This window comes from Sulfurospirillum sp. UCH001 (genome assembly GCF_001548035.1).
In the GTDB taxonomy this organism is placed as follows: domain Bacteria; phylum Campylobacterota; class Campylobacteria; order Campylobacterales; family Sulfurospirillaceae; genus Sulfurospirillum.
The window spans coordinates 2,537,550-2,595,220 of record NZ_AP014723.1; the positions used below are offsets into that span (position 1 = coordinate 2,537,550).

General features: G+C 39.6%; 49 protein-coding genes, 4 tRNA genes and 6 rRNA genes (2 of these 59 cut by a window edge). 24 read left to right on the forward strand and 35 right to left on the reverse strand.

Annotated elements, in window-relative coordinates; translation table 11 throughout:
- Both UCH001_RS12730 and UCH001_RS12735 read right to left on the reverse strand, forming a co-directional pair.
- Positions 1-581, reverse strand: the 5' portion of a protein-coding gene (locus tag UCH001_RS12730) for a glycerate kinase (protein ID WP_067178370.1). It extends 565 nt beyond the left edge of the window; the window shows 581 of its 1,146 coding nt (coding positions 1-581); its start codon is at positions 579-581; its stop codon lies beyond the left edge, outside the window.
- Positions 578-1,033, reverse strand: a complete 456-nt coding sequence (locus UCH001_RS12735; RefSeq protein WP_067178371.1) for a methylated-DNA--[protein]-cysteine S-methyltransferase — start codon at positions 1,031-1,033, stop codon at positions 578-580. Before UCH001_RS12735 ends, UCH001_RS12730 begins: the two co-directional genes overlap by 4 nt.
- A gap of 163 nt (positions 1,034-1,196) precedes the next feature.
- On the opposite strand from UCH001_RS12735, the gene UCH001_RS12740 reads away from it, so the two are divergent.
- The 6 genes from UCH001_RS12740 to UCH001_RS12765 all read left to right on the forward strand — a co-directional run bounded on the left by UCH001_RS12740 (position 1,197) and on the right by UCH001_RS12765 (position 5,699).
- Positions 1,197-1,598, forward strand: coding sequence for a gamma-glutamylcyclotransferase family protein (locus UCH001_RS12740; RefSeq protein WP_067178372.1), 402 nt, complete (start codon positions 1,197-1,199; stop codon positions 1,596-1,598).
- A gap of 69 nt (positions 1,599-1,667) precedes the next feature.
- Positions 1,668-2,282 carry a Crp/Fnr family transcriptional regulator gene (locus UCH001_RS12745; protein ID WP_067178373.1) on the forward strand — a complete coding sequence of 205 codons (615 nt, stop codon included), beginning with the start codon at positions 1,668-1,670 and terminating at the stop codon, positions 2,280-2,282.
- Positions 2,283-2,359: 77 nt separating this feature from the next.
- Positions 2,360-2,587: a DUF2892 domain-containing protein gene (locus UCH001_RS12750; protein WP_067178374.1), complete on the forward strand. Its 228-nt coding sequence runs from the start codon at positions 2,360-2,362 to the stop codon at positions 2,585-2,587.
- Between the two features lie 105 nt (positions 2,588-2,692).
- On the forward strand, positions 2,693-3,958 hold the full coding sequence (gene leuC, locus UCH001_RS12755; RefSeq protein ID WP_067178375.1) for a 3-isopropylmalate dehydratase large subunit: 1,266 nt from the start codon (positions 2,693-2,695) through the stop codon (positions 3,956-3,958).
- Entirely contained in the window at positions 3,958-4,533 is a 576-nt protein-coding gene (locus UCH001_RS12760; protein WP_067178376.1) for a molybdenum cofactor guanylyltransferase, read from the forward strand. Before leuC ends, UCH001_RS12760 begins: the two co-directional genes overlap by 1 nt.
- Entirely contained in the window at positions 4,530-5,699 is a 1,170-nt protein-coding gene (locus UCH001_RS12765) for an EAL domain-containing protein (RefSeq protein ID WP_067178377.1), read from the forward strand. Before UCH001_RS12760 ends, UCH001_RS12765 begins: the two co-directional genes overlap by 4 nt.
- Before the next feature lie 12 nt (positions 5,700-5,711).
- On the opposite strand, the gene UCH001_RS12770 is transcribed toward UCH001_RS12765, so the two are convergent.
- Entirely contained in the window at positions 5,712-6,851 is a 1,140-nt protein-coding gene (locus UCH001_RS12770; protein WP_067178378.1) for a nitrous oxide reductase accessory protein NosL, read from the reverse strand.
- A 132-nt stretch (positions 6,852-6,983) separates the two neighbouring features.
- Here UCH001_RS12770 and UCH001_RS12775 point away from each other — a divergent pair, with 132 nt between their 5' ends.
- Positions 6,984-7,271: a Dabb family protein gene (locus tag UCH001_RS12775; RefSeq protein ID WP_067178379.1), complete on the forward strand. Its 288-nt coding sequence runs from the start codon at positions 6,984-6,986 to the stop codon at positions 7,269-7,271.
- Here UCH001_RS12775 and UCH001_RS12780 read toward each other — a convergent pair.
- Positions 7,246-8,151, reverse strand: coding sequence for a DMT family transporter (locus UCH001_RS12780; protein ID WP_067178380.1), 906 nt, complete (start codon positions 8,149-8,151; stop codon positions 7,246-7,248). The genes UCH001_RS12775 and UCH001_RS12780 overlap by 26 nt on opposite strands.
- A gap of 52 nt (positions 8,152-8,203) precedes the next feature.
- Here UCH001_RS12780 and UCH001_RS12785 point away from each other — a divergent pair, with 52 nt between their 5' ends.
- Complete coding sequence (locus UCH001_RS12785; protein ID WP_145973130.1) at positions 8,204-9,250, forward strand: phospholipase A; 1,047 nt, start codon at positions 8,204-8,206, stop codon at positions 9,248-9,250.
- A 50-nt stretch (positions 9,251-9,300) separates the two neighbouring features.
- On the opposite strand, the gene UCH001_RS12790 is transcribed toward UCH001_RS12785, so the two are convergent.
- The gene (locus UCH001_RS12790) at positions 9,301-9,579 is read right to left on the reverse strand and encodes an RNA-binding protein (protein ID WP_067178381.1); all 279 of its coding nucleotides are present in this window, start codon (positions 9,577-9,579) and stop codon (positions 9,301-9,303) included.
- 228 nt (positions 9,580-9,807) lie between these two features.
- Here UCH001_RS12790 and moaC point away from each other — a divergent pair, with 228 nt between their 5' ends.
- Genes moaC through UCH001_RS12805 form a run of 3 tightly spaced genes read left to right on the forward strand, consistent with a single transcriptional unit; the run spans position 9,808 to position 11,781 of the window.
- Positions 9,808-10,287 carry a cyclic pyranopterin monophosphate synthase MoaC gene (gene moaC, locus UCH001_RS12795; protein WP_067178382.1) on the forward strand — a complete coding sequence of 160 codons (480 nt, stop codon included), beginning with the start codon at positions 9,808-9,810 and terminating at the stop codon, positions 10,285-10,287.
- Positions 10,259-10,516 carry a DUF493 domain-containing protein gene (locus tag UCH001_RS12800; RefSeq protein WP_067178383.1) on the forward strand — a complete coding sequence of 86 codons (258 nt, stop codon included), beginning with the start codon at positions 10,259-10,261 and terminating at the stop codon, positions 10,514-10,516. Before moaC ends, UCH001_RS12800 begins: the two co-directional genes overlap by 29 nt.
- Positions 10,517-10,527: 11 nt before the next feature.
- Positions 10,528-11,781, forward strand: a complete 1,254-nt coding sequence (locus UCH001_RS12805; protein WP_067178384.1) for a DUF6781 family protein — start codon at positions 10,528-10,530, stop codon at positions 11,779-11,781.
- A gap of 47 nt (positions 11,782-11,828) precedes the next feature.
- On the opposite strand, the gene UCH001_RS12810 is transcribed toward UCH001_RS12805, so the two are convergent.
- From UCH001_RS12810 to UCH001_RS12850, 9 genes are read right to left on the reverse strand one after another with little or no spacing between them, the layout of a single operon-like run.
- Positions 11,829-12,338: a DUF4405 domain-containing protein gene (locus UCH001_RS12810; protein WP_067178385.1), complete on the reverse strand. Its 510-nt coding sequence runs from the start codon at positions 12,336-12,338 to the stop codon at positions 11,829-11,831.
- Positions 12,339-12,396: 58 nt separating this feature from the next.
- Complete coding sequence (locus tag UCH001_RS12815; RefSeq protein ID WP_067178386.1) at positions 12,397-12,645, reverse strand: hypothetical protein; 249 nt, start codon at positions 12,643-12,645, stop codon at positions 12,397-12,399.
- A 49-nt stretch (positions 12,646-12,694) separates the two neighbouring features.
- Positions 12,695-13,717, reverse strand: coding sequence for a 4Fe-4S dicluster domain-containing protein (locus UCH001_RS12820; RefSeq protein ID WP_067178387.1), 1,023 nt, complete (start codon positions 13,715-13,717; stop codon positions 12,695-12,697).
- Complete coding sequence (locus tag UCH001_RS12825; RefSeq protein ID WP_067178388.1) at positions 13,711-14,262, reverse strand: molecular chaperone; 552 nt, start codon at positions 14,260-14,262, stop codon at positions 13,711-13,713. The genes UCH001_RS12820 and UCH001_RS12825 overlap by 7 nt, the downstream gene beginning before the upstream one ends.
- Positions 14,262-14,651 (reverse strand): hypothetical protein, encoded by a 390-nt coding sequence (locus UCH001_RS12830; RefSeq protein WP_067178389.1) that lies wholly within the window; start codon positions 14,649-14,651, stop codon positions 14,262-14,264. The genes UCH001_RS12825 and UCH001_RS12830 overlap by 1 nt, the downstream gene beginning before the upstream one ends.
- Positions 14,648-15,832, reverse strand: a complete 1,185-nt coding sequence (locus tag UCH001_RS12835) for an ethylbenzene dehydrogenase-related protein (RefSeq protein ID WP_067178390.1) — start codon at positions 15,830-15,832, stop codon at positions 14,648-14,650. The genes UCH001_RS12830 and UCH001_RS12835 overlap by 4 nt, the downstream gene beginning before the upstream one ends.
- Positions 15,829-16,932 carry a 4Fe-4S dicluster domain-containing protein gene (locus UCH001_RS12840; RefSeq protein ID WP_067178391.1) on the reverse strand — a complete coding sequence of 368 codons (1,104 nt, stop codon included), beginning with the start codon at positions 16,930-16,932 and terminating at the stop codon, positions 15,829-15,831. Before UCH001_RS12840 ends, UCH001_RS12835 begins: the two co-directional genes overlap by 4 nt.
- Positions 16,933-16,935: 3 nt before the next feature.
- Positions 16,936-19,803, reverse strand: coding sequence for a molybdopterin-dependent oxidoreductase (locus UCH001_RS12845; protein ID WP_067178392.1), 2,868 nt, complete (start codon positions 19,801-19,803; stop codon positions 16,936-16,938).
- Between the two features lie 11 nt (positions 19,804-19,814).
- Entirely contained in the window at positions 19,815-20,843 is a 1,029-nt protein-coding gene (locus UCH001_RS12850) for a sulfurtransferase (RefSeq protein WP_067178393.1), read from the reverse strand.
- A 223-nt stretch (positions 20,844-21,066) separates the two neighbouring features.
- Here UCH001_RS12850 and UCH001_RS12855 point away from each other — a divergent pair, with 223 nt between their 5' ends.
- The gene (locus UCH001_RS12855; RefSeq protein WP_067178394.1) at positions 21,067-21,432 is read left to right on the forward strand and encodes a hypothetical protein; all 366 of its coding nucleotides are present in this window, start codon (positions 21,067-21,069) and stop codon (positions 21,430-21,432) included.
- The gene (locus UCH001_RS12860) at positions 21,425-22,231 is read left to right on the forward strand and encodes an Mrp/NBP35 family ATP-binding protein (protein WP_067178395.1); all 807 of its coding nucleotides are present in this window, start codon (positions 21,425-21,427) and stop codon (positions 22,229-22,231) included. The genes UCH001_RS12855 and UCH001_RS12860 overlap by 8 nt, the downstream gene beginning before the upstream one ends.
- A 19-nt stretch (positions 22,232-22,250) precedes the next feature.
- Here the strand turns inward: UCH001_RS12860 and UCH001_RS12865 are convergent, their stop codons facing one another.
- The 14 genes from UCH001_RS12865 to UCH001_RS12935 form a co-directional block, all read right to left on the reverse strand.
- The gene (locus tag UCH001_RS12865; protein WP_067178396.1) at positions 22,251-23,750 is read right to left on the reverse strand and encodes a DUF3373 family protein; all 1,500 of its coding nucleotides are present in this window, start codon (positions 23,748-23,750) and stop codon (positions 22,251-22,253) included.
- 40 nt (positions 23,751-23,790) lie between these two features.
- Positions 23,791-24,129 (reverse strand): hypothetical protein, encoded by a 339-nt coding sequence (locus UCH001_RS12870; protein WP_067178397.1) that lies wholly within the window; start codon positions 24,127-24,129, stop codon positions 23,791-23,793.
- Between the two features lie 247 nt (positions 24,130-24,376).
- Positions 24,377-24,715, reverse strand: coding sequence for a hypothetical protein (locus tag UCH001_RS12875; protein WP_067178397.1), 339 nt, complete (start codon positions 24,713-24,715; stop codon positions 24,377-24,379).
- A gap of 344 nt (positions 24,716-25,059) precedes the next feature.
- Positions 25,060-25,175 (reverse strand): 5S ribosomal RNA (gene rrf, locus UCH001_RS12880).
- Positions 25,176-25,309: 134 nt separating this feature from the next.
- Positions 25,310-28,220 (reverse strand): 23S ribosomal RNA (locus UCH001_RS12885).
- A 198-nt stretch (positions 28,221-28,418) separates the two neighbouring features.
- Positions 28,419-28,494 (reverse strand) — tRNA-Ala (locus UCH001_RS12890).
- A gap of 1 nt (position 28,495) precedes the next feature.
- A tRNA-Ile gene (locus tag UCH001_RS12895) sits at positions 28,496-28,572 on the reverse strand.
- Positions 28,573-28,667: 95 nt separating this feature from the next.
- Positions 28,668-30,176: ribosomal RNA gene (locus UCH001_RS12900) — 16S ribosomal RNA — on the reverse strand.
- The 16S, 23S and 5S rRNA genes sit together here with 2 tRNA genes alongside, the layout of an rRNA operon.
- A 457-nt stretch (positions 30,177-30,633) precedes the next feature.
- Positions 30,634-31,814 (reverse strand): IS3 family transposase gene (locus tag UCH001_RS12905; RefSeq protein WP_145973094.1). Its coding sequence is split into 2 segments (ribosomal slippage): positions 30,634-31,526 and positions 31,526-31,814, totalling 1,182 coding nucleotides; the frame shifts between segments, so codons are not numbered across the junction.
- Positions 31,815-32,215: 401 nt separating this feature from the next.
- Positions 32,216-32,331 (reverse strand): 5S ribosomal RNA (gene rrf / locus UCH001_RS12915).
- A 134-nt stretch (positions 32,332-32,465) separates the two neighbouring features.
- Positions 32,466-35,376: ribosomal RNA gene (locus UCH001_RS12920) — 23S ribosomal RNA — on the reverse strand.
- 198 nt (positions 35,377-35,574) lie between these two features.
- A tRNA-Ala gene (locus tag UCH001_RS12925) sits at positions 35,575-35,650 on the reverse strand.
- 1 nt (position 35,651) lies between these two features.
- Positions 35,652-35,728 (reverse strand) — tRNA-Ile (locus UCH001_RS12930).
- A gap of 95 nt (positions 35,729-35,823) precedes the next feature.
- Positions 35,824-37,332, reverse strand: a 16S ribosomal RNA gene (locus UCH001_RS12935).
- Between the two features lie 401 nt (positions 37,333-37,733).
- Between UCH001_RS12935 and UCH001_RS12940 the strand changes: the two genes are divergently transcribed.
- The gene (locus tag UCH001_RS12940) at positions 37,734-38,441 is read left to right on the forward strand and encodes a Bax inhibitor-1/YccA family protein (RefSeq protein WP_067178398.1); all 708 of its coding nucleotides are present in this window, start codon (positions 37,734-37,736) and stop codon (positions 38,439-38,441) included.
- Positions 38,442-38,520: 79 nt separating this feature from the next.
- Here UCH001_RS12940 and UCH001_RS12945 read toward each other — a convergent pair whose 3' ends face one another.
- The 5 genes from UCH001_RS12945 to UCH001_RS12965 all read right to left on the reverse strand — a co-directional run bounded on the left by UCH001_RS12945 (position 38,521) and on the right by UCH001_RS12965 (position 44,929).
- Positions 38,521-39,738, reverse strand: coding sequence for a rhodanese-like domain-containing protein (locus tag UCH001_RS12945; protein WP_067178399.1), 1,218 nt, complete (start codon positions 39,736-39,738; stop codon positions 38,521-38,523).
- A gap of 33 nt (positions 39,739-39,771) precedes the next feature.
- The gene (gene nrfD / locus UCH001_RS12950) at positions 39,772-40,938 is read right to left on the reverse strand and encodes an NrfD/PsrC family molybdoenzyme membrane anchor subunit (RefSeq protein WP_067178400.1); all 1,167 of its coding nucleotides are present in this window, start codon (positions 40,936-40,938) and stop codon (positions 39,772-39,774) included.
- A 9-nt stretch (positions 40,939-40,947) separates the two neighbouring features.
- Positions 40,948-41,511 (reverse strand): 4Fe-4S dicluster domain-containing protein, encoded by a 564-nt coding sequence (locus UCH001_RS12955; protein ID WP_067178401.1) that lies wholly within the window; start codon positions 41,509-41,511, stop codon positions 40,948-40,950.
- 2 nt (positions 41,512-41,513) lie between these two features.
- Positions 41,514-43,853, reverse strand: a complete 2,340-nt coding sequence (locus UCH001_RS12960; protein WP_067178402.1) for a molybdopterin-dependent oxidoreductase — start codon at positions 43,851-43,853, stop codon at positions 41,514-41,516.
- Positions 43,854-44,209: 356 nt separating this feature from the next.
- On the reverse strand, positions 44,210-44,929 hold the full coding sequence (locus tag UCH001_RS12965; RefSeq protein WP_231963940.1) for a methyltransferase domain-containing protein: 720 nt from the start codon (positions 44,927-44,929) through the stop codon (positions 44,210-44,212).
- A 142-nt stretch (positions 44,930-45,071) separates the two neighbouring features.
- Between UCH001_RS12965 and UCH001_RS12970 the strand changes: the two genes are divergently transcribed.
- The 10 genes from UCH001_RS12970 (at position 45,072) to UCH001_RS13015 (ending at position 56,741) form a co-directional block, all read left to right on the forward strand.
- On the forward strand, positions 45,072-46,679 hold the full coding sequence (locus tag UCH001_RS12970) for a FecR domain-containing protein (protein WP_067178403.1): 1,608 nt from the start codon (positions 45,072-45,074) through the stop codon (positions 46,677-46,679).
- Complete coding sequence (locus UCH001_RS12975) at positions 46,679-47,983, forward strand: tetratricopeptide repeat protein (protein WP_067178404.1); 1,305 nt, start codon at positions 46,679-46,681, stop codon at positions 47,981-47,983. Before UCH001_RS12970 ends, UCH001_RS12975 begins: the two co-directional genes overlap by 1 nt.
- A 3-nt stretch (positions 47,984-47,986) precedes the next feature.
- On the forward strand, positions 47,987-50,203 hold the full coding sequence (locus UCH001_RS12980; RefSeq protein WP_067178405.1) for a CHASE2 domain-containing protein: 2,217 nt from the start codon (positions 47,987-47,989) through the stop codon (positions 50,201-50,203).
- 2 nt (positions 50,204-50,205) lie between these two features.
- On the forward strand, positions 50,206-52,599 hold the full coding sequence (locus UCH001_RS12985) for an HD domain-containing phosphohydrolase (protein WP_067178406.1): 2,394 nt from the start codon (positions 50,206-50,208) through the stop codon (positions 52,597-52,599).
- 77 nt (positions 52,600-52,676) lie between these two features.
- Positions 52,677-53,012: a preprotein translocase subunit SecG gene (gene secG, locus UCH001_RS12990; RefSeq protein WP_067178407.1), complete on the forward strand. Its 336-nt coding sequence runs from the start codon at positions 52,677-52,679 to the stop codon at positions 53,010-53,012.
- Between the two features lie 6 nt (positions 53,013-53,018).
- The gene (locus UCH001_RS12995; RefSeq protein ID WP_067178408.1) at positions 53,019-53,972 is read left to right on the forward strand and encodes a polysaccharide deacetylase family protein; all 954 of its coding nucleotides are present in this window, start codon (positions 53,019-53,021) and stop codon (positions 53,970-53,972) included.
- Between the two features lie 25 nt (positions 53,973-53,997).
- Complete coding sequence (frr, locus tag UCH001_RS13000; protein WP_067178409.1) at positions 53,998-54,558, forward strand: ribosome recycling factor; 561 nt, start codon at positions 53,998-54,000, stop codon at positions 54,556-54,558.
- Positions 54,559-54,566: 8 nt separating this feature from the next.
- Positions 54,567-55,175 carry an orotate phosphoribosyltransferase gene (gene pyrE, locus UCH001_RS13005; protein ID WP_067178410.1) on the forward strand — a complete coding sequence of 203 codons (609 nt, stop codon included), beginning with the start codon at positions 54,567-54,569 and terminating at the stop codon, positions 55,173-55,175.
- A gap of 6 nt (positions 55,176-55,181) precedes the next feature.
- Positions 55,182-55,643, forward strand: a complete 462-nt coding sequence (locus UCH001_RS13010; protein ID WP_067178411.1) for an RDD family protein — start codon at positions 55,182-55,184, stop codon at positions 55,641-55,643.
- A gap of 6 nt (positions 55,644-55,649) precedes the next feature.
- Complete coding sequence (locus tag UCH001_RS13015) at positions 55,650-56,741, forward strand: MFS transporter (RefSeq protein ID WP_067178412.1); 1,092 nt, start codon at positions 55,650-55,652, stop codon at positions 56,739-56,741.
- Here the strand turns inward: UCH001_RS13015 and fliL are convergent.
- Both fliL and UCH001_RS13025 read right to left on the reverse strand, forming a co-directional pair.
- Positions 56,725-57,180 (reverse strand): flagellar basal body-associated protein FliL, encoded by a 456-nt coding sequence (gene fliL / locus UCH001_RS13020; protein WP_067178413.1) that lies wholly within the window; start codon positions 57,178-57,180, stop codon positions 56,725-56,727. The genes UCH001_RS13015 and fliL overlap by 17 nt on opposite strands.
- Positions 57,181-57,671: the 3' portion of a DUF3137 domain-containing protein gene (locus tag UCH001_RS13025; RefSeq protein ID WP_067178414.1), read on the reverse strand. 478 nt of this gene lie beyond the right edge of the window; only the last 491 of its 969 coding nucleotides appear in the window; the start codon falls outside the window, past its right edge; the stop codon is at positions 57,181-57,183.

Here is a 57,671-nt window from a genome sequence, read left to right on the forward strand (position 1 = left end):
ACATCGCACGCCACTATAAATTCACACGCTTTAAGCTCTTTATCGACATGGCTTTCATCGATACGATGCACTTTTTCCAGTATTTCACCACCAAAACCAAGCTCATGACCTTCTTTGTCAAAAAAACGATACCCCAAGGCTTGCATCATTCCCAAGGCTGCATCATTGGTCGCACTGCCACCAATACCCACGATAAAGGTACGGCACCCATGCTTCATGGCATCTTTCACAAGCTCTCCCACACCAAACGTTGTGGTAATAAGAGGATTGCGTTTTTCATAGGGAACTAAGGGAAGTCCTGCCACTTGCGCCATCTCGATCACGGCTGTTTTTTCATCTTCTAAAATACCATATTGTGCGTCTATGGGTTGCATAAGAGGGTCATGCACACTGCATGTCATAATCTTACCTGGGATATTTTGCATAATGGCAGAAAGCATTCCCTCGCCGCCATCGGCAATGTAGCATGCTTGTACAACAGCTTCTTGGTAAACCTCTTTAATGCCCTCTTCTATCCATGCAGAGAGTTCTTGTGAACTCGCACACCCTTTAAATGAATCGATCGCCAATACTATTTTCATCGATATTTTTGCTCCAATGCCAATAAATACTCTTTACGCCACAGTCCACCACTATAACCTCCAATGCCCCCATCTTTGGCAATCACACGATGACACGGAATGACAATCGCAATTTTATTTTTACCATTAGCATTTGCAACTGCACGTGTGGCTTTGGGGTGCTTGAGAAGCTCTGCTTCACGACTATAAGAAACCGTCTCACCGTATGGGATACTTCGCAGCACATTCCATACACTCTCTTGAAAGAGCGTACCTTTAGGGTGCAATGGAACACTAAAAGTTTTGAGATTGCCCGCGAAATAAGCTTCTAACTCTTTCTTTAACAGCTCAATATGTGGATTTGAGCCTTTTACTACTTCGCCACTATCATCAAAATCAAGAGCGCAAATACCACGTTCATCTGCAGAGATCAGAAGAATTCCAATAGGAGAAGGAAATGTACATTGAACCATGGTTAACTCCTTAGTTTTTTAGCCATGCAGACACTATTTTACATGTTATCATTGAGAGACATCTCTTGTAAGAATAATTTTTTTATTATATCCTCATTTGCACAGTTTTTAAACACCAAATTGGATACAAAGCGTGATATCATTTTCATCAAGGAGCAAGCACATGACACATCTCTTTACGTATGGATCATTAATGTTTGAGGACGTCTGGAACAGACTGGTTAGAGGAAATTATCTCTCGCAAAAAGCAACCTTAATGGGTTATGCTAGACGTTCTGTTAAAAATGATGAATACCCCGTTATTTTCCAAGCCGATGAGCTTGTTGAAGGGGTTGTTTATTACGATATAAACGAGGAAGATATGATCACTCTTGATGCTTTTGAAGGCGAGTATTACGAGCGTAAAGAGGTGGAGCTTCTGGTTAAAAATGAGCCCGTACACGCATGTGTTTATGTTTTAAAAGAGCACTATTTTGACATCATAGACCCTAAGCCTTGGAGCGAAGCACATTTTGCAACCGAAGGCATTAAACGCTTTTTGGCTAACTACAAAGGATTTGCATAAGTCATTGTGATTGAGTATTTTTACTATTTTTTTGTACAATTCACCTATACAGATGGATAAGGTGGATCAATGCTAAATTTACACGATTTTGAATTTGCCAAATCTTTAAATGCTGAAGAGTTTGATTATCTTCAAAAGCATGCCAAACGAGTGACTATTCCTAAAAATACTATTCTTTTTTATCAAGAAGACATTTGCAAAGATATTTTGCTGCTTGGCAAAGGGGAAGTTGAACTTTTTATGTATGGTGAAAATGATAAAAAAATCCCACTCTATGCCTTGAAAGAAGGCGAACAGTGTGTGATCAATACATCAAGCACTATCTCCCAGACCCCTGCAATTGGTACTGCACACAGCCTAAGCGACATAGAGGGTTGGCTGATTAGCGAAGAAGTTGTGAAGCATCTTATGCATCGCTCTCCTACATACCTCAATTATGTTTTTTCCCTTTTTACCATCAAACTTGACGCGCTAGCTACATTGATTCAAGATATTAAGTTTAAAAAGCTCGACAGTCGCATCTTAGAGTGGCTACACACCCATCCTTCCAATATTGTTCAAGCCACGCATGAAGAAATTGCAGAAGCACTCGGAACTTCGCGTGTTGTTGTGAGTCGTGTCCTGAAAGATTTAGAAAAACAAAATCTGCTTAAACTTCACCGCAAAGAAATTGAAATTCTGTAACACTTTTGTAACGTATGTTACTGACAAATAAAGCTTTTTTATTTTATAATAACCAAAATCAAAATAAGGAGTTTACCATGAAATGTAATGTGGGAAAAACAGACAGAATGCTTCGTGCTATCGCAGGCGTTGCCGTTATTATTTTAGGGGTTATTTTTAACAGTTGGTTTGGCATTATCGGTGTGGTGTTATTAGGAACATCCCTGTTCCGCTTTTGTCCAGCGTACCTTCCATTTTCCATCGATACATCTAAAAATGATGAGAGCGGATCATGCGGTAGCGGCGGTTGTGGCTGCGGTAGATAACCTTCCTTTTAGTTGCCCGTTTTGGGCAACTCCTTTCCTCTTTTTTTTTCTTAAACCTTTTTTTGCTAAAATACCCGTATTTTACATGTACATAAAAGGCATACCATGGGACAAACCATCACTGAAAAGATTTTTAGCGACCACGTGGGTCACGCAGTTCATGCGGGTGAGATTATTAAATGTAAGATCGATATGGTTATCGGTAATGACATTACAACTCCTATTTCGATTAAAGCGTTTGAAGAGAGCGGTGCAACGAAGCTTGCAAATCCTGATGGTTTTAGTATCGTCATGGATCACTATATTCCCGCGAAAGATATTGCAAGTGCCAACCAAGCTAAGATCAGTCGTGAATTTGCCTACAAACATGACCTAAAGCACTATTTTGATGAAAAAGATATGGGTATCGAGCATGCGCTTTTGCCCGAAAAAGGGCTTGTAGTACCAGGCGATGTTATCATTGGTGCAGACTCACACACCTGTACACATGGTGCCTTAGGCGCTTTTTCAACAGGTATGGGCTCAACAGACCTTGCTTTTGCCATGATCACAGGAGAGAACTGGTTTAAAGTTCCAGAATCCATCAAAGTTGTTTTCACCGGTAAACCAAAACAACATGTGTATGGAAAAGACCTTATCTTAGAGGTTATTCGTATTCTTGGTGTTGATGGGGCATTGTACCGTACCCTTGAATTTACAGGTGACACCATTAACTATCTTAGCATGGATGATCGTTTTTCACTCTGTAATATGGCAATTGAAGCGGGTGCAAAAAGTGGTATTGTTGCCGTTGATGAAACAACCAAAGCATTTTTAAAAGATAAAAATCTTGCACGTGAACCAAAATTCTTCTACTCAGATGACGATGCGCAGTACATGCAAGTGCTTCACATCGATGTAGCAAACCTTGATCCTGTGATTGCATATCCATTTTTACCATCCAATGGTAAGTCCATTAATCAAGCAGTCAAAGATGATTTGAGTATCGATCAAGTCTTTATCGGAAGCTGTACCAATGGCCGCTTAGAAGATCTTCGCATTGCAGCAAGCATTCTAAAAGGTCGTAAAGTCGCACGTAAAACACGTCTTATCATCACTCCTGCAACGCAAAAAATCTCCTTACAAGCACAAAAAGAGGGTTTAGTAGATATCTTCGTTGAAGCAGGCGCAGTTTTCAGTAACCCAACATGTGGTGCATGTTTAGGCGGTTATATGGGCATCTTAGGTGAAGGTGAGCGTTGTGTTTCTACAACCAACCGAAACTTTGTAGGACGTATGGGTGCAAGAACCAGTGAAATCTATCTTGCAAACTCTGCCGTAGCAGCTGCAAGTGCTGTTATGGGTAAAATCACTGATCCAAGAACACTCTAATGCCTTTTATCCCACTGCCTTTAGTTATCGTTGCCGGTGGGAAAAGCTCACGCATGGGAAGCGACAAAGCGTTGCTTCCCTTTGGTGAGTTTAAAACGTTGACTCAGTTTCAACTCCACAGACTCAAACCCTATTTTTCAAGCATTCATGTCAGCAGTAAAAGCAAAGAAAAATTTGATTTTGATGCCTCATTTATTGAAGATAGCTCAAAGTACAGTGAACATTCACCGCTGGTTGCCTTACTTTCTATTTTGGAATTTTTTAAGACACCTGTATGTGTGCTTAGTGTGGACACGCCTTTTGTAACACCTGAAATTTTTGAAAAACTCTATGAAAATTTTGAAGAAAATGATGATGCGATTATTGCGACATCACCTTGTTCATCACATCAATTATGTGCCATTTATGCACCTTCTATTTCAGAAACTATTCGTACACAACTCTCTAAAAATGAACATAAAATCCGTTTAGTGCTTGACCAAAGTCGTACAAAGCAAATTGTATTTGAAAAAGATGAGCCATTTTTAAACCTCAACCATCCGCACGAATATGAAAAAGCACAGGAACTTTTATGATCGACGCTCTGACCAAAATCTCCTCTTTTGGTGCTTTTGAAGCAAAATTGCTCACGTGTAAAAGCCCCAAGCTTTTTCTTGTCGATATTAAGCAATTTCAACGTATTAATCTTGAACATGGTGATGAGGGCGGGAACTTTGTGTTATGTGCTTTTTCGATGACACTTCAAAGCTTTGCAAAAGCTAACGATATGGAAGTTTTTCGTATCCAAGATGATAAATTCGCTCTTTTAATGGATACTCCTTTTGAGCTCTCCAAGATGGAACGTATCATCTTTGCTCTTAGTGATACCATTGAGCGCCTAAGCTATGCGTATCATAACAGAGATATTAATGTCGAAGTACACATTGGAATTAGTTTTGATCATTTTGAACCACTCGTAAAAGCACAAAAAGCACTCTTAGTCGCAAAAGCAGAAAATCAACCTTTTGTTACCTATTCAGAGTTTGCCAATATCTTGATGAGTGAAAATGAAGAAGCGATAGAAAGCATGATGAAAAGTGCCATTGAAAGCGGGCAAATTGTACTTCACTTCCAATCCATTGTCGATCACAATAAACAACCTTTTTACTACGAAGCACTATTGCGTTTGGCATATCATCAAACACTCCAATCGCCAAAACTCTTTTTAAAAATCGCAAAAGAACGCCATTTTTATGACACACTTTTTGAAAGCATTGCAAACAAAGTCGCTGAATTTTCTGTTCAAACAGGCCTTCGTCTTGCACTGAATCTCACCGCGGAAGATCTTCTCGATGCACACCATGTTGATTATTTGAAAAACTGTTTTTCAGGTAAAAATATCGTTCTGGAAGTTTACTGTGAAAAAGACTCACAATTTGAGGCATTAAAAAAAGTCATGCTAGAGCTTAAACAAGCAGGGATTATGATAGCACTTGACAATGTCAAAACGCCAGCGCTTATCGAAGCATTTAAAGAGGGAATCATTGATGTTATTAAAGTCCATGGTGATCTTATTCGGAACTTTGCACTTGATGAAATAGCACAACGTACATGTCAAAAAATGGTTGAGTTAGCAAAGCAGAAAAAAATTCGTATCGTTGCTACACAACTTAATTCAAAAACAATTCTTGAGGCTGCTCGTAACCTTGATTTTGATCTTTTTCAAGGTTATATATTCGAGCAACCTCATACACTCGTGTAATTTTTTATAAAACTATTGATCTTGCGCGTAAACTAGGGATTCCTCAATTTTCGAAAACTCTACAATTTGAAGCCCCTTATGGTCTTTCATAAAGATTTGTGCGCTTTTGAAAGTTTTAAAAGGAATAAATTCTTTCCCCATAGGACCATAAATATCACTTCCTACGACATAAAATGCTTTTTTACCATCAATCGCTTCTGCGGTATAATAATCACTTACCAAAATTGATAGCTCAGACTCTTTATGTTTTGTATAATTGCCCCACTTAGAAGGATTATAATAAAACTTCAATAAATCTTTTACGCCATCAAATGCAAAATTGATCTGTTTACCATTTTCGGTATAACTCATACGTGCAGCCCATTTTGGATATTTGTAAGCAAACATACCGCATACAGGGCATTTCTCATCTTTTTCGACATGAATCATTGTTTTATGGTCATGCTGTTCATGTGTCTCTAGACGTACAATCTCCCATAAATAGAGTGCAACTGCTTGTAGCTCTTGCTCATTGACTTCACCACACACTTGTGTTTTTTTCACATTCACTTTAAGCTCAGCAATGGAATTAAAATCATGCAAATGAATCTTTTCTTTTTGACATTTTGCATTGTAAATTTTCTCACCCATAGGGTACATACCCTTTTGCTTTTTCTTAATAAACTCATCCACATCATCCGCTAAAGAAGCTCTTGCTTTAGCAAATGTCGCATCAAAGCCCATGACCTCACCACCGTTTTCTGAAGCAAATGCTTTCGCATCCGCTTCATTTGCAAATGCGAGTTTACTTACCATACTCATGGTTCCAGGCACTTTTGATCCTACAACATAAAATGCACTTTTGGCATCAATCAATTTTTCACTTTTCACATCAGTGACGACAATTTTAGAGATTTGAGACTGAATAGAAGGGTAATCAGCGGCAAGACATCTAATAGAACAATACTGTTTTGCAGTTCCATTTTTTAAAATTACACCATGCGATGTTTTATAATACTGCTTTAAACTCATGCCACAAATAGGACAATACGCTTTTTCATCACCTTTTTGAATAAGCTCAGGCTCACCTGATGCCATTTTATTAAATTCTTCTGCGTGCAATCCCAATACTAAAAAAATTGAGAGAACAAATGCCCATAGGCTTTTTTGCATACCGTACTCCTTTTAGAAAATATCGTTGAGTTTATTCCCCTAGTGTTAAATTTGTGTTAAATGTCACACAATTTACGCTCATCTTTTTAGCATATAGATGCGCTATAATATTTAAAAAATTAAGGAGTGACTATGGTTAAACATATTGTTTTTTTTAAACTACCTGATAATTCTGAGGCAAATAAACAAGCCGTAAAAGATCGCATTATGAGTATGCAAGGAAAACTTGATTTCGTAAAACATCTTGAAGTGGGACTTAACTTTTCACCAGAAGAGAGAGCCTTCGATGTTGCTCTCATTAGTGATTTTGAAACAAAAGAAGATTTACAAACCTACGCAACGCACCCTATTCATGTTGAAGTGGTTAACTTCATCAAATCACTGAATGCTGTTTCTAAAGTGGTTGATTACGAGTACTAATTCTGTGAAGAAGTCCTTTAAAAAAAGGAAGTGACGAGATAATAGACCCTAGGACGATCAGCGAACAAGCAATCCAAATTGTATTGCTTGGAGCTGTTCGTCCAAAGAGAACAAGCATGAGCGTAGATAGAAGTGGTGTGATGTAAGAGAGCGAGCCGATCAGTTTAATATCTCCTTGCTTCATCCCATAATCCCAGACAAAAAATGCGACTCCTACAGGTCCAAGCCCTAAACCAAGGGCTGCTAAAAATTCCTGTGTTGTGGGTATATGCGTCTGCTCAAAAATCAAATGCGCGCACAATGAAAGCAAGGCACTTACACCACAAAATCCGCCAACGGATAATGTAGGAACGGACCCAAAATAGCGTGAAAGCACTGAATAACTACTCCAAATAAACGCACAAATAAGTGCATACATATACCCTTGGGTATAGTGTGAAGAAAAAGCAATTTCTTTACCAAATCCCAATAAAACAAAAGCACCAAAAAAACCTAAAATCGCACCAATACTATGATACCAACGCAATTTTTCATTGGGTAAGAAAGCACTGAGTAACACAATAAGGAGTGGCCAAAGATAATTAATCAAATTAGCCTCCAATGCAGGTGCACTCTTAAGGGCTAAAAAATAAAAAAAGTGATAACCAAAAAGCCCATAAATACCAACAGCCCATACTTTCCATGATAACCGAAGATGGACAATAATACCTTTACCTTCCTTGAACCATAACCCAAGTCCTATCACAAAAGCCATACTAAATGCCATACATGTAAGTTGAAAGGGAGGAATGGCAGAGGTGAAAACTGTAAAAAGTGCCAATGTAGACCACAATAAAATCGCAATAATGCCTGCGATGTTTCCTTTTTGTACATGATTCATGATTTATATCCATTTAGATTTCGTTATAATTTCATCTTTTGAAAGGTAACGCGTGAAAAAATTATTTTTGTGTGCTATTCTAGCACAAATTCCTCTCTCACTTTTCGCCATAGATGTGAGCGATCTTGAAGCAAAAGCAACACATGGTGATGCAAAGTCAGCCTATGAGTTAGCAAAATACTATGAAACTCAAAACGATACAGAACGTTCATTGGTATGGTATAAACATGCCGCTATTTTAAGTTTTGAAAAACAAGCTACTCAAAGTAAGGCATTGGAAACCAGTATTGCACAACAACTTCAAAAAATTGAGCGAACAGAATCAGTCTATGGCTCTTTCCTTACGTCCTATGACGATGATGAAGAGACAAAAAACTCTGTACTGCAAATGGTTTCTAAAACATTTGATATTGCTCCATACAAAATGAACTATCTCTTACCATACACTTATGACAACGTCCAACATAACGACAGAGAACATCAAGAGACAAAATTTCAAGTCAGTTTTCAAAAAGGTTTGACCGACAACCTTTTAGGCTTACATGAAAGCTTCGTGGTAGCCTATACCCAAACATCATGGTGGCAAACAGCAGCGGACTCCGCACCATTTCGTGAAACAAACTACCAACCTGAGCTTTTTATGATTATGCCCCATTGGGATCATGATAGTTTCATTAAGGCGTATCAATTTGGTATCGTTCATCAATCCAACGGACAAGATACCCCAAAATCACGCTCTTGGAATAGGCTCTATGCCAAAGCCTTTTTCCAAGCAGGTGGACTTGTAATTTCACCTCGTGTGTGGTACCGTATTCCAGAAAGTGCAGCAACCGATGACAATCCGAACATTGATGATTATTTAGGGTATGGTGATTTAGAATTGATGTATCCGTGGAAGCAACAAAACTTTAAACTTTTAATTCGTAACAACATGCACTCAGACAATAACCGAGGTGCTGTCCAATTTGACTGGACATTCCCTCTTTGGGAGCAAAATTTATTTGGATATATTCAACTATACAGCGGATATGCAGAGAGTCTTATTGATTATGACAAACGAACAGATCGTATTGGTATAGGATTTGCGCTTTCACGCTAAAAAAGAAGAGAATCTCCACCTTTAAAAGGTGGAGATTTTTTGAAAACGTCTTAGTTGAAATCTCTTGGAGATCTTCTTGGACGCTCTTCGCGAGGTCTAGCTTCATTAACTTTTAAAGTTCTTCCACCAATCTCTTTTTCATTTGTTGCTTCAATTGCAGCTTTTGCTTCTGAATCATTTGGCATTTCAACAAAACCGAAACCTTTTGATCTTCCAGTCTCTCTATCACTGATGATTCTTGCACTTGATACTTCACCATACGCTGAGAACATCTCTTTAAGTTGATCTCCCGTCATCTCATACTTCACATTGCCCACGTAAATATTCATTTACCGTACTCCTCATTTTTGGATCACTCACGTTACCTTTTGCCCGTAACTTTCGCTAACCTTAAGATAACATTGAACGACTTTACGAAATCATTGTAGCATAAAATCAAGATTTCTAAGTAGAGAGACGCTTGTTTTTCCCAATAATGAGAAAAAATGACACACTCTTATCACGCACTCTCTTAAGAGAAATGGTGTTATAATAATTTAAAAAACAAAGAGGGGCGAATGCAACTAACCCATTTAGATGAAAAAGATCGACCAAAAATGGTTGATGTGAGTGATAAGGCGGAGAGTTTTAGGGTTGCCGTTGCAAGCGGCATTATTACCATGAGCCAAGTCGCATTCGATATGATTATTTCACAACAAACTAAAAAAGGCCCTGTTCTTCAAACGGCTGTTATTGCTGCCATTCTTGGAACAAAACGCACCAGCGATCTTATTCCAATGTGTCACCCTTTGATGCTCACTTCAGTCAATTGTGATGTCGAAGAACTTCCAGCGCTTCCTGGTTTTAAATTAACTGTTACCGCTAAACTCAAAGGACAAACAGGTGTTGAGATGGAAGCGTTAACAGGCGTAAGTATTGGCCTATTGACTATTTACGATATGTCAAAAGCCATTGATAAATCTATGGTCATTAGTGATATTCGCCTTGAATCTAAAAGTGGAGGTAAAAGTGGAAACTACACCCGAACTACAGCTTGATTATCCATGCAAATGGGAATACAAACTAGTCCTTAGCAGTGAACACAATGTAGTAAGCATTGTTGAGGAGGTACTTCAAGAGCGTATTTGCGAAGTCCGTAAATCTCAGAATAGCACAAAAGGAAATTACGCAAGTTATACGCTGAGTGTACTTGTTCACAATGCCGATGATCGTAAAATGCTTTTTCATATGCTCAAAGCACACCAACATATAAAATTCGTACTGTAAGAGAGGTCAACATGGAATCAACGTACACCATTTTTTTAGCTACACTCAAAGAGAAAAAAGAACACTCGGAGCTTTTCAAGCTAATTAGCGAGCTTACATTTGAGCTTTCTCGCAAAAAAATTCAACGTCTTAAAGATGAGAATAACATCCATAACCGTATCGGGGAACTCTTTGAGCTTTACTGCAAAGCACTCCATGACGAAGGGCTTAAATCTCCTCGTGCGATTAGCGCCGTCATTGATGGTCTCTTAAAAGCTACAAGTTCTGATAAAGAGGCGTTTTTATATAGAACGATTTATGAGAAAGAGCAACTCGAAAAGAGTATTTTTGCACAAAAACAGCAAATACGCTCAACCATTTCAGAAACATTTAGTGTTCTTGAGGCTCACATTTCAGCGATGCAGCCTGAAACAAAAGAGAGCGCTTTAACGGCTCTTCACGATGCAAAACTTCGTGGTATTGAGATGCTAGGAATTCTTAGAGAAACGACCCAAGAAGCGCTGCTCACCACATTAGAAAAAGGCAGTGATATTGCCGATACCATTCATGAAATCACTAAAAATCTAAGCTTTCAAACCATTTCAGAGGGTGATCTTACCAAACAACGTATCATTGATATCTCAAATACCATTATCTCTGCAAGTGTAGATATTGCCGATGAAGATTTAGGACATGCTAAAGAGATACTTGAAGGCTCAATCAATGGTGTCAAAGAAGGTATTACCAAAGCAATTGATAAATTTAAAAATGATCTCAAATATGCTCCAACAGAGGCTATGGAAGGACTTTTAGAGACTGATCTTACAGAACTTCGCAAAGAACTCTTACGCATGGACGAACAATTCATCACGCTTTTAGAAGTGCTCGCATCACAAAGTGAAGGTATTTCTGCAAGTATTATCAGAGAGATGATTAAAGAGATGAACAGTTCAGCGGCAAAAATTATGCGTGCAGCGAATGATGCTAAAGAAGTCATCAGTGAACGCATTGAACAACTCAAAGCAGAAGCATCTGTTTTTGAGAAAACATTTAAAGACAAAGCAGAGAAAAAATTCGAATCACTCAAAAAAGATGTGAATGAACTTGAGAAAAAAGCATCTGCAAAAGTAGAATCACTCAAACAGTTTGAGTTTGAAAGTGATAAAGCAAAACACGTTGCACAAGAGGCAAAAAAACTTGGATTCCGTGCGTGGGAAGTTGCAAAACATGTAATGGATGGCGCCGTCAAAGGTGCAAAAGAAGCGATGAAAAAAGAGGATAAATAATCCTCCATTTACAGGTAAGATGATTTATCTTACCTGTAAAGACTTACCTACTGCGCTTTTGGCGCATTAAAGACTATATTTAAAATCTCATCATTCGTTTTACCACTCGCTTTTGCGATCTCTAAGACAGATTGTTTACTGGATGCTAAGATTTGTTTTTGAGCTAACATTTTTATCATCATTTCATCATCTAAATCTACAAACGCAGCTACTTTAGAAAGAGGTGCATTCATCATTGCTCCAATGATTTTACCTTTAGGATTGACTCCTTTTTCTTGCGGAGTTACCAATGGAGGCAGTACAAACGCCAAAATTATAACAAGTCCAAATAAGAGGGAAAGTACTGTAGAACGCTTTTTAAAGTAAGAGAGAAAACCATTCCAATTTTTGAGTAAATGCAAACACGAAATAACCACAAAAGCAAAACCTAACCAGATGTGAAGTGCTTCACTGGAGAGGACGCGAATTTTAAAATACATCATGACACCTGTGATGGATACAACGGCAAACATAACCATCAATAAGGCACTTAATACATTTCTAGGGATAACATTCATCTATAACTCCTTCATTTTCGGACGAAATTATAGATGCCTTATGTTAACCCTTTGTTAATTACTCAATTCCTTGCGAGTGCATAAACATGACTTTATCGGCAACCAACTTGACTTTGATATAATGTTTTTCATCACCCCATGTACAGTCGCTCATACCGGCCAATGAGTCACATTTTGTTGCTTTTCCCAAAATATCGGTTACTTGAGTGTAACTCATGCCCACTTGAATTTTGTCATAATTCTCTTTGCTTAATTTGGTACATCCCGTAAAAACAAGCAATGCTAAGGCCATCATGATATATCGCATGCACACTCCTTAAATCGATCTTAGCAATAGACTAGCATATTTTTTCTTTTTAGTGGCTTTGCGAAGCTAGTAGAAACATTTCTGAGTGTTCTTTTTCAAAACATGCGCACCTTTCACATATCTTTTCACCGCCTTTGTATGAAAAAGCACATTTACACGTATGACACACTTGCAAATCATGGCTCAGTAACACTTGTGCTCTATCGTAAGCGAAGTCAATCACATCAACCTCTTTTTCGATAGTTTGTATCGCCTCTTTATGACAAATGCTTTCACAGATACCACACCCGATACATTTTCCCACTTGAAAGAGTATATCGCTCTGTTGCGTATTGTAGCTTAGGGCATGAGTAGGACAAAATTGCACACACTCTTTACAGTTATCACACGATTGTAAAATTGCTTTGGGATATAAAAAAGAGAAATTTTCTACGGTAACGCTTTGAGAAACTGTTTTTTTTAGCGCTCTTTTGAGATGTGTTAAGGGTGCTTCTGAGAAATGTGACGTAGTTGTTATTGCAGGTGTAACGAGGCGCTTAAAAAAAGCTCTTCTTGAAGGTTCTTGTGGTTTATGTGTCACTATTGTGATGCGTTCATTCTTATGAAGTGCTGCAACAAAGGCATTTGCTTCTTCTATGCGTTTACGAATGCTTTGTTCTACAACGCCTGCGTGATTATGCTGACACGAAGCACATTCTAAAAGCGTACAGCTGAAACTTTTGCCTTCTAATAAAAGAGCACACCATTCATCAACACTCAGTGCTCCTAAACAGGGCATTTCACCTTGACAGCTTAGCGTTACGTTACCCTCTTTTACGATAGATTCAAAAACTTTTTCGATTGAAAAACCATACAACGAGAGTGCTTTCGTAGGACATGCCCCCATACATGCACCACATTGGGTACATACAGCAGACAAGCGTAATTTTCCTTGTTCAAAAACAAACGCATTTTCACTGCAGTGTGTGAGACACTCTTCACATTCATTTTTAGCATACTCATTGCGTAAGCAACTCAAACGATCCAGTGCAAATGCCCCAGTACGGTCGATGTAAAGTGTTCTATCTAACATAATCCCTCGTAATCTGCGATGATATACTCTGCACCCAATGTACACAGCCCCCTATAAAAGGGCGTTTGTGCCATTTCTGCCATGCTTAAAAGATACATAGGAGCCCACTGTAAAAGGTGCTTTTGCAAAAATGCTCTTTGGGCATCTACCTCTTTTTTTAAAATCAAATTTTGCATAAACGCGCACTCGAAGCTGATATGATCAGGGGCTAAGAGTTCTGACTTTGCAAGATTGAGCTCATACCCGTGCTCAAAATAAAACTGCATGACAGGATTTTGAAGCCCCACCAATACCTCATCTTTATCATCCACGATGGAAGATTCAATAGGAAGTGAGTGCATCAAAAAAAGCGAATTGTAGTCAACATTCAGTGCTTCTTCAAGCTCATGAGCAGGAGTGGTTTCAAACCACCCCTTTTCATCATCCATCACAAGCTCCAAAATTGCTTTGTCATCTTTTAGCTCATGGATAAGCTTTTCATCCAAAGAATTTGCGAACATTTTCGATAAAAATGCGTACATTCTGGCGCGACTTTTTGCATCCACTATAAACATCCCTTAAAGAAGCTTTTTTGAGGTGGAGGAGGCGCTTTAAAGCCACTAGCGATGATGGTATCGTCTTTTAGCTCGCCCGTAATGGTTACATCGTTCATGTTCATCGGTTCATCGAGCTTATAGCGCGGAATAGCACTGTAATCAATTGCATAGATTTTTTGTTCATTGTGAACAAAAAGAACGAGTTCATCACTTACTTTATCGCCAAACTCCCAATTTTTAAAACATTCCCCACTACCACACACAAAACTCTCCAAACGACAGTCTGAAAAGTAACCATTTTGTGCGCACCATTTACTGGTTAAAAACCCTTTTTTTTCAACGCCTTCAGCTAACAAACTTACTGCCAGAAGCGTGATTAAAACTGCTATCTTTTTCATTTCTCTACCTCCACTTTGAGGGTTCTCATAAAGGCCACCAGATCATTCACGCTTTTCGCATCCAAATGCGCAAACGGTGGCATCGTTGATGTTCGCACACCCTTATCATCACTGGTGTACCATGAAAAGTTTTTATGTGCATTGACATTATACCCTGCCACAACAACAGCACTAGGCTCCATGATAGACTCTTTGAGGTAACTTGCATTGCTGTATCCGCCTATATTGGAGAGGTTTGGCGCCATGTACTTAGGAGCATTTTTAACCGCTTTGTACTGATGACACGCTGAGCAATTCTCCATCATCAGTTTTTCACCATTGCTCACATCACCTTTGATTTCATCTAAAAAGGCTAATTCTTTGGCATTAGAATCTAGCGTAACGCCTATCCAAGGGCTTAACAATTTTGAGCCATCACGATTTTTCTTCTCGCCATCCCAAAGTGCAAAAGCAACAGGAAAACTTCCTTGAAGACTTAGATGTTCACTTTTAAGTGGTCGCACCAAAAGCGCACTCCAAACCCCTTTATCGTATTTCATCTCCATCACAGCGGGTTCAGAGTTATCACGAATCTGTGTCATAGAGCGAAAACCCTCAGAGATAAAACTGCGTTGATAATCACCATTACCCTGCTTTGCCACCTCATTTTTATACAAAGCTAGCTCTTTTGCAAAAGCATTTTGATTAGAGCTATTGACTTGATGGTATACATCGCCTCTATTATTGGGCTCATAGACCGCACCCGTTGCTTTTTGAAGATGCACGATAACCGATCTTCCCTCACTTCCCATACCGATATAAGGGAGTTTGTCATTAACCGTTGAAAATTGCACCGCAAAACCATCACCATAGGCTGTTGTACTATCACTCGTTTGAAGGCTTTTGGTAGTATCTTTCCATTGAAGTAAAAAGGCTATTGATTTACCATCGCTGAGCGTTTTTACCTGTAGAACTTTGGCAAGGTTTGCTTCATTAGCCTTTATCAGCTCTTCATCATTCATCTCTATGGTCGTTTGAGGGTACACCTCAACGCGTTCCGCTTTTGCTTTGTGCCAAAGAGGAGATGAAAGACTCACTTTACTGAGATCTTCTTTGACATGTACTGCGCTTAAATTTTGTGCCATTGCACTATTGAATCCTAGAAGACTGGCACAGAGGAGAATCATTTTTAATGTTTTCATGCGTTTACTCCCTTTGCGAAAAACTTCATTTTAGAGGTATATTTACCACTAAGATAACGTTCATCCACAGGTTTAATGGCTGGCATTCCTTTGGACTTGGCGTACTCAGCATAATAATTACCATCGAGCCTAAACATCTCTTCATGTTTGTACGCAATAAGCAAGTCCATAAGTTCACTTTCACCTGTTTCTTTACGCTTTTTCATCTCTGCTTTGAGTGTCTTAGCTGCTTCATGCACCTCTTTTCCAAAAAGTCGCTCTAAAACTTCAGGAGGAATACGCGTACTTCCCTCAATAATTTTTCCATGAGCATCAAACTTTGGCGGTGCTTCCGTTGGCGGTACATAGTACACATTTGCTTCAGTTCCATAATCAGGACGCAAAGGTAATGCCACTTTGAACTTTTTCACCAGTTTATAGACCTGTCCCTCTTCATCATCTAAAAAGCCGACAAAGCGAATACGTCCAACACATTGTTGTGCACACGCAGGTGGTAAGCCCTTTTCAATACGTGGAAAGCACAAAATGCACTTTTCACTTTTAGAAATACGTGGATTGAAGTAGATTTTTTTGTACGGACACCCTGCGATACAGTAGCGATACCCTTGGCAACGATCCAAGTCCACTAACACAACGCCATCTTGATCACGCTTGAAGATAGCATCTCTTGGACAGGCACTAAGACACCCAGGATTAGAGCAGTGGTTACAAATACGTGGAATGTAAAAGAAGTAGTTATCGTTTGGAAAATCTCCAGCACCTTCATCTTCATCCCAGTTAGGTCCCCATTTTGGGTCTATATGTGGCTTAAACTCTGCCCCACTCGCAAGCTCATCATGGTTATAATCCCAAGGCACACCATATTCACCTTGCAAGCTTGGTACAACGCCAGCTTTTAGATCTCCTGCTTCATCAAACCCGCCACCGAGTTCTTGCCATTTTTTAGGGTACCCTTCACCTGGATAGGTCTCTACATTGTTCCAGTACATGTATTCACGCCCGTTGCGGTTAGTCCATTGTGTTTTGCAAGAAACGGTACAGGTCTGACAGCCGATACATTTATTTAAATCCATTACCATGGCTAATTGACGTTGTGACATGACCTACCCCCTTGCCTTTTCAAAATTAACCGCGCCATCATAAGCATATTGATTACCATCCCAAAGTCCTCCAAACTTCAAATGCCCCCAGCCATCTGCCATTTCCAAAAGATTAAGTGCTGTTGGTACTACTTCATTGTGCCCTTTTTTATGTTTATACATATAAGGCTCCCAACCATGCTCCAATACAAGCCCATCGGGTGGACAGGAGGAGCTTAGTTTTGCCATAGCGTAAAACTCGCCCAAAGCGTTATAAACACGAATCTGTTCACCATCTTTCACCCCTTTAAGCTTTGCCACTTCGCGGTTTACCTGAATGGCAGGAACCCCACGCTGTAAACGAAGTAAGGTACGGCTTGTTTTATAGTTGGAGTGAATACTCCATCTTGCATGTGGTGTCATCATAACAAATGGATGTGCTTTGGTGTCAGGGCGAATGCCTTGCATGCCTGTGTTGGTTTGAGCACCCATTTTGATATACATGTCATGGTCAACATAAAACGTTTGGCGACCACTCAGTGTTTCTAAGCGCTGAAACTTAAAGAGATGATCTTCATTAGAGTTAAACGGCCTATCGGCGTACAGTGGTGAGCTTTTGGCTGCTTTTTCATTGAGCTGTAAAAAACCTCCTGTTTTGTACATCTTCTCAATCGTCCACGGTTCATACTGAACACAGTTCGCAAGAGCAGCTTCCACCGCTTGTTTGTCTGTGCCTAAAAGTGGTTCCATCTCTGATCGACTCTCTTCATCATTGTTTGTAAACTCTTGGTGTACGATGGTAAGATCATGGAAGCCCTCTTTGGCATAGCGTTTGTCATCTTTGACTTTGGCTTTTTCTTTATTTTCTGGTTTATTGGCGATTGCTTCAAGCTTTTTGGTGATGAGCGAGAACATACTCCATTCATCCATCGCTTCACCTACAGGCTTGAGATTTTTTGCAGGTTGCGCTAAGTTGGTAAAGCGATGATACCCAGGACTACTTCGTATATCCCACACCTCATAGTGACTTTTAGCTGGTAGTAAGATGTCTGCAAAGACAGCTGCTTCACTCATACGGGTATCGACATAGGCAAAGTATTTGGTTTTTTTCAAAAACGCTTCTTTGTAGTCACTGCCTTTGTTACGTCTAAACTTCGCGTCTGCAACGATGAGTGCAATTTCTGGCGTCCAGTGTGGTTTTACCCCTTTTTCTTTGCCATCTTTACCTTTTTCAAGAAGCAATGAAACAACCTTAATATACTCCTCTTTGCTCATCCCATTTTGCGCTCTACGCACATCAGCATCGCTAAAATACTTCTCAAACGTTTTCATACCATCGCCCAAGATAAATTCACCCACAAAGCCTGAACCAAAACGTGCGGTGTATTTGCCACTAAAGCCGCTTAACGCCTCTAGCCCACTGAGTTGGAACTCATTTTCGGTATTGAGCCCGCCATACGGTCCCATACGTCCTGTCAAACCGCAGATAGAAGCGATGTTCCATATAGACATCATTCCATTGAAGTATTTGTTCAAACTAAAACCTGTGGTGATTTCCACAACTTTTGGCAAAGCTATGTCACGTGCAAGTTGGCGTACCGTGTCAGGATGAACACCTGTCTCTTTTTGAGTAGATTCAGGGCTAAAGCGTGCAGTGCTTTTCTTTAACATCTCAAAAACAGTGGTTACTTTCACTTTTTCACCACTTAAAAGCGTTACCTCAAATTCGCCCTCCAAGAGTGGTTCAATACCAAAGTCACTAAGACGCAGTGTTTTATGTTCACTGCCTTCGCTTCCAGGCATCACTGCAGGGGCGTTGGTTTTGGCATTCCATGCGTAAAATTGCTCATCAAAACTGTGATGTTCTTTCTCATCTTTTGCTTTTTCCACCTCTGAGCGTCGCAATAGTTTCTTGGTGTCAACTCTCACTAAAAACGGAAGATCGGTATAGGTTTTCGCAAAAGTAGGTTTATACATCTTTGCATTTAAAATCTCATAGATAACGCTCATCGCAAGGATGTTGTCGCTGCCCGCTTTGATGGGTATCCACAAATCTGCCGCACGAGCACTTGCATTAAACTCAGGGGTAATAACGATGATCTTCGCGCCATTGTATTTGCCTTCCCACACAAAGTGCGCATCAGGAATACGTGAGACAGAAGGATTGCCACCCCAAAAGACGGCAGTGTTTACCGTGTACATAAAGTCATACGTACAACCAAGATTTCCCTCACCATAAGCAATGGCTGCACCACTAAACATATCACCAAGGTAAGAGGCAGGATAAATCCTTACAGCACCAAGTTGTGTTGAAAGACGAAGTGGACCGCCTCGTCTACCTTCTGTTAAAAGTCCTGTTCCTGCATGTACCATTAACTTCTCAGGACCTTTTTTAGGGTCTGTCATAACATCCCAAATCTTTTGTGCGACTTCATTGGAAGCTTCATCCCAACTGATGCGTTTCCATTTTCCTTCGCCTCTTTTGCCCACACGCTTCATCGGATAAAGCAATCGGTCTTTCTCATACATGATCTGAGAGTGTTGTACACCTTTGTTACAGCCTCTTGGGTTAAAATCGGGTACTTTTGCATTGATAGATGGGTAGCGTGACGATTGGTTTTCACGCGTTACAACCCCATTATTAGACCAAATTTCCCATGAACAGTTACCTTGGCAGTTCACACAGTGGTACGCAAAGCCATGCTCCTCTTTTTTACCATACGTAAAGCCAAACTCATTGCGGTACATCTCTTCGCTATAGCTGGTGTTAGGGTAGTTCTCTTTTGCATTTTCGATTTTGGTAACACCCGTCTTGGCAAACGCATACCCTTCTCCTGCGATCATCGCTGCGGTTGCGCTGGAGATTTTTAAAAAGTCTCTTCTCTTTAGCATACGTTTCTCCTCTATCTTCGTATCGGTAAGTTCATATCATTTGCCCACTCATCCCAACTTCCTGTATATACTTTTACATTGGGATAGCCCAAAAGCTCTAGTGCTGTGATGATGTGTGAGCTTCGACCTGCGCCCACATGGCAATACGCATAAATGGTTTTATCTTTGGTAATGCCATTTTGTTCAAAAACAGCTTGCATTTTTTCCAACTCTTTAAAAGAGAGCTTTTTATCCATATCTGTCACGTTTTTCCACTCAATGAACGTTGCTCCTGGTATATGCCCACCACGTGCTACATTGTCCATTTTGCGCTCACCCATAATCTCTTCAAAACCACGTGCATCAATGATTGCATAAGAAGATTTTTGTCCCTTTTGTATCAAATCTTCCACCGCTTTGCGCAGTTCATCTTTACCCGCAATATAGTTGTAATTCACTTTACTTAGATCAATGCTATACTGCTTTGGAGTCACTTTACCCTCAGCACCTTTTTGCACAATGAGCTTTTTTTCTTGATCTTTCAACTCGGATGTAAGCTTTTCAACTAAAGCTTTGTCATCTTTCGCCTCTTTAATCTGTGCCTTGATGCCATCATAAATTTTTTGCTCAGGATCAGCCGCCATCATTGCAGCGCGCCCACCATTCAGAATTTTCACTTTCTCATGTCCAAAGCTCTTAAAAAAGGCATAAACACCTGTGGCATTAGGACCTTTAAAGTCATCATAGGCAATTACCAATGTATCATTATCGATCCCTTTGCTTCCAATGTAATGCTCCGCTTCATCCTTGCACATAAAAAGTGGAGCACACTCCATTTTGCCGGTAATGCTTGAATGATGTAAATGATGTGCATACATCTCAACGGAGCCTTTAATGTGCCCTGTCGCGTAAATGTCTTCGTCATCACCCGTAACAAACATGACTTTCTCTTGCCCAATGAGCTTCATCGCATCTTCTGCTGATATCAATATGTCACTTGATGTAGCAAAGAGTGTTGATGCACCAATAAAGCTTAAGAGAATACCTCTTAACCATCCCATAAAAACTCCTTTTTGTAGCATTTTTACACAATAATAAAGGCATAAATAACCAGCAATAAAATAATTTTCAACATTTCATGCTCTAAAAGTCTGAAGATTGCTGAATTGTTACTTTATATCCTAGTTATTTACTCGATTTTAGTCTGCATTTACTTAACGCGTTGTAAAATAATTTAAGTATTATTAATTTGTTACATAAATATAACTTAACTAAAGGAAAGCCATGTATGTTCACCCAGAAACCTTCCATGCGCAGATACATCTACTTTCATTGTGGCAATGTGGTTGCTACATAAATGCTCAAAATATCATAAATATAGGATCAGCACTTGGGATAGAACTTCCTTTTAAAAAACGTTCATCTCTCTTGCAAACACTTCTTTTACATGTCAAAAAATCACAACAAGAACAACGCTTTCTTGCTTTAATGTGTGATCTTTTGAACCATAAAGCACAAACATTGCAACTCCATATGATGGATTACCCTAAAGCAGCGCTTTTTATGCAGCCTTGTGTTGCTAAAATAGAAAAAACGAAATATCTTTTAAACCGAGAATTTGCGCTATCTACAAAGGATGAAAATGCATAAAACCAAGATACCTTATGGCTCAACACAAAAACCCAACAACAGAGCACCGTATGCCAAAAAAGTTATCGCTATTAGCAGTGGCAAAGGAGGTGTTGGTAAAAGTACCGTAGCAGCCAACCTTGCTGTAGGGCTAGCGCAAATGGGTTTACAGGTAGGACTTTTAGATGCTGATATTTACGGACCGAGCATTCCAAGACTTTTAGGTGTCGAAACAGAAAAATTGCGTTGGAATGATGACAATAAAATGATCCCCAGTGAGAATTTTGGTATTAAAGTGATGAGTGTAGGACTTACAACGCCCAAAAGCGATACCCCTTTGGTTTGGAGAAGTTCGGTAGCCGTAAGTGCTTTAATGCAATTTTTGGAAGATGTAGCATGGGGAGAGTTGGATGTTCTTATCATCGATATGCCTCCAGGAACAGGCGATGTACAGCTCACAATGGCGCAAGAGCTTCCTTTGTGTGGCGCTGTTCTCGTCACCACACCGCAAATGCTCTCAACCGATGATGTGAGTCGTGCCATTGTGATGTTTCAAGACATCCATGTGCCTATTTTAGGGCTTGTTGAAAATATGAGCTATTTTATAGCACCCGATACAAAAAAACGTTACGATATTTTTGGAAGTGGGGGGGCTCAAAAACTCTGTTCTACTTACACTATCCCTCTTTTAGGACAAATCCCAATTAAAAGCGATATTTTAAACCTAAGCGATCAAGGCAAAATTGCTATAGCTTTGGGGGAATTTGAAACGAAAAAGATGTATGAGAGTATTGTGAGAAAGATAAGAGAGGTCATATGACCTCTCTTGGAAGATCAAATTAGTATCTGTATCTTAAAGAAGCACGAACGTTTTGTGCTGTTTTAACCGCGCTTGGTGTGGTATCAACATCCATTGGTGTACCAGTCCAGCCAAAGAATGTATCACTACCTGTATAGTCATAATCTATATAGATGTAACTAAGTTGTGCTGTCAAGTTCTTTCCAGCAATTGGCAAGATGTAGTAAATTTCATAAGCATCACCACGTGTTGCAAGTTTAGATCCTGCTAAAGTATCTTCACCATAGGTAAAGCTTCTCCAATATTTACTACCATGGTTGTATTCTAAACCAAGTCGTTGACCTTTCATGATACCAGGAACTTGAACACCTGTATAAATAGATGAACCTGTTTCGCTATCCATTGAACCTAACATTCCAGGCATAGGTAATAAACTGCTACCATACATACCAATAGGTTGATTTTTATTAGGATCTGTTTTGCTGAAAGCATAAGATAGGAAGAATATAGTATCATCTAAGAAATCATTGATCCCATCACCTATGCCATTAACTTGTAATGATAATGCACCACCTGTCATATCACCTACATCCATAAAGTTGAACATTGGTGCATAAACTGTTTTTGTTGGGTCCATAGGGTCCGTAGTATATGCGGCACGCATTCCAAATACGTTCATATCCATAAGATTTTTAGCCATAAAATAATTACCCATAATCTTATATTGTCCATTATCAAAGAATTGAATAATTAAACCAGCTAAATCCATATTTGGATTATTACTGTCATTAACATATCCTGGATTAAAACCAGTACTACTCATAGCATAAGAGCCTGTTGTATTAGAAAATCCTCTACCTAAACATAATTTTGCATAAAGACCTGAAATACCTGTAACTTTATCAAAATCAAATTTAAAGCTTGCACCATCAAATTCCATATTGATATTATGACCAATTGGTGAAGCTGGATCTTCATTCCCTGCTCTTAGATTAGTTAAGAAACCATCAACTGATGGACGTCGGCCAAATGAAGCACTATAATGAACATCACCCATATCACCTGTGTATAAGAAGTAAGCTTCTCTTAAACGAATAGTTGAATCATTTGGCTTTTGTGAATCATACCAATCAAAATTTTGAAAATAACTAGTACCACTCATATTTGTTTGACCAAATGCTTTATAAGCTGCTAAAGAACCCTTAAAGACTACGTTATCTAAAGGTTGCGCTCCCATACCGAGGATAAGTTTGTTTGTCCAAATACCATTATCTTGATCAGGAAGACCATTAATTTTATAATCAACAACATCATATGCTGTTCTAAAATCAACTGTCCATTTAATATTATCTCCTGCATCATGCGCTTTAATCTCAGAAACTTGAGCTTTCAGTGCATCTACGTTGAGTTTTGCTTGAGCATTTTTCAACTCAGCCATTTGCGCTTTAAGCGCTTCAATTTCCTGCTTTAATGAATCATCAGCTGCAAATGCTGATGATAAAGCTACTCCGACAAGTAGTGGTGCGATGATTTTTTTCATCTTTTTTTTACCTTTTTTAAGTAAGAATTATTTAACACTATTAGCAAGACGGAACGTTACCGCTATCGCTTGCAAACTCAACACAGAAATCTCTAATATCTGGCATAAATTTCTCAAATTTATCGCCTTTTAAAAATGCCTCTAACCCTGGATACTTTTTAGAGTACTCAGCAACAAATTTCTCTGCTTTTCCATCAAAAAGAGCTTTCCACTCCGCTTGAGTGTGTTGTGTTGCGAATTTCGCACCATTCATTCCTGAACCATCTTTCATGTATTTAAGATAGTACTTCTGCCCTTTTGCCGCATCTGCAAACGCAGATGTACTCATCATGCCTACCAATAAGAAAGCTGAAACAAGTAAACCAAAGACTTTTTTCATCATTTCTCCTTTTCAAATTTTAGATATAGAGTCATCATAACAAAAGTAAAATAAATTTTAATTTAAAAAATGGACTTTGAAGACAAATAAGTAAAATTTATTTTTACTTTTTAAGATTAATCTGAATTTTAAAGGTTCAAAACTGAATATTAGGGGTAATAATAGTAATTTTAATTTAACTTTTATAGGAACTTTTCAGTTAAAAGTCAATTTTAACTGAAAAGCCTTATTGTATTTTAGTAGATAATTAGCAAGATGGAACGTTGCCGCTATCGCTTGCAAACTCAACACAGAAATCTCTAATATCTGGCATAAATTTCTCAAATTTATCGCCTTTTAAAAATGCCTCTAACCCTGGATACTTTTTAGAGTACTCAGCAACAAATTTCTCTGCTTTTCCATCAAAAAGAGCTTTCCACTCCGCTTGAGTGTGTTGTGTTGCGAATTTCGCACCATTCATTCCTGAACCATCTTTCATGTATTTAAGATAGTACTTCTGCCCTTTTGCCGCATCTGCAAACGCAGATGTACTCATCATGCCTACCAATAAGAAAGCTGAAACAAGTAAACCAAAGACTTTTTTCATCATTTCTCCTTTTAATTGAGTTTATGAAAACATACTAACGCAAAGAGACTAAAAGCTAATTGAAAAAATGAAACTTATAAAATGAATAATAATTATAATAAGAATGAATGATGGTGATAAAACGAATAGTATATTAACTCTTCAGTCAATTATATCTCAACATCTAGAACAAGAGAAATATATGAGATTCGCGTATACGATATATACATATGAGATAATGATAAGAGTTTTGAGTATATAGATAGAGAGCTGTAGATATGTAGAAACGATCTTTTAGCTTTTTTGCTGCTTGCGATATTATGAATAAGGGATTGAGAAAAGGGAAGGTTAAAGAAGAATCACGGAACTGGCAGCGACCTACGTTTCCATCTCAGTAAGAGAGAGTATTATCGGCGATGAAGAGCTTAGCTTCCTGGTTCGAAATGGGACAGGGCGTTTCCTCTTCTCTATAGCCACCAGAATCGTGAATTAAATCTATTCGCATTATAAGCTAAATAGGCTTAATTCACCATTCTTTAGTGATTTTAGTATTGTCTGTCAACAAAGCGCTTTACACTTAATAAGGAAGTGAAATAGCATTATCATACGTTAATATAGAATAAGCCAAACGACCTATTAGTACTGGTCAGCTAAAGGGCTCTCACCCATTACACACCCAGCCTATCAAACATGTAGTCTTCATGAGGTCTTCAGGGAAAGTTCATCTTGGAGTTGGCTTCCCGCTTAGATGCTTTCAGCGGTTATCACATCCGAACATAGCTACCGGGCGATGCTCTTGGCAGAACAACCCGTACACCAGTGGTTCGTTCAACCCGGTCCTCTCGTACTAGGGTTAACTCTCCTCAACTTTCCTACGCCCACGGCAGATAGGGACCGAACTGTCTCACGACGTTCTGAACCCAGCTCGCGTACCGCTTTAAATGGCGAACAGCCATACCCTTGGGACCTGCTCCAGCCCCAGGATGCGATGAGCCGACATCGAGGTGCCAAACCTCCCCGTCGATGTGAGCTCTTGGGGGAGATCAGCCTGTTATCCCCGGGGTACCTTTTATCCTTTGAGCGATGGCCCTTCCACACAGAACCACCGGATCACTATGACCGACTTTCGTCTCTGCTCGACGTGTATGTCTCACAGTCAAGCTGGCTTGTACCATTATACTCTACGAACGATTTCCAACCGTTCTGAGCCAACCTTTGTAAGCCTCCGTTACTTTTTAGGAGGCGACCGCCCCAGTCAAACTACCCACCAGACATTGTCCTGAACATAGATAATATGTCCCAGTTAGCTATCAGAATAAAGAAGAGTGGTATCTCAACAATGGCTCAGGTGCAACTGGCGTCACACCCTCAAAGCCTCCCACCTATCCTGCACATCTTTATCCCAACAGCAGTGTCAAGCTATAGTAAAGGTCCACGGGGTCTTTCCGTCTTGCCGCGGGTAGGAGGAATTTTCACCTCCACTACAATTTCACTGGATTCCTGGTCGAGACAGCTCCCATCTCGTTACGCCATTCATGCAGGTCGATATTTAATCGACAAGGAATTTCGCTACCTTAGGACCGTTATAGTTACGGCCGCCGTTTACTGGGGCTTCGATCAATGGCTTCGCTTGCGCTAACCACATCAATTAACCTTCCAGCACCGGGCAGGCGTCACACCCTATACATCCTCTTACGAGTTAGCAGAGTGCTGTGTTTTTGGTAAACAGTCGGGAGGGACTCTTTGTTGCAACCTTTTCCGCTTTTTGGAGCAAGTCCATATACAGAAGGAGGCACACCTTATACCGAAGATACGGTGCTATTTTGCAGAGTTCCTTAACCAGATTTCTTCCACGCGCCTTAGAATACTCATCTCACCCACCTGTGTCGGTTTACGGTACGAGCAATAACAGATATACTTAGAAACTTTTCTTGGCTCGACGGCATCAACGATTCACCATCCACTCCGAAGAGTATCAAGTGCCTGTCAGGTCTCGAATAAAAGATTACGGATTTGCCTGTAATCTAATCTACACCCTTCGAACAACTATTCCATCAGTTGCCTCGTTTAGCCCTAAGCGTCCTTCCATCGCGCTCTATTATTGGTGTTGGAATATTAACCAACTTTCCATCGACTACCCCTTTCGGACTCGTCTTAGGTCCCGACTAACCCTACGATGACGAACATCGCGTAGGAAACCTTGGGTTTTCGGCGAAGGGGATTCTCACCCCTTTTATCGCTACTCATGCCTGCATACTCACTTCTAGCCGCTCCAGCGCTCCTTACCGGTACACCTTCAATGCTGACTAGAACGCTCTCCTACCACTCTACTATGTAGAATCTACAGCTTCGGTGGATAACTTTAGCCCCGTTATATTTTCCGCGCAGAATCGCTAGACCAGTGAGCTGTTACGCTTTCTTTAAAGGATGGCTGCTTCTAAGCCAACCTCCTGGTTGTTTAAGCAACTCCACATCGTTTTCCACTGAGTTATCACTTTGGGACCTTAGCTGGTAGTCTGGGTTGTTCCCCTCTTGACGACGCATTTTATCACCCGCCGCCTGACTGCCATGATTACATATACGGTATTCGGAGTTTGACAGGGTTTGGTACCTTGGTATAGGCCCTAGCCCAATCAGTGCTCTACCCCCGTATACTACAACATGACGCTATACCTAAATATATTTCGGAGAGAACCAGCTATCACGAAGTTTGATTGGCCTTTCACCCCTATCCACAAGTCATCCCAAGACTTTTCAACGTCAGCGAGTTCGGTCCTCCACTAGCTCTTACACCAGCTTCAACCTGCTCATGGATAGATCACTTCGCTTCGGGTCTGCAGCATCTGACTAATTCGCCCTATTAAGACTCGCTTTCGCTACGGCTCCGAGTTTTCTTAACCTCGCCAGATACCACAACTCGCAGGCTCATTATGCAAAAGGCAGTCCATCACCCTGATAAATCATAGGGCTCTGAATGATTGTAAGCAAATGGTTTCAGGTTCTATTTCACTCCCCTCACTGGGGTTCTTTTCACCTTTCCCTCACGGTACTGGTTCACTATCGGTCTGTAAGTAGTATTTAGGGTTGGGAGGTGGTCCTCCCGGCTTCAGACAGAATACCACGTGTTCCGCCCTACTCAGGATACTGCTAAGATGAATCTAGATTTCGTATATGGGACTATCACCCGCTATGGTTAACCTTTCCAGGTTACTCTACTACCTATCATCATTCTACAACGCAGTCCTACAACCCCAGATGCAAGCATCTGGTTTGCCCTCTTCCAAGTTCGCTCGCCGCTACTATCGGAATCTCTATTTGATTTCTTCTCCTCTGGCTACTGAGATGTTTCACTTCGCCAGGTTCGCCCCCCGCAGGGTAACTGATATTACTATCAGCTGGGTTGCCCCATTCGGATATTCACGGATCAAAGCTTCTTGACAGCTCCCCGTGACTTTTCGCAGTCTAGTACGTCCTTCATCGCCTCTTACAGCCTAGGCATCCACCATTCGCTCTTAATAGCTTACCTATTTGTATTCTAATGCACATTTCACTCCCTTATTAAATGTAAAACATCTAACAAGTTGTAAATTGTTTTTTTTGCGTTTTGTTGACTTTGACAATAATAAATTAAATAACTTTAGACTAAAAAAGTCTAATATCAACTCTTAAAATAAAGAACTGATATTAAACTTCTTCTCTCTTGTTTGACAATGTCCATAAAAAATGGTGGAGAATAGCGGGATCGAACCGCTGACCTCCTGCGTGCAAAGCAGGCGCTCTCCCAGCTGAGCTAATTCCCCATGGTGGGCTTAAGAGGACTCGAACCTCTGACCTTACCCTTATCAGGGGTACGCTCTAACCACCTGAGCTATAAGCCCCTCTATCTTTCATTCAATCTCTCAAAACTAAATAAGCTTCCCTAGCTTAGGCTCGCCAGAGACACCATTGTGAGATAGTGTCTCATATACTCTAGAAAGGAGGTGATCCAACCGCAGGTTCTCCTACGGTTACCTTGTTACGACTTCACCCCAGTCGCTGAACCCACCGTGGTCGGTAACTAGTTTAGTATTCCGGCTTCGGGTGAATTCAACTCCCATGGTGTGACGGGCGGTGAGTACAAGACCCGGGAACGTATTCACCGTAGCATATCTGATCTACGATTACTAGCGATTCCAGCTTCATGGAGTCGAGTTGCAGACTCCAATCCGAACTGAGACTAGGTTTTAAGATTTGCTCCACTTCGCAGTATCGCTTCTCTTTGTCCTAGCCATTGTAGCACGTGTGTAGCCCTGGGCATAAGGGCCATGATGACTTGACGTCGTCCTCACCTTCCTCCTCCTTGCGAAGGCAGTCTGATTAGAGTGCTCAGCCGAACTGTTAGCAACTAATCACGAGGGTTGCGCTCGTTGCGGGACTTAACCCAACATCTCACGACACGAGCTGACGACAGCCGTGCAGCACCTGTCTCTAAGTTCTAGTAAACTAGCACTCCCATATCTCTACAGGATTCTTAGGATATCAAGCCCAGGTAAGGTTCTTCGTGTATCTTCGAATTAAACCACATGCTCCACCGCTTGTGCGGGTCCCCGTCTATTCCTTTGAGTTTTAATCTTGCGACCGTACTCCCCAGGCGGCACACTTAATCTGTTAAGTGCATTACTGCAATGACTAGCATCGCAACAACTAGTGTGCATCGTTTAGGGCGTGGACTACCAGGGTATCTAATCCTGTTTGCTCCCCACGCTTTCATGCCTCAGCGTCAATAATGTTCCAGTAGATCGCCTTCGCAATCGGTATTCCTGGTGATATCTACGGATTTTACCCCTACACCACCAATTCCATCTACCTCTCCCATATTCTAGGTAACCAGTTTCGAGAGCAGTTCAACGGTTGAGCCGTTGGATTTCACTCTCGACTTGATTTCCAGCCTACGCATCCTTTACGCCCAGTGATTCCGAGTAACGCTTGCACCCTCCGTATTACCGCGGCTGCTGGCACGGAGTTAGCCGGTGCTTATTCATAAGGTACCGTCATTATCTTCCCTTATAAAAGGAGTTTACACACCGAAATGCGTCATCCTCCACGCGGCGTTGCTGCATCAGAGTTTCCTCCATTGTGCAATATTCCCCACTGCTGCCTCCCGTAGGAGTCTGGACCGTGTCTCAGTTCCAGTGTGCCTGATCATCCTCTCAGACCAGGTAGGCGTCATAGCCTTGGTAGGCCGTTACCCCACCAACTAGCTGATACCATAAAGCCCCATCCTTTAGCAATAAATCTTTCCCAACTTACCTTGTGATAAGAAGGAATATGGGGTATTAGCAGTCGTTTCCAACTGTTGTCCCCCACTAAAGGGCAGGTTAGCTATACATTACTCACCCGTGCGCCACTAACGAAATAAGCAAGCTTATTTCATCCGTTCGACTTGCATGTGTTAAGCACGCCGCCAGCGTTCACTCTGAGCCAGGATCAAACTCTCCATAAAATTTTTATGAAGTGTTCTTCATTTGACTTATCTCTTTGTTTGCGAAGAGTTGATAATCTCTTACTTTATTTGCGTCCTGGCTAAGGTCGCTTATTTAGATTTCAAAGATTGAATTTGACATTGTTAAATTGTTAATGAACTTGAACGCAAATCCCCAACTTTGGGCCGTTCTCTTAAACCCCGTTCTCTCAAACGAGGACGAAATTATATATTTAACCTCCTTAAATCTAGGTTAAATGAATGAAGAAAATAAATATAATTTCAAATCAATCAAGTTTTTATCTTTTATGAAATAAAACGCTCAAAAACAGTTCATAAAAAGGATAAAAATATATGGTTATACATCATTCATACTATTACAAAAGCACTATAAATACTTTTTTGCGAAATTAGATGCAGCATATCTATATATGAGACTGATCTGTCAACACTTTATGATACACAGAAATAAATATGTCTAGGCACTCATATCGTTTTGTAACAGTTTATTTTCAAAATCCACTGGTGACAAATAACCATTACTAGAGTGCAACCTCTGTCTATTATAAAACACTTCGATATATTCAAATATAGCTTGATTTGCTTGGCTCCTTGTTTCAAATTTCATATGGTGCGTAAGTTCTGTTTTTAAAGAATGAAAGAAACTCTCGGCAACAGCATTATCATAACAATTTCCCTTAGCACTCATACTTTGGACGATGCCATATTCTTTAAGCATGGCTTTATGGGCATCGGAAGCATATTGACTGCCACGATCGGTATGCCAGATGACACCCTGCGGAGGATTGCGTTTTTTAAGCGCCATAAAAAGCGCATCGTTGACAAGTGTTGCACTCATATGTGCATCCATAGACCAACCAATAACTCTTCTTGAATATAAATCAATGACGACAGCTAAATAGAGCCATCCTTCTTGTGTCGGGATATAGGTTATATCACCTACATACATTTGATTAGGAACTGAGGCATAAAAATCTTGTTGAATTCGATTAGGGGCAATAGCATAGGTATGATTGGAGTTGGTGGTAAGAACTCTAAAACGACGTTTATTGCGACAACTTAGCCCAAGTTTTTTCATAATCCTTGCAATACGTCTACGAGAGACGATCAATCCATAGAGTTGTTCAAGTCTCTTTTTCATTCGGCGTGTGCCGTACGTTTGATAAGTGCTAAGAAAAATATCTTGAATCATGGTGTTTAATACCATATCTTCTTGCCTCTCTATTCGAAGCCATCGATAATAACAGTTACGAGAAACCTCTAATAAATGGCACATGTGCGCAATATTGAATTCATTACGATGCTCTTTAATCCAGGCGTACTTCAATGAGCTTCTTTCGCGAAGAACGCCGCTGCCTTTTTTAAAATATCTCTCTCTATCTTCAACTTTGAGTTCTCTTTACGCAGTCGTCGATTCTCCTCTTCAAGACTTTCTTTGGGTGAACTATTGGTAGTTCGGTTCGGTAATTCAGAAATTAAGTGATGCTTTTTCCTATAGTCTCGTAGCCACGCATACAGTGTTTTATCACTCATCCCTAAATCTTGTGCTATTTGATAGGCTGATTTTTCACTATTGAGGGCTAATTGTATTGTTGAGTTTTTAAACTCTTGAGTATATTTCTGAGCTTTGTTGACCATATTATCAATCCTTCCTTATTATGTAGAAATCTTATCATTTCTGTGTCCTAATAAGTGTAGCCAGATCAATATTTATTTCTGTGTATCATAAAGTGTTGACAGATCAATGATCCTAACTCTATATAATGGAAACTAAAATATATAGTTTCTCTCATAAGGTTGCTTATAAGTGTTTATTATTTCTTTAGAATATATTCTTCAGTCAATTATATCTCAACATCTAGAACAAGAGAAATATATGAGATTCGCGTATACGATATATACATATGAGATAATGATAAGAGTTTTGAGTATATAGATAGAGAGCTGTAGATATGTAGAAACGATCTTTTAGCTTTTTTGCTGCTTGCGATATTATGAATAAGGGATTGAGAAAAGGGAAGGTTAAAGAAGAATCACGGAACTGGCAGCGACCTACGTTTCCATCTCAGTAAGAGAGAGTATTATCGGCGATGAAGAGCTTAGCTTCCTGGTTCGAAATGGGACAGGGCGTTTCCTCTTCTCTATAGCCACCAGAATCGTGAATTAAATCTATTCGCATTATAAGCTAAATAGGCTTAATTCACCATTCTTTAGTGATTTTAGTATTGTCTGTCAACAAAGCGCTTTACACTTAATAAGGAAGTGAAATAGCATTATCATACGTTAATATAGAATAAGCCAAACGACCTATTAGTACTGGTCAGCTAAAGGGCTCTCACCCATTACACACCCAGCCTATCAAACATGTAGTCTTCATGAGGTCTTCAGGGAAAGTTCATCTTGGAGTTGGCTTCCCGCTTAGATGCTTTCAGCGGTTATCACATCCGAACATAGCTACCGGGCGATGCTCTTGGCAGAACAACCCGTACACCAGTGGTTCGTTCAACCCGGTCCTCTCGTACTAGGGTTAACTCTCCTCAACTTTCCTACGCCCACGGCAGATAGGGACCGAACTGTCTCACGACGTTCTGAACCCAGCTCGCGTACCGCTTTAAATGGCGAACAGCCATACCCTTGGGACCTGCTCCAGCCCCAGGATGCGATGAGCCGACATCGAGGTGCCAAACCTCCCCGTCGATGTGAGCTCTTGGGGGAGATCAGCCTGTTATCCCCGGGGTACCTTTTATCCTTTGAGCGATGGCCCTTCCACACAGAACCACCGGATCACTATGACCGACTTTCGTCTCTGCTCGACGTGTATGTCTCACAGTCAAGCTGGCTTGTACCATTATACTCTACGAACGATTTCCAACCGTTCTGAGCCAACCTTTGTAAGCCTCCGTTACTTTTTAGGAGGCGACCGCCCCAGTCAAACTACCCACCAGACATTGTCCTGAACATAGATAATATGTCCCAGTTAGCTATCAGAATAAAGAAGAGTGGTATCTCAACAATGGCTCAGGTGCAACTGGCGTCACACCCTCAAAGCCTCCCACCTATCCTGCACATCTTTATCCCAACAGCAGTGTCAAGCTATAGTAAAGGTCCACGGGGTCTTTCCGTCTTGCCGCGGGTAGGAGGAATTTTCACCTCCACTACAATTTCACTGGATTCCTGGTCGAGACAGCTCCCATCTCGTTACGCCATTCATGCAGGTCGATATTTAATCGACAAGGAATTTCGCTACCTTAGGACCGTTATAGTTACGGCCGCCGTTTACTGGGGCTTCGATCAATGGCTTCGCTTGCGCTAACCACATCAATTAACCTTCCAGCACCGGGCAGGCGTCACACCCTATACATCCTCTTACGAGTTAGCAGAGTGCTGTGTTTTTGGTAAACAGTCGGGAGGGACTCTTTGTTGCAACCTTTTCCGCTTTTTGGAGCAAGTCCATATACAGAAGGAGGCACACCTTATACCGAAGATACGGTGCTATTTTGCAGAGTTCCTTAACCAGATTTCTTCCACGCGCCTTAGAATACTCATCTCACCCACCTGTGTCGGTTTACGGTACGAGCAATAACAGATATACTTAGAAACTTTTCTTGGCTCGACGGCATCAACGATTCACCATCCACTCCGAAGAGTATCAAGTGCCTGTCAGGTCTCGAATAAAAGATTACGGATTTGCCTGTAATCTAATCTACACCCTTCGAACAACTATTCCATCAGTTGCCTCGTTTAGCCCTAAGCGTCCTTCCATCGCGCTCTATTATTGGTGTTGGAATATTAACCAACTTTCCATCGACTACCCCTTTCGGACTCGTCTTAGGTCCCGACTAACCCTACGATGACGAACATCGCGTAGGAAACCTTGGGTTTTCGGCGAAGGGGATTCTCACCCCTTTTATCGCTACTCATGCCTGCATACTCACTTCTAGCCGCTCCAGCGCTCCTTACCGGTACACCTTCAATGCTGACTAGAACGCTCTCCTACCACTCTACTATGTAGAATCTACAGCTTCGGTGGATAACTTTAGCCCCGTTATATTTTCCGCGCAGAATCGCTAGACCAGTGAGCTGTTACGCTTTCTTTAAAGGATGGCTGCTTCTAAGCCAACCTCCTGGTTGTTTAAGCAACTCCACATCGTTTTCCACTGAGTTATCACTTTGGGACCTTAGCTGGTAGTCTGGGTTGTTCCCCTCTTGACGACGCATTTTATCACCCGCCGCCTGACTGCCATGATTACATATACGGTATTCGGAGTTTGACAGGGTTTGGTACCTTGGTATAGGCCCTAGCCCAATCAGTGCTCTACCCCCGTATACTACAACATGACGCTATACCTAAATATATTTCGGAGAGAACCAGCTATCACGAAGTTTGATTGGCCTTTCACCCCTATCCACAAGTCATCCCAAGACTTTTCAACGTCAGCGAGTTCGGTCCTCCACTAGCTCTTACACCAGCTTCAACCTGCTCATGGATAGATCACTTCGCTTCGGGTCTGCAGCATCTGACTAATTCGCCCTATTAAGACTCGCTTTCGCTACGGCTCCGAGTTTTCTTAACCTCGCCAGATACCACAACTCGCAGGCTCATTATGCAAAAGGCAGTCCATCACCCTGATAAATCATAGGGCTCTGAATGATTGTAAGCAAATGGTTTCAGGTTCTATTTCACTCCCCTCACTGGGGTTCTTTTCACCTTTCCCTCACGGTACTGGTTCACTATCGGTCTGTAAGTAGTATTTAGGGTTGGGAGGTGGTCCTCCCGGCTTCAGACAGAATACCACGTGTTCCGCCCTACTCAGGATACTGCTAAGATGAATCTAGATTTCGTATATGGGACTATCACCCGCTATGGTTAACCTTTCCAGGTTACTCTACTACCTATCATCATTCTACAACGCAGTCCTACAACCCCAGATGCAAGCATCTGGTTTGCCCTCTTCCAAGTTCGCTCGCCGCTACTATCGGAATCTCTATTTGATTTCTTCTCCTCTGGCTACTGAGATGTTTCACTTCGCCAGGTTCGCCCCCCGCAGGGTAACTGATATTACTATCAGCTGGGTTGCCCCATTCGGATATTCACGGATCAAAGCTTCTTGACAGCTCCCCGTGACTTTTCGCAGTCTAGTACGTCCTTCATCGCCTCTTACAGCCTAGGCATCCACCATTCGCTCTTAATAGCTTACCTATTTGTATTCTAATGCACATTTCACTCCCTTATTAAATGTAAAACATCTAACAAGTTGTAAATTGTTTTTTTTGCGTTTTGTTGACTTTGACAATAATAAATTAAATAACTTTAGACTAAAAAAGTCTAATATCAACTCTTAAAATAAAGAACTGATATTAAACTTCTTCTCTCTTGTTTGACAATGTCCATAAAAAATGGTGGAGAATAGCGGGATCGAACCGCTGACCTCCTGCGTGCAAAGCAGGCGCTCTCCCAGCTGAGCTAATTCCCCATGGTGGGCTTAAGAGGACTCGAACCTCTGACCTTACCCTTATCAGGGGTACGCTCTAACCACCTGAGCTATAAGCCCCTCTATCTTTCATTCAATCTCTCAAAACTAAATAAGCTTCCCTAGCTTAGGCTCGCCAGAGACACCATTGTGAGATAGTGTCTCATATACTCTAGAAAGGAGGTGATCCAACCGCAGGTTCTCCTACGGTTACCTTGTTACGACTTCACCCCAGTCGCTGAACCCACCGTGGTCGGTAACTAGTTTAGTATTCCGGCTTCGGGTGAATTCAACTCCCATGGTGTGACGGGCGGTGAGTACAAGACCCGGGAACGTATTCACCGTAGCATATCTGATCTACGATTACTAGCGATTCCAGCTTCATGGAGTCGAGTTGCAGACTCCAATCCGAACTGAGACTAGGTTTTAAGATTTGCTCCACTTCGCAGTATCGCTTCTCTTTGTCCTAGCCATTGTAGCACGTGTGTAGCCCTGGGCATAAGGGCCATGATGACTTGACGTCGTCCTCACCTTCCTCCTCCTTGCGAAGGCAGTCTGATTAGAGTGCTCAGCCGAACTGTTAGCAACTAATCACGAGGGTTGCGCTCGTTGCGGGACTTAACCCAACATCTCACGACACGAGCTGACGACAGCCGTGCAGCACCTGTCTCTAAGTTCTAGTAAACTAGCACTCCCATATCTCTACAGGATTCTTAGGATATCAAGCCCAGGTAAGGTTCTTCGTGTATCTTCGAATTAAACCACATGCTCCACCGCTTGTGCGGGTCCCCGTCTATTCCTTTGAGTTTTAATCTTGCGACCGTACTCCCCAGGCGGCACACTTAATCTGTTAAGTGCATTACTGCAATGACTAGCATCGCAACAACTAGTGTGCATCGTTTAGGGCGTGGACTACCAGGGTATCTAATCCTGTTTGCTCCCCACGCTTTCATGCCTCAGCGTCAATAATGTTCCAGTAGATCGCCTTCGCAATCGGTATTCCTGGTGATATCTACGGATTTTACCCCTACACCACCAATTCCATCTACCTCTCCCATATTCTAGGTAACCAGTTTCGAGAGCAGTTCAACGGTTGAGCCGTTGGATTTCACTCTCGACTTGATTTCCAGCCTACGCATCCTTTACGCCCAGTGATTCCGAGTAACGCTTGCACCCTCCGTATTACCGCGGCTGCTGGCACGGAGTTAGCCGGTGCTTATTCATAAGGTACCGTCATTATCTTCCCTTATAAAAGGAGTTTACACACCGAAATGCGTCATCCTCCACGCGGCGTTGCTGCATCAGAGTTTCCTCCATTGTGCAATATTCCCCACTGCTGCCTCCCGTAGGAGTCTGGACCGTGTCTCAGTTCCAGTGTGCCTGATCATCCTCTCAGACCAGGTAGGCGTCATAGCCTTGGTAGGCCGTTACCCCACCAACTAGCTGATACCATAAAGCCCCATCCTTTAGCAATAAATCTTTCCCAACTTACCTTGTGATAAGAAGGAATATGGGGTATTAGCAGTCGTTTCCAACTGTTGTCCCCCACTAAAGGGCAGGTTAGCTATACATTACTCACCCGTGCGCCACTAACGAAATAAGCAAGCTTATTTCATCCGTTCGACTTGCATGTGTTAAGCACGCCGCCAGCGTTCACTCTGAGCCAGGATCAAACTCTCCATAAAATTTTTATGAAGTGTTCTTCATTTGACTTATCTCTTTGTTTGCGAAGAGTTGATAATCTCTTACTTTATTTGCGTCCTGGCTAAGGTCGCTTATTTAGATTTCAAAGATTGAATTTGACATTGTTAAATTGTTAATGAACTTGAACGCAAATCCCCAACTTTGGGCCGTTCTCTTAAACCCCGTTCTCTCAAATGGGAGGAGAATTATATATCCTCATTCCTTATAAAAAGGTTAAACGAGAAGATAATTTGAATAGTTTTTTTATTTCTCTCAATATGATTAATTTTTTGTTTACTCTCTTTCCATATAATAGATCTCTCAAAAATTGCATTCTTTCTTTCGAATTTGATAGAATGCATTTTGATTAACTCGGTTATTAAATATATAAAAGGAGAATAACATGGGACTGTATGACAGAAATTACATACAACAACACTCACATGAGAGTGCCTATGAGCATGCTGGGATCAATGAGAGTTCATTAGGACTTTTCATTAAACAGACCTATCAACTGTTTGCAGCCTCACTGCTTGCTGCAAGTGCTGGCGCATATGTAGGAATTGGTATGGCAAAAGCCATTACTTCTTGGTACTGGGGACTCGTCATTTTAGAGTTTGTCTTTTTATTTGGACTATATGCATTCAAAAGAAAAGCCGGTATCAACATGATACTTCTTTTTGGATTTACATTTGTGAGTGGACTAACCATCGTGCCCCTACTTTCACATACGTTAGGCATGCCTGGAGGCGCTAGTATTGTTGCGAATGCATTTATTTTGACAACAGTAGCTTTTGGCGGACTTTCAGTCTTTGCAATGAATACAAAAAGAGATTTTTCTGCAATGGGTAAAATGCTCTTTATCACATTAATTGTCATCGTGGTTGCTGGAATTATTAACATCTTTTTCCACAGCCCAATTCTTCAATTAGCCATTGCAGGTATCAGCTCTATTTTATTTAGCGCTTTTATTCTTTACGATACACAAAACATCATTAGAGGTGCTTATGAAACACCAATAGAGGGTGCTATTGCTCTTTATTTAGACTTTTTAAATCTCTTTATCTCATTGCTTCAAATTCTTGGAATTTTTGGCTCACGCGACGAATAAGCTTTCAAACAAGCATAAAAAAAGGGGCGGAGGATTTTCATCCTCTCGCCCCTTTTTTGCATTTTATCGATAAAGTGAATTAACCTAAAGGCTCATTCACTTTAATATCACACTTACCGCTCTTATCACATTTAATGTTGGCATCAAAATAGAATATTTTACTGACATCAACTTTTGCATCTTTGAGTTTTAAGAAAGCTTCCATTGATCTTCCACCAGCAGAACAGTTCATAATAACAACTTTTCCTTTTGGAAGTTTAGCTGCAAACTCTGTTGCACTCATTTTACCAGCTTCGATATTGATAGCACCTTTAATATGCCCATTGGCAAATTCCCCAGCCGTTCTAACATCGATAACAGCTACATTTGCAGGAATTTTATCGCTTACAATGAGTGCTTTATACCACTCACCATCAACCGTTCCTTCATCTTCGCCGAGTTTAATACCTTCAACAAAAGCATCTTTTTTAGGTGCTGGAGCTGTTTCTACTTTTTTAGCGCCACCTGCTGTGGTCTGTTGTCCTGCCTCTTTCCATTCTGGATAGCCACCAGCGTAAACACTAATTTTTTGGTAACCAAATTCTTGAAGCTTTTTAGCTAAGTTATGTGATTTTGCACAACTATAACCCTCACAGAAACTTACAATCGGTGTTGCTTTATCTGCAGGCAAACGACCTTTAAGTTTATCAATTTCTTCATCACTCATATAAACAGCACCTGGGATTGTTCCTGCCATATATTTAGCATATGGTCTTGCATCCATGAAAACGGCACTATTGTTTTTAAAGAGTGCTTGAACTGCTGGTAAACCAATTTCTGGATAATTTTTACTTATCCACTCTGGCTCACCTGCTTGATATAATTTTACATTCATAAAGCCTTTGCTTTTTAAATGTCCTGCAACGATGGGGCTTTTCTCACAATCCCATCCACCACAAAATACAATAATCTCTTTATCTTTAGCGACTTTATCCAATTGACCAATAAACTTGTCAATTTGTGTATCGGGAATATTGATACTTGATGGAATTGTACTTGCTAAATATTTTGGATTAGGACGTGCATCAATAAGAAGTGCTTTCGCACCATCTCTTGTTCCATTCCCAATAGCTGCTTTGACATAAGCATAATCCACATTTTCTAGTTTAAACTTCTCAATTAAGCCTTTAACATGTGCTGTTGGCTCAGTAAGTACTTTTGCACTTGGTGTACTTCCTGTTGCTTCTGGTTGTGTTGTACATCCGCTGAGTAACAATCCAGCAACAATGACACTACTTGCGAAAACTCGTAATTTCATAGCGATCTCCTTTTTGAAGTTTATAACTCAATGTTAATGATGACTTGTTTCATCCAAATTAAATATCTTATCAGCAAGATAATACATTAAAAGTGAAAGCCCAATACCGCCAAGACCTATGGCAAACTCTGTAACTGAAGGAACATATTCTAAAAAGGTCGGAGGCAACTCATACTCGCTAATTTTAAGTGTTCGCATAGGATACAAAAGTGTATCGTGAACCAAACCATAGCGCATAAAGAAAATACCAACCATACCAGCGATAGAAGCATAAACGGTTGCTTTAATCGCTTTTGCATTACTGAGTAAAATCACCACAAATGGGATCAACATACCTAATGTCAACTCACCAAACCAAAAGTTAGGGTGCTTAATCGCATGTAAAATAGTTGCTGCACGCTCTGGCATATCACCATAAAGTGCTGTTAAAATTTTCCATGCCTCAAAGAAAATAAGTACTGCTAAAAGCATTCCTAAAATTTTTCCAAGCTTTACAAGCATTATAGCAACTTTCTCAGGAAAGTTCATTTTATAGCGAAAACCATACATCAAGAAAATCAAATAACATCCAGTGATCATCGCAGAAAGGATGAAATAAACTGGATAGAAAACACCATTTGCTGAAGGGCGAGAGACTAAAAAGCCAAAGACCGCTCCAAGATTTGAGTGTGCTGCAAGACCTACTAAAAGTCCACAGACTCCAAAGATTTTAGAGAGTGTGTGGTTCTCTTTAATCGCTAAAAAGAAAAATTCTAAACAAATAAATGTAAGATAAAGTCCATAAAGTGTTCCCATCCACCAAATAGCAGAGGTTAAACCTGGAGTTAAAACATTGTAAATGAGCATAGTAATAGGATGACCAATTTCTAAGCCAATAACTGCAAAACCAGAACTAATCGTAATAATCGCACCTGCAATAGCACGTTTACCAATTTGTTTGAACTCTTCAATACCAAAAACATGTCCAATAGAAGAGATAATACAAAGACCCGTACTTGATACGACGAAGAAAACATACATCGAGATCAAAAGTCCCCAAGGATGTTGTCTTGTAACATTATACGCATGGTGGCCATGTAATATATAATTCACGGCACCTGCAAAAAAAGCTGCAACTAAAGCAACTGTCACAAATGCCATCACTAAATTCAGTGGTGTTTTTTCAAAATAAAAGAGTTTTTTCAAAGAGATGGTATTCATCTTAGACTCCTACAATATATAAAATAGTTTTGGTTTAGTACCCAAGTGCTCTTTCACTTGACGGTACTCTTTATTGGCAAGAAGGACAGAAATCTCACTGTTTGGATCATCCAAGTCACCAAAGACCCTTACTTTTGTCGGACAGGTTGCTTGACATGCTGTGGTGGTTTCACCTGCTGCTAAACGCGTGTCTGAACAGAATGTACATTTATCAACCGTCATGGTTCGCTGGTCAACATAACGCGCATCATACGGGCACGCATTGATACAATACGTACATAAAATACATTTATTTGGATCAACCATAACCATACCATCTTTGCCATAGTATGTTGCATTGGTTGGGCACACTTGTTGACACGGTGCATTATCACAATGCTGACATTGACTTGGATGATATGTTTGTGAAGCAATAGAAATATTTGGGAATTGTCCTTCTGCTTCTTTCACACCTACCCAGATACGATAATGATCTTTGAGGAGTAAAACACCATTTTCTTCTTTACACGCACTTTCACATGCTCTACAATTAATACAATTTTTGTAGTTAAGTGCCATTCCATAACGTGCCATAATTAAACCTTTCTAATTTCTACAATAGTGTCATGAAGACAAGATGATCCGTGCATCGGCTCAATGCCATCTTCTAAAATAGCTGCATCATTGCCGCCATTGTTATAAGCCAAAGAGAGTGCTTTGGAGTACACACCAAATCCATGTACAAAGAAAAGTGTATCTGGTCCAATTTTCTCTGTTGGATACGCTTTAATCGTTGTTTTACCCACTTTGCTGGAGACTTCTAATTTATCACCAAATTTAATACCCATTTTATCTGCTACGCGTTTGTTAATCCACGCGTAATTTTGTGGGACTAAGTTGAGAAGTAGGCGATTATTGGCAGTTCCTGATTGGGTGAATTGTGCATGACGTCCTGTAATAAATCTAAATTTACCTGCAGGTGTTGCCATCTCATATTCCGCTTTCCATGTAGGCATCGCGTCGATTCCTTTTTTAGCAAGCGCAGGTACTGCACATTCAATTTTGCCTGAAGGGGTTGCAAATTTATTGTTTCTTACAGAATACGCACGTTTGTGCTCTGGATAGTACTCATACTCGTTCACACCCAATTTTTTGAAATACTCATTCATATTTGGATAGAAAACACCCTTCTCTTTAAGGATTGCAGCTGCACCTTCATATTTTGCAACAGCATGTGCATTGAGTTCTTCTTGATCGTGCATAAATGGCTTCGTCAAATCAAAATCTGCATAGACTTTTTCTTCGCCATCATCTTCAATCGCCATTTGCACATCTTCGTCATATTTTTTGGTAATTTCAAAGAGTGGCTTAGAGAGTTTTGTACTCAAGCCTCTCATAATTTCCATGACTGGTTTCGTTTCAAACATAGGATCAATCGCTTTATTACGCTGAGCGATAGAAGGCTCAATACCACCATACGAAACGACAGGGTCTGTTCTCTCTAAGTAGGTACACTCAGGTAAAATGACATCGCTGAGCATCACGGTATCGCTTGGCATAGTGTCAATGGTCACAATAAGATCCAATTTCTTCAAGAACTCTTCGGTTTTTTTATTGTTTGGCATGTTTTGCATCGGGTTGTGTTTGTAGTTAAAGAGCGCACGGATTGGATATGGACTACGATTTTCTAAAACCATATTTCTAAATGCAACCCATGAACCAGAACCGCCAACTACCGCTGCTTCATCTTTTTCGATACGAGGTTTTGCTTGTGCGTACATTGGAGCAACCGCATCATGCTCTACCAATGGTAAGCTCTTACCAAAACAGATACCGCCTTTTATATCAACACCTCCACCAAGTGCGCTAAAAATTGCTTGAGCACGGCGAAGTTGGAAGTCATTTTTAGACCATGTTGTACGGCGACCTTGATAATAAATCGCTTGAGGTGCATGCGCCATGAAATCACGCGCAACTTGGTAAATATCTGCCGCTTTAATACCTGTAATTTTTTCAGCCCATTCTGGCGTATAGTTGTTACTTAAAATATGCTCTTTATAGGCATCAAATCCATTGAAATAATTTTCAACAAATGGTTTATTGTAACGCTCTTCTTTAATAACAACATAGGTTAATGCTAGTACAAATGCTAAGTCTGTTCCTACGTTAATCGCCAACCATTTATCACTTTTAGCGGCTGTATTGGTAAAACGAGGATCAACAGTGATGAGTTTTGCACCTCTACCATTGGTACGTTTGAAAAAGTCCATTGTATCAGGTGTCACAATCGCTTCTGCACGATTTGCTCCTGCCATAATGACATATTTAGCATTATCAAGATCAGATTGACCGTAACCACCAATGGTTAAAGAATAGCCTGAAACAGTTGTTGCTAAACAAAGACTTGCATGGTTTAAGAAGTGAGAAGAACCGAACATCGTAAAGAAGCTTTTAAACGTATGCTCTGCGATACCTTCACCTGCACAGAAAGCTACGGTTGAGCGATTATCTTTTTCTTCATCTAAAATTTTGGTGAGTTTTTCATTAATGTAAGCATAAGCTTCGTCCCAACTGACACGCTTAAACTTACCACTACCTTTTTCTCCATCACGAATAAGAGGATATTTCAGACGGTCTGGATCGTACAGTGCCTTAATACCTGCATTTCCACGTGCACAAAGCATATTGCGTGATTTTGGAAAAAGTGGATTTGGATCAAGTTTTTCAACAACACCATTGCGTACATGAGCAATGGCAGCACATTTATTAACACACATTTCACAGAGTGTTGCTACTTTTTTATCTTCATTGCCAACTTTCTTGGCTGGTTTTGTAGCGCTCGCCATAATGGAAGAGGAACTTAGGCTCACTCCACCTGCGATTGACATCGCCACACTACCTTGAAGAAATCTCCTTCGTGAGATCTCTACTTTCATCGTGTCTCCTTGTTATCTTTTACCTTTAAGTTTCACACCTCAAAACGAAGTCTAAAAGTGCGTCTTGATATAACCATTGTAAAGCAACTATCTTAGAAAGAACTTACAAAAGGTAAAAAAAATTATCCAAAAAGTATAAATTTGCAGTAAATGCCCTATTTAAGGGGATTTAAAAAGAGGTAAAATAGATCATTTTTTCATGCATTATGCGCATAAAAGTAAATTTTTATAAACTTTTTATAGCATAAATTACAAATTTTGGTTAAAAAAAACAGTAGATTATCAATTTTTATATTTAAGTTTAAATAACTATTTTGAAGGTGTTGTATAAATTTTGGTTATATTTTATTGACCTTTTAGAAGCTCTTTGGTTTACCCCAAAGAAAAAGAACCTCAAATTCGAGGTATTCATGCGGATAATTTTGAATCAATGCTTTGGTTTGAGCAACGCTTAAACGTTTTTCCCCGCCACTCACTCCACTCTTTTTGATGTAGCGGAATTTGGAAAGATTATCATCAAAAAAGAGGCGAAATGTTTTGACTTCATAGTGACATGAAAAATACGTTTCAAACATAGCTATCAATGCTTTTGCGTTGGGTAAAAAAGTTGTAAGCCCGCTCATAGCATAAATAGATTCAAATGTTTTATCGGTAAAAATAGCAAATGCTCCCTCTTTACAACGAAGAGAGAATTGAGCGACGAGTGCTTCAATATCTTTTGCCCATTGCAGAGCAGAAGAAGAAATCAATAAATCGTATGATGTTTGTAATTGTGAGCAAAGGGTTTTAGATTCAAAGTCTTCACAAACAATATAAACATTTTCATTTTTAGGATGAAGTTCACACATGCTTTGCGCACTATCTACACCCAAAAAATGCTCTATATCCCAAGAGATTTGTTTAAAAACAGCACCGCTTCCGCATCCTAAATCTAAAATTTTTTTAGGTTTAGAGTGAATCTGTGAGACTAAATAGTGTGCTATCTCTTGCTGTAAAGAGGTATAAGCATCATAACTATGGGCGTTTTTGGAAAATTCTTTGATATGTTTTGCAATCATGTGCGTTGAGATGTCCACTATTTTTCTAAAAATTATACTCTGCTACGCCTAAAAAATGACTGTTTCATGTTTGTCACTAACGCTTGATCAGAACTGCCAATAATAGTTTAAGAAATCTTTTCATAAAATATCTAATAATACTCATAATGAGGGGTTACACATGTCTAAATGGGGGCATTTAGGTATTTTTATGTGCTTGTTTTTAAGCACGCAAGCTTGGGCATCTATCGGTAAAGTTTCCTTACTTAAAGGCGATGCAACAGCATCAAGAAACAACCAAACCATTCAACTTACAACTAATGCTTCTATTGAAGAGCGTGATACGATTTTTACAGCCAATAACAGTCAAATCCAACTCACATTTGAAGACAAGACGGTCATTACATTGGGTAGTTCAAGCGTCTTGGATATTCAAGAATACCTCAACGATGCGCAACAACCCAAAGCAAAATTCAAATTCAATCAGGGAACATTTAAAAGCATTACGGGTGAAATAGGTAAAAAAGCACCTGAGAATTTTAATCTAGAGACCAAAACAGCAACTATTGGTATTCGTGGAACAATTATTTCAGGTCAAGTGGGAGGAAACTCCAATATCGGTGGAAATATTGTGCTCTTACCTGATACTATTGGCTGTAACTCAGGGCAAATTGTAGTGTCAAATGCTTATGGCTCTGTCGTCATTTCACAAGGATTTCAAACAACGGTTTCCATGGGACAACCACCTGCACCACCTGTTGTATTAAGCCCCTCATTAATCAATTCGATGCATGGTGGCGCTTTGCAACCGCAACCTTCTCCGCCGCCGCCTTCACTTCCACCTGTTCCAAATCTAGCAGAACAAGCAATGCAAACTAGTCAACAAACATCTACATACACAAACTTTACAAATCAAGTAGATAGCTACAGCGATAGTTTTTATCCTGTTTTTAAACCAACCTTGCAATCAGCTTCTGCTCATCAGGGAACTATTACATTTAATGGTTTAACAACATCTCAATACTTTTCTAATGATCTAATTACAAATATCCAAGATACGCTGACATTTAGCATTAATACTAATAATGACAGTATTTCTAGTGGAACGATCATGCTTAATCATGAAGGACTCGATAATCCGATACCTCTATCTTTAATAAAAACGACTAACAGTTCAACGATGACTTATAAAAATAGCAATGAATTTTCAATCAAAGATTTTGATGCATATAAAGGATGGTTGCAAACTGAAAATACGTATACTAATGATTATGTATCATGGGGTTATTGGTCTATGAAAACCAATGATGATACCAAGTTAATGGCAACAACAAACTACTGGGTTGCTGGAAAAGAAGTTACCGCTGAGAGTGTTATTCAAAACTTAAAAGCAGGCTCAAACGTAGATTACACTTATAATGGTCATGTTATTGGCTCTGTAACGAATGGAACAAACACCTACACTATTGATCCAACAAACAATAATGCTATTGTCCTGAATTTTAATTTTGGAGGAGGTAATGGTAGCCTTAGTAATGGAACTATACGATTCCAAACTAGCCAAACAACCCCTCAAGTATGGTCAACATCCCTATTTAGTACAGGAATATCAGGAGTCGGCTTTACTGCTGCTGAGGGAACTATTTCGGTCAATGATGCAGTTCCAAACTCAAGCATAACTTTCGTTAAAGGTCAATTCTATGGGTCTTCTGCACAAGCAGTAGGTGGAACATTTAAATTAAAAGCTGATTCGCAAACAGCTATAGGTGTTTTTAAGGCGGTAAAATAATGAAACTTTCACATATTGTAGCGATTGCACTGCTAGGAACACACCTGCTTGCACAAGACATCTCTTCTAAAGAACTTTACGATTCAGCGCAAAAAGCATATACTCAAGGGGATTTCGCAACAGCATATCCTTTGTTTGAAAAACTTTTTGAGGAAACACCCGCTAGTGCTGAAATCAATTTTTTTGTGGGACGATGTGCTTTAGAGTTACGCCACTATGATGAGGCTATAGCGGCATTTGATCGTGTACTGATACTCAATCCAAAACATACACGCACACACCTTGAACTAGCACGTCTCTACTTTGAGCGACAGCAACTAGAATTAGCACAAACAGAACTCGATATAGTGCTTAACGAACAACTTCCAAACGATATACGAGATGTTGCAACTGCATTTAAGCGCCAAATCAATGAACGTCGGAATCCACATAAAATTGCAGGAGCACTTATCGTAGGTGGTGGGTATGACAGTAACGTCAACAACGATATTGGTATCAAAGAGTTCACACTTCCATCTCTTAACATTCCTCTCTCAGGCAATGAAAAAAAGAAAGATGGTTATGGCTTCTCAACATTTGTTCTTAACCACAGTTATGACTTTGGTGAACGAGGAGGATGGAGTTTAGAAAATAGCTTTGTCGCGTATGACAAGCTCTATTCTCAATCAAGCAAAAACAATCTCGTATTGCTCTCGCTCTCCTCTGCACCAACATGGAGTGAAAACGACTACAAAGTTTCATTACCTCTCACGTTTGATCGTGTGTACATCGATGGAAGAGGATACCTCTATAATGTAGGTGCTGGTATCACAAACAGTTACCTCATCGATCCACTCTCTCAGATTGAAGGTGGATATAGCTTTAAACGTGGTTACTACAATGAAGAGACACATGATGTCAATGCACATCTACTTTTTGCAAATTATCGACGTGTTATTGGTGATAATCTCTTTGCGCTAGCTCTTCACACAAGTTATGGCATTAACAAAGAGGTAGAATCCATTCGAACAGATGTACAAAACAAAGAGTGGAAATACGGACTGGATCTTTCAAAAGAATTCACTAAAACATTCCGAAGTGCGCTTAGTTATACGCACACTTCAACCGATTATGATGATGTTGATACCCTGTTCTTAACCAAACGTCAAGATGACAAAGACCAATATGAGCTCTCTTTTGGCTATACCCTTCAAAAAAATCTCTCGCTGGGTATGAGTATTATGTACAGTGACAATCGTTCTAACCACGATCCATATGACTATGATAAAATCAATGCGCTTGCTAGTATTATGTGGACATTTTAACACATGCGAAAAAGCCTAACACAGCTTCTTTTCACCTTTATGGTTATAGGGAGCTGCGTTGCAGGCTACTTCCATTTTAGCCCTTTTTGGCAGCCCTTTGAATATAAAATCAAAGATTTGATGCTACAAAGTAGAGGTGAAATCATGGGAGATGATAATATTGTTATCGTTGATATTGATGAAAAGAGTCTTAAAACTTTAGGACAATGGCCTTGGAGCAGAGATAAAGTTGCCAAACTGCTGCAAAACCTTTCTGATTTTGGTGCAGCGATTATCGGCTTGGACGTTGTGTTTGCGGAAGCAGATAACAGTTCCCCTCAACACATCTTAAAACAGTTTGGACTTCCTTATGAAAATCTCCCAGATTACGATGCTATTCTTGCTCAAACCATCACACAAACACCCACCGTTATGGGTTATGTTTTTGCACTCACACCAGATTTTATAGAACCTGAAGGACATCCTAAATCTGCCGCAATCATTATAGAACATGAGCGTCCCGCACACTCCTCTCTTATCAAGCCCTATCGTGCCATTTTAAACATACCCCTTATACAGCAAAAAGCTTATTCAAGTGGCTATTTTAACACTATTCCTGACAACGATGGCATTGTACGTAGTATTCCATTGGTGATGGAATACGATGGTGTACTGTACCCTTCACTTAGTCTTGAAATGATACGCATCGCATTAGGTGAAAAGAAGATCAACATTGTTTATGATGAACGTGGAGTTTCTCAAATTGAAATTGGAGAGCATATCATTCCTACCGATTTTTATGGACGTTTGATGGTGAATTATCGTGGAAGCCAGCACAGTTATGAGTATATTTCAGCTGTTGATGTCTATAACAATCATATCAATCCTCTTCAAGTTAAAGATAAAATTGTCTTAATTGGAACATCTGCCGCAGGATTGCTTGATCTTAGAAGTACTCCTTTTGAGAGCGTTTATGCAGGAGTGGAAGTACATGCAAATGCGATCGATAACATTTTACACCAAGACTATATCGCAAAGCCTATTTGGACTGTTGGTGTAGATATTATTAGTCTTTTTGTGGTCTGTTTCATCACACTAGCGATTTTATTGCTTCCAAGTGCTTTGTTTAGCTTTATTGCATTGGTTGTATTGAATCTTTGTATTATTTTCATACATTACTATAGTATGATTTATCAAGGGGTGTTATTTAACACTATCTTACCGCTTGTAGCCATCAATATACTTTTTATTATTGGACAAGCCATTAACTATTTTCTTGAAATCAGGCAAAAAGAACTTGTGAAACACAAATTTGCAAGCAAAGTGAGCCCTGCTGTTATGAACAATATTCTCTCAAGCAACAACGATGTTCTAGAAGGTGTTGAAAAAGAGATTACCATCTTTTTCTCTGATATTCGCAACTTTACAGCTCTTTCAGAAGCGGCAGGAGCTCCAAAGCACCTGATTCACCTTATGAACGCTTATATGGACCCTATGAGTCAAATCATTATTCGCGCAGGAGGAACCGTCGATAAGTTTATTGGCGATGCGATTATGGCATACTGGAATGCACCACTCAGTATCGAAAACCATGCAGATAAAGCTGTCAGCGCAGCCTTAGAACAACTTCATTATCTCCCAAAACTCAATGCTTTACTTAAAACAAATCCTGAATTTGCGCAAATCGTTTCTATGTCAGAAGCAAAAACTGTCCCTATCATCGACATTGGTATTGGTATCAATACAGGGCTTGCCATTGTGGGAGAGATGGGTACAAGTAGCCGAAGCGATTATACTGTCATCGGCGATGCAATTAATTTAGGTTCTCGTTTGGAATCTTTATGTAAATATTACAACTCTCATCTTACGATTTCAAATTTCACAAAATCCCTATTGAAGGGCTCTTATATCTTTCGCTTCTTAGATTTAGTAACCGTAAAAGGTAAAAGTGAACCTGTTGAAGTATGGCAAATCCATGACTTTGACACGCCTCAAAAAGAACCACTCTACAATGTCAGCTATGAAGAACTTCACGAAGAACTCACACTCCACCATGAAGCAATTGCACTTTACAAAGAAGCCCGTTTTTCTGAGGCTCTTTCTTGCTTTGAAGCGTTACAAAAAAGAGAAAACAAAACCAATGAAGCCATTTATACTATTTACTGCGAACGTTGTTCGCATTACATAGCGTTTCCACCGGCTTCATTTAATGGCGTTTTTGTGCATACTACAAAAGGATAATCATGAGTCATATTCGCATTCTTGGTGCTCAAGGCAGCAGGTCAAAAGAGTCTTTTACAACATGTATTCAAGTTACAAAAAACACTCTTATAGACGCTGGCAATATCATGCATGCTCTTGACAATGAAGCCTCATATATTAATCGTATCTTTTTCTCTCACGCTCATTTAGATCATATTATTGATACCGCTTTCCTTATTGACAATTTTTTTGCCAATCGTACAGAGACACTTTTACTCTATGGACTTCCGCATACGATTGAGGCTATAAAAAAACATCTTTTTAACGATGTGCTTTGGCCTGATTTTAGTAAGATTCATCTCGTAAATTCTAAAACTCCAGCGATCACCTATGTTGAAATAGAGGCAAACCAAACATATGAGATTGAAGACGGGATTACACTAACACCTTTTTTAGCCAATCATACTGTGCCATGTTGTGGTTATATCATTACCCAAAATAACAATAGCCTGCTCTTCTCAGGCGATACATTTCACAATGACGCTCTTTGGCAACTCTTAAACCATAGACAAGACATTAAAACACTGATTATTGACGTCTCATTTCCTAACCATTTCAAAAAAATTGCGACTGAGAGCAAACATCTTACACCTCATTTTCTTGCACAAGGAATGGAACAACTGAAACGAGATGATTTACATATTTATATTAATCATCTCAAACCTTTTTACGCTGAACATATTATGCAGCAACTTCATGAGATAGGTATCTCAAAAGATGCCATTCTAAAAGATGGTGAAAGCATAGAACTTGCAACAGGTGTCTTAAAAACATGCACACATACAAGTGTTGATGAACGTGTTCAAAAACTGACTGAAATTGGTACGGCTCTTTCTGCAAATGAAAATCTAGATGCTCTTTTAGAGATGATTATAGAAGAAGCTAAGAACCTTACAGGCGCAGATGGAGGCACTTTATACCTACTGGAAAATCATGAACTGCGTTTTAAAGTCATTCGAACAGACTCCTTAGCGATTAAAATGGGTGGGACGAGTGGTAAAATCACCTGGCCACCACTTCCACTCTATCTTGAAGATGGAACACCCAACAAAAAAATGGTAGCTGCGACATGTGCACTGGAAGATCGTTTAGTCAATATTCCTGATGTTTATGAGGCGATAGGCTTCTCCTTTGAAGGGACCAAACAATTCGATCAAGGAACAGGTTATCGCTCCAAATCCATGCTTGTCATTCCTATGAAAAACCATGAACGTGAGATCATTGGCGTTTTACAACTCATCAACAAGATAGACTCACAAACACAAGAGGTAGTTTCATTTGAAGCAGAAGATGAAAAAATTACGCTCTCTCTTGCTTCACAAGCAGCCATAGCCATCACAAATACATCGCTCATTCAAGGACTTGAAAATCTTTTGGAATCTTTTCTCAAAAGTATTATTTTTGCTATCAGTAAAAAATCACCCTACACTGCTGGTCACATCAAGCGTATGGTAAAACTCAGTGTTATGATTGCAGAGGCGATCAATAAAGATACAACTTTGTACGCCCATAAACACTTTAGTGCCGAAGAGATAAAACAGATCAATTTTGCAGCCCTTATGCATGACATTGGAAAACTCGCTACACCAGAACAAATTGTTGACAAAGCAACAAAACTTGAAGCATTATGTGATCGAATCAATCTGATTGAAAGTCGTATAAAAACACTTGAAAAAGCTTTATATATACAGCTTTTAGAAGATAAAGTTGCTCTTTTAGAAGGTAGACAAACAAATGACATTACCCTTTTAGAAAAAAAATACACGAAAGAGATTCAAACATTACATGAAGCATTTTCACTGATTCAAATCAGCAACAAAGGCGATGCATTTTTGACAAATGACAAGGTTGCAAAAATCCAAGAATTTGCCAAAAAAGAATGGAAGATTGGAGATGAAAACTATTACATTCTTACAGAAGATGAAGCATATCATCTTAGTACACAAAAAGGTACACTAACCACTGAAGAGCGTGAAATTATCAATGCCCATGCAAAACTCAGCGTTGATATTTTAAATCGTCTCCCTTTCCCCAAAAAATACCAACAGATTCCACAAATTTCAGGAAATCACCATGAAAGAATTAATGGTAAAGGATACCCTCAAGGACTTAAAGGTGATGAAATTAGTTTTGAAGCACGCATTTTAGCGATTGCCGATATTTTTGAAGCGTTAACGGCTAGTGATAGACCCTATAAATCGAGCATGCCGCTCTCTGTTGCCATGAAAATTCTCTACTCCATGGCACAAGAAGGAGAACTCGATAAAGAACTTGTTAAATTTTTCTATACCTCAGGTATTTATATGGAATATGCAAAAACCTTTTTACCACAACGTTGCATCGATGAAATCACACTAGATTTTCAGAAGCTGTAAGGACTTTAACGATTTTTTAACACGTTTTGGGTATAATCCTTGGTTCTACATTATTTTGCAAACAAAGGACATCCCTTATGACCACCGTTTTATTGATTTTACAATTTGTATTAACTGCTATTTTAACTGTATCTGTACTTCTACAAAAAAGCTCATCTATCGGTCTTGGCGCTTATAGTGGAAGCAATGAATCTCTTTTTGGTGCAAAAGGACCAGCAGGATTTATGGCAAAATTTACATTTATCATTGCAACTCTTTTCATTGTAAATACACTTACTTTGGGTTATTTTTACAACCAAGACAAAAAAGTATCTATTGCTGAAGATATCAAAATCGAAAAAAGCGTTGTTCCAAGTGTTCCAGCACCAGTAACATCTGCTCCAGCAGCCCCTGAAGCACCAGCATCTAAATAATCTCGCATGAAATCCTTTTGGCTTGTATTGTGTTTAAGCGTGATGGTATGGGCAGATGCCCATATCTTCATCTACCATCGTTTTAACGATTCTAGATATCCTACAACCAACACAACGCTCGAAGAACTCCGTAAAGAATTTGACTATTTCAAGAAAAATGGCTACAAAGTCATTCCGCTTGAAAAATTAGTAAACGCTCTTCATAATAAAGAAACTATCCCTGATAATTGGGTTGTCCTTACCATTGATGATAACTATAAAAGCTTTTATGAACATGGTTTAGCACTCTTTAAAGAGTACAACTACCCTTTTTCAATGTTTGTTTACGTGGGAGCAACAGAGCAGAAATACGGTGATTTTATGAGTTGGAATCAACTAAAAGAAATAGCTAAATATGGCTCTTTAGAGTTTCATTCGATGAATCATCCTCATATGACAGAATTAAATGATGAAGCATTGAAAAAAGATTTCGATGAAGGGTTGGCACTTTTTGAAAAACGTTTGGGTATTAAACCACGTTACTTCTCTTACCCTTTTGGTGAGTTCAGCCCACGTGTCAAAAATATAGCCACGAGCTATGGTTTTCAAGCTATTTTAAATCAAACGATGGGCGCAGTAGCTAGCTTTAGCGATCCACTCGATTTAGACCGTTCTGCTCTTGTAGGTAAAAGCGATTTAGGTGGATTTTTAAAATACAAGGCTCTTGAGACAACATGGTTTGAACCTACGTTTTTAGGAGAAGATGGTAAACTCACCTCATTGCATGTCAAAGCACAGACCAATGCAACTAAGGGTGGCATATACATTAGCGAACATGGCTATCAAGAGGTCAGTTTAAGCGATGGTATATTCAAAGCAGAACTTAACAAAATATTGACAAAAGAGCGTACACGCGTTATTGTTTCAGTAGGCAATAAAATCTCAACAAAATTACTTGTCAAAGACAAGTTTAGTAAATAATTTCAACTTACAAAAGAGGTACACAATGGAACTAAGTAAAGTATATGCTGAACAAAAAGAGCATATGGAAAAATGTATTGCGGCACTTAAACGTGATTTTATGACCATTCGCAGTGGTAAAGTTTCTATTTCAATTTTGGACAATATCCATGTTGATTATTATGGAACACCAACAGGTCTTAGCCAAGTTGCAACCGTTCTAGCAACCGATGCGACCACGATTACTATTTCTCCTTGGGAGAAAAAAATGCTTAGAGAGATTGAAAAAGCAATTATGCAAGCAAACATCGGTGTTAACCCAAATAACGATGGCGAAACTATCAAACTTTTCTTCCCTCCGATGACATCAGAACAGAGAAAAGAGGGAGCAAAACAAGCTAAAACAATGGGTGATAAAGCGAAAGTTGCTATCCGTAATGTACGTAAAGATGCCAACGATCAAGTCAAAAAATTGGAAAAAGATAAACTCATCACTGAAGACCAATCTAAAAAAGGTCAAGATGAAGTTCAAAAAATCACTGATGCAACCGTTGCAAAAGTCGATGATCTTGTAAAAGAAAAAGAAGCAGAATTACTTAAAATTTAAGGGCAACTATGCAAATCGAAAAAATTTATAAAGACGCTAATGCCCTTTTAGAAGGACATTTTCTACTTAGCAGTGGTAAACACTCACGTTACTATTTGCAAAGTGCTAAAGTATTGGAAGATCCAAAAGTTGCTGAGCAATTAGCTGTTGAATTAGCAAAAATGATTCAGGCGTCTAATCTTGAAATCGATACCATTTGTTCTCCTGCTCTTGGTGGTGTTTTAGCAGGTTATGAACTTGCGCGTGCGCTTGGTAAGCGTTTCATTTTTGCAGAACGCGTCAATGGTGAGATGACTATTCGTAGAGGTTTTGAAGTCAAAAAAGGTGAAAAAATCCTTGTTTGTGAAGATATTATCACTACCGGTGGTTCTGCCCTAGAAGCAGCTAAAATTGCTGAGAATATGGGTGGTGTTATTGTTGGTTTTGCCGCTCTTGCAAATCGTGGTTTTTGTAAACGTGTGGGAAGCAACTTGGAAGGTAAACCTACATGCAAACTTCCTAATGATGCACCATTTTTTGCGCTCGCTGATTTTGAATTTGACATTTATGAACCAAGTGAATGCCCTTTGTGCAAAGAGGGAAGCACTGCATACAAACCTGGTAGCAGAGGAAATTAATTTATAATGCGATGGAGAGCTACCAAGAAAGGCAAAAAAGAGCATAAAAATGCTCTGCCTACTCTTCCATCCATCGCGCCTTTTCAAAAACGCTTTAAGGCGTTTATCGTAGATTCTTTTATGCTTCTCATGCCAATTCTCTACATTGTGTTTTATCTTGTTTATGGCTCTAGAGAAGGCTTTGCAGCACATATGCTTCAAGGTTGGCTTCTAATTCTTATTCCATATGGTATTGTCACAACTCTTTTTTTAAAGCGTAGCGGACAAACCCCTGGTTATAAAGCATATGATCTAATACTGATTGATCTTAAAACACAACAAAAACCTTCTATACTACAACTATGCATACGCTATAGTTTAATGCTTGTAACTCTTTTTAGTCTTATTGGGCTTTTTATACCTTTGATGCGAAAAGATAGGCTCTCTTTTTACGATATTGGAAGTCATAGTGCTCCTGTTTGTAAGTGAGCATGCATGATCTTTTTTAAAATTTCTGGTTTTTTCTTTTTTTATTTCGTCGTTACGGGCGTTTACGTCATTTTCATGCCAAAGATTTTACTCCTACTTGGTTACAGCGCACCCCAAATCGGGGCTATCTTTGCACTAGCTCCTCTTATGCGTTTTTTTGTTCCTTTTTTCTTTCTCAAACATTTTGAACTAACACAAAAAGTCTTTTATACAGCCCTTGGAGGGGCACTTTTTTCCATTGTAATGTTTTATCCAACCATTCATCACTTCTATCTTTTTATGCTTCCAAATATGCTCCTAGGAGCCTGTTTAGGGATGATTTTGCCTTATGTTGAAACCTATGCAATGGAGCACTTGCAAAAAGAGCGTTTTGGCAGATCACGTCTTTTTGGCTCTATTGGTTTTATGCTTATTGGTATTATCCTTGCACGTCATTTGGAAGATTACACCAATGGACTGCATTATTTGTTACTTGGTATTAGTTTAACTGCTTTTTTTGCTTACTGGCTTACCAAAAACAATACTCACTTTGCAAATACAGATGCCAAAAAAGAGGAACCTTTTCACTTTTTTCACCTAAAGTATTTATGGCTTAGCCTCTTTCTTTTACAAGTTAGTTTTGGCGCATTTTATAACTTCTTTACCATTTATGAAACAGCGCATGGCATTAGCCTTGAAACGACCAGTTATTTATGGGCTTTTGGTGTTATTTGCGAAATTATACTCTTCTATTTTCAAGCGCCATTGCTTCAACGATTTAGTCTTTTAGCCTTAGTGAAATTAGGCGTATTTCTTACGGCACTTCGTTGGTTTTTACTCTTTGCCTTTCCTTCATCACTCTTTATCTCGTATGCAGCACAATCTTTGCATGCATTTAGCTTTGCCTTGCATCATACGGCCGCTCTAAGCCTTTTATATACGTTTTATGCACACAAAAAACTTGCAGCTCAATTTTATTATGGTTTTTCATTTGGGTTAGGAGGCTTTGTAGGCGCCTTGATGGCTGGGTATTTTTATGGGGAATATCTCTACTTATACGCGAGTTTTATTGCATTACTCTCACTTGTAAGCTTAGTGCTTTTCAAGGAGAAAGAATAAAGTTTTTAATATAAATTGTTTCTATTTCATATCCAAACGTACTTTCTAACATATCAATCAACTCTTCTTTAAGACGCTCTTTCCCACTCACTGTTTCCAAACCATTGGCATCCATAGCATTAAGATACTGTAGTACGGAATTTCTTACATTATCCATATTGTTTTGAAGTGCCTTTTTACTATTGGCATTTTTCAGTTTTAACGCAATATCGGCTTTGAGAATTTTGTATTTTTGTGAGCGAATATTGATATAGATCGTATCAAGACTCAGTTCTTTGACATCCGTACTGGTGTTAGTAGCGCGTTTTGTGCTAGGAGAAGAGGTATATGAAGGGGTACTATTGTCATCGTTTAACATATAGTTAATCGTAAAAAAACCTACAATAATCAATAAAAGAATAAAACCTAAAGAAATTTTGAGTAGTTTTTCATTAAACATTTAGCGTTTACTCCATAATTTTTCATTGAGTTTAAATTCAGTGACAATGCTTGTAATCATCACTAAAAGTTCAAAATAGTCTTTGATATAATCAAATTCCAATAATGAACGTGATAATATCGGCTCAAATAGCGGTTTATTGTAATGAAGCGCTAAAAAAAGTTGAGAATCGATAAACGAAAGATACAATGGCTTGTCAATTTTTTTGCGAAACTGAACAATATGCTCCATTAAAGTGTGAGATAAAATGTAGCGACTTTCGATTTGGTCACTGCCATAGACTACAAAAAATTTCTCAAATTCCATATGATCAAGTTTAATAAGCTCACCTCTTTGGATATTCATTCCTTGTATCCATGAACCTAAAACACCCAAATTTCGTTCCGCAATATCAGGGAGTACCACAACTTTTGAATGGAAATTTTTGTTAAAGTCCGCTCTAAAAAAAAGCCCTTTGAAAATATCACTCCACTCTTCTTGCCCATTTTTAG

What these genes read in the sequence shown, in the direction of transcription:
- UCH001_RS12735 (WP_067178371.1), bottom strand. Translation starts at nt 1,033, where the DNA reads ATGGTTCAATGTACATTTCCTTCTCCTATTGGAATTCTTCTGATCTCT.
- UCH001_RS12740 (WP_067178372.1), top strand. Translation starts at nt 1,197, where the DNA reads ATGACACATCTCTTTACGTATGGATCATTAATGTTTGAGGACGTCTGG.
- UCH001_RS12745 (WP_067178373.1), top strand. Translation starts at nt 1,668, where the DNA reads ATGCTAAATTTACACGATTTTGAATTTGCCAAATCTTTAAATGCTGAA.
- UCH001_RS12750 (WP_067178374.1), top strand. Translation starts at nt 2,360, where the DNA reads ATGAAATGTAATGTGGGAAAAACAGACAGAATGCTTCGTGCTATCGCA.
- leuC (WP_067178375.1), top strand. Translation starts at nt 2,693, where the DNA reads ATGGGACAAACCATCACTGAAAAGATTTTTAGCGACCACGTGGGTCAC.
- UCH001_RS12760 (WP_067178376.1), top strand. Translation starts at nt 3,958, where the DNA reads ATGCCTTTTATCCCACTGCCTTTAGTTATCGTTGCCGGTGGGAAAAGC.
- UCH001_RS12765 (WP_067178377.1), top strand. Translation starts at nt 4,530, where the DNA reads ATGATCGACGCTCTGACCAAAATCTCCTCTTTTGGTGCTTTTGAAGCA.
- UCH001_RS12770 (WP_067178378.1), bottom strand. Translation starts at nt 6,851, where the DNA reads ATGCAAAAAAGCCTATGGGCATTTGTTCTCTCAATTTTTTTAGTATTG.
- UCH001_RS12775 (WP_067178379.1), top strand. Translation starts at nt 6,984, where the DNA reads ATGGTTAAACATATTGTTTTTTTTAAACTACCTGATAATTCTGAGGCA.
- UCH001_RS12780 (WP_067178380.1), bottom strand. Translation starts at nt 8,151, where the DNA reads ATGAATCATGTACAAAAAGGAAACATCGCAGGCATTATTGCGATTTTA.
- UCH001_RS12790 (WP_067178381.1), bottom strand. Translation starts at nt 9,579, where the DNA reads ATGAATATTTACGTGGGCAATGTGAAGTATGAGATGACGGGAGATCAA.
- moaC (WP_067178382.1), top strand. Translation starts at nt 9,808, where the DNA reads ATGCAACTAACCCATTTAGATGAAAAAGATCGACCAAAAATGGTTGAT.
- UCH001_RS12805 (WP_067178384.1), top strand. Translation starts at nt 10,528, where the DNA reads ATGGAATCAACGTACACCATTTTTTTAGCTACACTCAAAGAGAAAAAA.
- UCH001_RS12810 (WP_067178385.1), bottom strand. Translation starts at nt 12,338, where the DNA reads ATGAATGTTATCCCTAGAAATGTATTAAGTGCCTTATTGATGGTTATG.
- UCH001_RS12815 (WP_067178386.1), bottom strand. Translation starts at nt 12,645, where the DNA reads ATGCGATATATCATGATGGCCTTAGCATTGCTTGTTTTTACGGGATGT.
- UCH001_RS12820 (WP_067178387.1), bottom strand. Translation starts at nt 13,717, where the DNA reads ATGTTAGATAGAACACTTTACATCGACCGTACTGGGGCATTTGCACTG.
- UCH001_RS12830 (WP_067178389.1), bottom strand. Translation starts at nt 14,651, where the DNA reads ATGAAAAAGATAGCAGTTTTAATCACGCTTCTGGCAGTAAGTTTGTTA.
- UCH001_RS12835 (WP_067178390.1), bottom strand. Translation starts at nt 15,832, where the DNA reads ATGAAAACATTAAAAATGATTCTCCTCTGTGCCAGTCTTCTAGGATTC.
- UCH001_RS12840 (WP_067178391.1), bottom strand. Translation starts at nt 16,932, where the DNA reads ATGTCACAACGTCAATTAGCCATGGTAATGGATTTAAATAAATGTATC.
- UCH001_RS12845 (WP_067178392.1), bottom strand. Translation starts at nt 19,803, where the DNA reads ATGCTAAAGAGAAGAGACTTTTTAAAAATCTCCAGCGCAACCGCAGCG.
- UCH001_RS12850 (WP_067178393.1), bottom strand. Translation starts at nt 20,843, where the DNA reads ATGGGATGGTTAAGAGGTATTCTCTTAAGCTTTATTGGTGCATCAACA.
- UCH001_RS12855 (WP_067178394.1), top strand. Translation starts at nt 21,067, where the DNA reads ATGTATGTTCACCCAGAAACCTTCCATGCGCAGATACATCTACTTTCA.
- UCH001_RS12860 (WP_067178395.1), top strand. Translation starts at nt 21,425, where the DNA reads ATGCATAAAACCAAGATACCTTATGGCTCAACACAAAAACCCAACAAC.
- UCH001_RS12865 (WP_067178396.1), bottom strand. Translation starts at nt 23,750, where the DNA reads ATGAAAAAAATCATCGCACCACTACTTGTCGGAGTAGCTTTATCATCA.
- UCH001_RS12870 (WP_067178397.1), bottom strand. Translation starts at nt 24,129, where the DNA reads ATGAAAAAAGTCTTTGGTTTACTTGTTTCAGCTTTCTTATTGGTAGGC.
- UCH001_RS12875 (WP_067178397.1), bottom strand. Translation starts at nt 24,715, where the DNA reads ATGAAAAAAGTCTTTGGTTTACTTGTTTCAGCTTTCTTATTGGTAGGC.
- UCH001_RS12940 (WP_067178398.1), top strand. Translation starts at nt 37,734, where the DNA reads ATGGGACTGTATGACAGAAATTACATACAACAACACTCACATGAGAGT.
- UCH001_RS12945 (WP_067178399.1), bottom strand. Translation starts at nt 39,738, where the DNA reads ATGAAATTACGAGTTTTCGCAAGTAGTGTCATTGTTGCTGGATTGTTA.
- nrfD (WP_067178400.1), bottom strand. Translation starts at nt 40,938, where the DNA reads ATGAATACCATCTCTTTGAAAAAACTCTTTTATTTTGAAAAAACACCA.
- UCH001_RS12955 (WP_067178401.1), bottom strand. Translation starts at nt 41,511, where the DNA reads ATGGCACGTTATGGAATGGCACTTAACTACAAAAATTGTATTAATTGT.
- UCH001_RS12960 (WP_067178402.1), bottom strand. Translation starts at nt 43,853, where the DNA reads ATGAAAGTAGAGATCTCACGAAGGAGATTTCTTCAAGGTAGTGTGGCG.
- UCH001_RS12970 (WP_067178403.1), top strand. Translation starts at nt 45,072, where the DNA reads ATGTCTAAATGGGGGCATTTAGGTATTTTTATGTGCTTGTTTTTAAGC.
- UCH001_RS12975 (WP_067178404.1), top strand. Translation starts at nt 46,679, where the DNA reads ATGAAACTTTCACATATTGTAGCGATTGCACTGCTAGGAACACACCTG.
- UCH001_RS12980 (WP_067178405.1), top strand. Translation starts at nt 47,987, where the DNA reads ATGCGAAAAAGCCTAACACAGCTTCTTTTCACCTTTATGGTTATAGGG.
- UCH001_RS12985 (WP_067178406.1), top strand. Translation starts at nt 50,206, where the DNA reads ATGAGTCATATTCGCATTCTTGGTGCTCAAGGCAGCAGGTCAAAAGAG.
- secG (WP_067178407.1), top strand. Translation starts at nt 52,677, where the DNA reads ATGACCACCGTTTTATTGATTTTACAATTTGTATTAACTGCTATTTTA.
- UCH001_RS12995 (WP_067178408.1), top strand. Translation starts at nt 53,019, where the DNA reads ATGAAATCCTTTTGGCTTGTATTGTGTTTAAGCGTGATGGTATGGGCA.
- frr (WP_067178409.1), top strand. Translation starts at nt 53,998, where the DNA reads ATGGAACTAAGTAAAGTATATGCTGAACAAAAAGAGCATATGGAAAAA.
- pyrE (WP_067178410.1), top strand. Translation starts at nt 54,567, where the DNA reads ATGCAAATCGAAAAAATTTATAAAGACGCTAATGCCCTTTTAGAAGGA.
- UCH001_RS13010 (WP_067178411.1), top strand. Translation starts at nt 55,182, where the DNA reads ATGCGATGGAGAGCTACCAAGAAAGGCAAAAAAGAGCATAAAAATGCT.
- UCH001_RS13015 (WP_067178412.1), top strand. Translation starts at nt 55,650, where the DNA reads ATGATCTTTTTTAAAATTTCTGGTTTTTTCTTTTTTTATTTCGTCGTT.
- fliL (WP_067178413.1), bottom strand. Translation starts at nt 57,180, where the DNA reads ATGTTTAATGAAAAACTACTCAAAATTTCTTTAGGTTTTATTCTTTTA.